Raw genomic sequence first — 53491 nt, 5'->3', positions numbered from 1 at the left:
CCTTCAGGACATCCTGCCCGATTTCTCCGACCTGACCGCCTCGGTCGAGGCGGCGCGGTCGGGTGACTGGAGCCGAGTGTTGGCCTCGGGCGACACCTTCCGGGGCGGCGAGGGGCGGAGCGTGACGCGCCATGTGGAAGCCGCCTTCGAGACGGCAGGGCTGTCGAGGGAGCGCGTAGACACGATGGCGAACGGCAAGGATCAGGGCCAGGCCCGGATCGGCCAGTCGGCCAACGTCAACGCCTTCATGAGCGTGGCGGCCGAAAGCTCGTCGCAGGCCGCGACGGACAGCCTGACGCGTCTGGATGGCCTAGTGCAGACGATCCCCGACACCGAAGGACTGAAAGAAGCAATCGACCTCAACACGCGGGTCACAGCCGAGCTCGGCATCGCGCTGGCCAACGTGTGGTCGATGGAGGCGATCCAGACGGTGGGCCAAGGAAATATGGGCGTCATGGACGCTGCGACGGCGGCCGATGAAGAAAAATATCTGCGGATGAAGCTGGAGGAATGACCATGAGGCGGACGGTTCTCGCGGGCGGGCTGGTGCTCCTGGGCGTGGGCACGCTGGCGATGGCGCAGATGCTTCCACCGAACAGTGGCACGGCGCCCGCCGCGATACCGTCCGCCCCTGCCCCGGCGTATCGGCAAACTGCCGGGACGGCGTCTGCCGATACGCCGGAGCCGGAGCTCCAGGAGCTCCTGAACAGGCAGTCGGCGATGAGCGAGGCCGAACGGCAGGCGGAGGAGGATTATCTCGACCTCGATCTCGGCCCCGATGTGGACGTGTCGGGCATCGAGCGGGTGCCGAGCGCAGCCGAGAACCAGCCTTACCGGACCTGCGAAAAGACGCCGGAAATGCGGGTCAACCTGCGCTCACCCGGCGGGCAGGGAAACAGGGCCTACCGCGACATTGAAGCCTATCTCTCGGCAACGAATGTCCTTGCGACTAAGGATTGCACCTGCACGGGAAAGATCATCCCGCACGAGACCGTCGCTATGTTCGAGGACCGGCTGCGTGAGAAACTCGGAGTGACGGTCCTCAAGCCGGATCACACGCGCGATCTTTATAATGAGTATGAGCGGCAAATCAAAATCGTCGACGCAATGTGCGGGGAATACTGATGGCCCTGGTCGAGGATATCATTGCCGATCTGGATGAGGCAGTGCTGGACGTGGGAGAGAAATATTTCACGTCCACGGCCAATGCCCTCGACCCCATGCTGACCATCGTGACCACGCTACTCATTGCCTTGGTCGGCATCAACATGGCGCTCGGCGCCTATCGCATGTCAACGCGCGATGCCTGGCAACTCGTTTCCCGCATCGTGCTAATCTTCATCTTCGCACGGTCTTGGGCAAATTTCGGCGTGATCTATGACGCGCTGTCCTCCGGCGCCGGCAGCCTTGCCCTGAGCTTCTTCCAGAGCGGGGCACCGACGCCTGAATCCGCTATGGACCAGTTTGCCATTCAAATGTCCGATGTGGCGGACGGTGCAGCCCGCTCGGTCAGCTCGATCGCGCGCGGCCTGATCGCCGGGCTGCTGTTCATCATCCTGTCGGTCCTGATGGCGGCCTATGTGCTCATCGTCGGCTTCTCCAAAATCATGATCGCCTTCCTGCTCGGCGTGGCTCCGATCGCCATGATCGCCACCATCTTCGAGCGCACCAAGACACTGTTTGAAGCCTGGCTGACCTCCTTTGTGGGCTATCTGCTTTATCCCGTCGCGGCTGCGGCGGTGATCGGGGCGGTCGTGTCGATGGCCGATGCACAGTTCATGCCACAAGACAGAGTTGAGGATTTCTCGATGATCCTCGGCTTTCTGTGCGTCACCTTCGTCGGTATCTTCGCGCTGCTGGCTATTCCGACTGCGGCCTCGAACATCACCGGCAGCTTCAATCTCGCCAACTTCGCTCCCGAGGCGCTGCGTCTCGTTGCGAAGCCGGTAACGGTTCCGGGCGGCATGGCAATCAACAGGACCAAGGCCAACGCAGAGGCGTTCGCGTCCGGCCTGACCACCGGCAAGACCCCGGCGCTTGCCGCCCGCGCCCGCGACCGGGCCTGGGCGGAGAGGGGCGCCGATCTGCGCGCAAAGCTGCGCGGCATCGAAATCATGCAGGGCAAGCGCAAGTAGAGAGCGCTGACCTTCCGGCTCTTGGAGGAAGCGATGGCAGGCCGTGAGGCTGACAGCAGGACGATTCTCGAGAACGAGCTGATCTTCGGCGTTCGCCGCCGCGAGCGGATGGCCTGGGTGGTCGCCATCGGCGGTGTGCTGGTCGGGTTCGGCGGCGTGGCCGTGGCGGGACTGACGCTGCCGTTGAAGGAAACGCAGGCGTTCGTGACCATCGTGGACAAGGACACCGGCCTTGCCGAGCGAGCGGTGCGGGTCGAGGCGGCAGGGGTCGAGCAAGGCGCGGCGGTCGAGCAATCGCTGCTCTATAACTACGTCAAGAACCGGGAAACCTATGACCAGGCCGACAACGAGGCCCGCATCCTTCAGGTTTACCGCATGTCCGCTCCCAGGATGCAGACGGCGCTGAAGGCGCAATGGGACAAGGCGAACCCGAACTACCCGCCTCTGATCTACGGCGTCAGCGGCAAGGTGATCGTTGATGTTCTCTCGATCACGCCGGTCGCGTCCAGAACCGCGCAGGTGCGCTTCACCAAGCGGCTGAAGAAGGCGGGTGAGCCGGATCGGGTCGGCAAGTTCTACGCGACGATCACCTATGACTTTCAGCCCACGACGGCGAGCGCGGTGCAGCTCGTCTGGGAAAACCCCTTCGGCTTCACCGTCACCGACTACCGCGTGACCGCCGAGAGCCTTGAGGCGCAGGACATGGAGGGCCAGCAATGATGCGTTTCACGACGATTGCGGCGCTGATCGCGCTGTCCGTCCCTGCCTCCGCCTTGGCGGAAGCGCGCCCGCGTGCGGGCAGCAATGACAGCCGCCTGACCTATGCCACGTTCCAGGAGGGGCAGGTCTATACGATCCATACGCGGGTGCGGAACGTCACGCTGGTCGAGCTTGGCGACGGCGAGACGATCCGCTCGATCGCGCTTGGCGACAGCGAAGCCTTCCAGGTGGACAAACTCGAAGGCTCGAACGTCTTCACGATCAAGCCCGTCCTCGATGGCGCCAGCACCAACCTGACTGTCGAGACCAACAGGCGCTTCTATTTCATCAACGTGGTGGAGTCCGGCAGGGTCACGCCCAACTGGTCGGTGAAATTCACCGTGCCGGGCAGCGGCGGAACGCGCAGCCGCGGGGCCTCGGCTGCCGCGGCCGTGCCCGCCGAAGCCCCCATGACCTATCGTGTCCTCAACCGCACAGCGGCGGCGGAATTCGCGCCCGTCGGCATCTCGGACGATGGCAAGAAGACCATGTTCCAAGTCCCGCCCGGCGCCCCGATCCCCGCGATCTTCCGGGCCGATGCGCGAGGGCGGGAATACAGCGTCAACAGCACCGTGGATGGCACGGTCATTACCGTGGGTGCGCGCTCGGAGCGGTGGGTGCTGCGCTATGGCGATGAGTATGTCTGCGTCGAAGGCACCAGGCCCGGCGAAGGGCGGGGAACCAGCTGATGGCCGAGAACGAAAAGCTTCAGGAGCGGCTGCGCCGGATGCAGAAACCAGAGGTGCGCCCGTCCTGGTGGCGGCGCATGGCGCTGCCTGCGGGGATGCTCGCGACCGGGCTTGCCGGAGGCGCCTATGTGGCGACGGTGCAGCCGTCTGAGACGGCCGCGCCGCCACCCATGCCAACCTCCGAAGTCAGCGAGTTTCAGAACGACACGGGCCTCGCGGGCTTCACCCTCACGGAGGATCCTGCCGCCCTCGTGCCCGAGCCGGCCGTAGCGCGGACCGAAGCGAGGATAGTCCCCGATCCGCAAGCGCAGGCAGATGCGGAGGCGGCGCGGGCGGAGTTGGCGAAGGCCCGAGCCGACCTGGAGGCGGCCAGGGCCGAGCTCGACGCAGCCAGGGCCTCACCGGCGACGGACCCGGCCGAGATCGACGCACTGCGTACGGAAATGCAGCAATTGCGCGACGACATGGCGAGCAAGGACCAGGCGCTCGATGAGCTGACCCGTGAGAATATGCGCCTCGAGACGGAACTGGAAACCACGGCGCAGATGGCAGGCCAGACGCAGATGCAGGCCGATCTGGAAGCGCAGCGCCTCGCCGCGCTCGAACAGCGCCGGGCCGAACTGGAGGCTCGCCGCGCGGAAGAAGAAGCCATCCTCCAAGCCCGAACGCACTCGGCGATGGTGGCCTACCGGGCGGGTGGCGGTGACGGCGGGACAAGCGGCGAAGGGGATGCCGCCGGCGCCGATGAACGACTTGATGCCGCCGAACGCTTCCGGCGCGCGGGCCGGGCCGAGACGGTGCAGGCCGAGGTGATCGGGGAACCCTCGCGCACGGTGCTCCAGGGGACGCTGATCGAGGCGACGCTGGCGAACGCCATTTCCAGCCAGCTCGAAGGCAATGTGTCGGCCACCGTCAGCTATGACGTGTGGTCGATGGACATGGCGAATGTCCTGATCCCGCGCGGCTCCAGGCTGTTCGGCCGCTACAGCTCGTCCATCGACAAGGGCCAGCGGCGGATCATGGTCGCCTGGGACCGGGTGGTGACGCCGGACGGCCAGTCGGTCGAGCTCGCCGCCTATGGGACCGATCGCGTCGGCCGCGCAGGCGTGACGGGGCGGGTGAACACGCACACCCTGCCCCGCTTCGCGGCGGCCGCCGCGGTGTCAATCATCGGGGCCGCACCCGCAGTGCTGGCCGCAGCCATCGAGAAGGACCGCGGCGACGAGATTTCCCGCGAAACCGCCGAGAACATCGGCACCAACGCGAGCGATACGGTCGGCTCGATCATGAAGGACTACATCGACATTCCGACGACGATCAGCGTGGACCAGGGCGCCGTGGTCATGGTCATGGTGAACGCCGATCTGGAAATGCTCTGATGGCGCCGCTCGGGCATCTCGAAAGCAGGCTCAACGTCCTGCGCCCGCTGATCGAGGCCGAAGGCACGATCGAAGTGGCGATCAACGGTGACGGAAGGGTGTGGGTCGAGCGCGCCGGGGACAGTGAAATGTCCCTGGCGGACGTGAAGCTCTCGCCCGTCGAAGTCAAAGACCTCGCCGGCCTCATTGCCAACAAGCAGCACCTGACGCTGACGGACAGCTCGCCGGCGATCTCGACCACGGTCGACTTCAGTGGGGCCACGCTGCGCTGCCAAGCCATCATCCCTCCAGCCTCGGCGGGCGGAACGACGATCTCCTTTCGGGTGTTCCGGCGCCGGTCGGCAGGCCAGGAGCCCCGGCACTTCCGCTTCCTGCGCGACCAGACGGTTTCACTCGAAGCAGAACGGCTGGACAAGCTGCGCGCGATCCAGCGGATGGCAACCGAGCGCGAGGATTCCGACGACTTTCTGCGGGCCTGTGTCGAGGCGCGCATGAACATCGTGATCTCCGGGGGCACGTCCTCGGGCAAGACCGAGCTGGCCCGCCGCCTGCTGTGGATGGTGGAGGAATGGCACCGGCTGGCGCTGATCGAGGATTCGACGGAACTGCTGCCCGGACAGGACAATGTGGTGAGCCTGATTGCCGAGCGGGTGGAAACCTCGGCGCGCTCGGCCGACAAGCTGCTGGAGATGACCCTGCGCCTGCGTCCCGACCGGATCATCCTGGGCGAGCTGCGCGGCGTCGAGGCCGTCACCTTCCTCGAAGCGATCAACACCGGCCACGAGGGCAGCTTCACGACCGTCCATGCCACGACCGCGCGCAAGGCGGTCAACCGGCTGGCCTTCCTGGTGATGCGGGCCGGAATGCCGCTGACGCTCACGGAAATCAGGGACTACGTTCTCGATTCCATCGACGTGATCGTGCAGACCGGCCGGATCGGAAACGAGCGCGGGATTCTGGAAACCTACTTTCCCGCGCTTGATGAAGAAAGCGGCTAGCGGCCGAGCATGACATGCGTGGCGAGTTCGGTGGGTGCGGTCTCGATCACGCGATATCCGAGGCCGGGGAGGTCCAGGCCCTGGAACATCGCCTCGCCCCGTCCGAGCATCACCGGAGAGAAGGCGAAGTGCATCTCGTCGATCAGGCCGGCCTGCAGATACTGGCGGACCGTGGACACGCCGCCGCCGATCTTGATGTCCAGGTCACCGGCAGCGTCGCGTGCGCGCTCGAGGGCCGTGTGAATCCCGTCCGGCACGAAGTGGAAGGTGGTGCCTCCCTCCATCACGATGGGATCGCGGGGATAATGCGTGAGGATGAAGGTCGGTGCGTGATACGGCGGATTCTCGCCCCACCAACCCTTCCAGCTGTCGTCCGACCACTCGCCGCGCACCGGCCCGAACATGTTCCGCCCGAGGATGAAGGCGCCGAAGCCGTCCATCGAACGATGGGCGTAGTCCTCGTCCACGCCTTCGGACCCACCGCCATCCCCGAACATGGGCCTTGAAGGTCTTCGTGCCGAAAAACCAGCCGTGCAGCTCCGTCCCTCGTTTGCCGAGAGGATCCTCAAGGCTCTGCTCGGGTCCGGCACCGAACCCGTCCAGCGACACGCCGAACCCGGCGACTCTCACCCGACCCATCACAGTCTCCCTTCCAGCCGCATGAGTCAGCCAAGCCGCGGCCGCGCAGAGGGTTTTCAGGTCCTGGCCCTAGGCCGCTTTCTTCTTGCCAAGTAGTCGTGCGTCAAAGGCATTCATCTTGGCCTTCGCCGCTTCGGTCTTTTGCCTGATTGCCTCCAGGATTTCATCATCGCTGCGGCGCTCGTTCTCACCGGGCCATTCGTCTGAGACCTGGCGCGCCAGCGTCCGCTTCTTCGGCGCTTCGGGCTGCTCGATCGACTGGCCGTCCGGCGTGACGGCCAACCCCTCTGGAACCGGAGCCTCTTCGGCCTTGCCCTTCTTGCTGTTGGGCACGGTCTCGGCCGGGGGATAAGCCAGCTTGGCCTCGCGCAGCGACGTGACCTCGGCCCGCAGCTCGTCCAGTTCGGTCCGCATGGGATCAGGATAAGGCAGCGGGCCCTTCTGCGCCTCGAAGATGGCCCTGAAGAACGGATCTTCCCAATAAACGATCCGGTCCACCAGGATCGGGTTCTGGCGCTCCGGGATCAGGATGATCTTGTTTGGATCGAGCTTGCGGACCTCATCCGCGGTCAGCAGGGGCCGTTCCTCGTTCCTCCGTGAAACCGACCGCTTCAGCATCCCCCGCCCGTCCTGCGAGTAGCTGTCGCTGAGGGCGAGCCGGGTGGTCTTGCCAAGGGCCTCCGACACCTCGCCAGCGGTCTTTTTCTCGTTGGGGGCGATGTAGAGCTTCATCCCCGCCGCGGACTCGATGGAAAGCCGCTCGTTCTCCGTGTAGATGCTCTCAAGCCCCGGCACCGACTGCGTGATGATCGACACCCGGGCCCCGTGCCCGGCGAGCTGCTTGAGCGCCTGCACGACAATGGGCATGTGGCCGAGCTGGTCGAACTCGTCGAGGATGATCTGCACGGGCCAGGGCTCAAGCTTGGGATCGGGGATACGCGCCCGCAGGGTGGCGATCAGTTCCCCGAACATCAGCCTCAGCAGCGGCGCCAGCGTCGGGATGTCGTCGGAGTTGGCGACAATGTAGATTGAGTGCGGCGCGCGCCGGATGGCGTCCCATGAAAAATCATGCGCGCTCGTCACCTTCTCGATCCGTGGGTTCAGCCACAGGCCAAGCCCCGCCCCGTCCAGCACCGAGGTATAGGACGACAGGGTGCGGTCCGAGTAGCCTGAGAAGTTGAGAAAGATCGTGGACGCCTGCTCGTGACGCGCCTCGGCCGCGAACCGCCGGTAGGCTTCCTCCTTGTCGCCGCTGCCGAACAGGATGCGGGTGATCGCGCCGATCGTTGGGGTGCGGCGCTCTATGGCGAGCATACCGGCCGCGACGAAAAGCTGCCGCGCGCCCACGATGAAGTCGGACGCCCCACCCTTCTCGTTCTTCGGGAGCAGGAAGTAGCTGGCGAGCTTGGACAGCTCCGTAAACCGCTGATCGGTGTCCGCGATCCTGGCGATCCGTTCGAGCGGGTTGTAGCGGTGCGTCGGATGCTCGAAGTCGAACGGGGCGATGCGGAACACCGCGTCGCCCTGCGCTTGGCGGTGCCGGGCGGTGGCCTCGAAGATTTCCCCCTTTACGTCCATGACGACGCATGAGCCTGGAAACAGCAGCGTGTTTGGAATGACGTAGCCCACGCCCTTGCCCGAGCGGGTCGGCGCGGCGATCAGGGCGTGTGGGAATTGGTCATAGGTGCCGGAGACGAAGCGGCCCTTCGTCTTCGGCTTTCCGAACTTGCCGAAAACCAGCCCTGACCCGACGGGCTGCAGAAGCCCGTTCTTCCTGACCTCGCGCCGGGTCTGGAAGTGGGACTTGCCATAGGTGGTCAGCCGGTTGGTGAAGCTGAACACAAGCGCCACGAGCGCCAGAAGGGCGGCACCTGCCAGAACGATCAGATAGGCGGTGCGCCACGGGTCCTGCCGCACCGCCCGAAAGCCAGGGAAATCCGTTACCAAGATGAACGGGTTGCCGGCATTCACGTTGGCCCCAAGCTGCCATTGCAGCCAGAGGCCCCCGATCATCAGGCCGACGAAGGTCCCCGCGATCAGTCCTGCCGAGATGGCGACAGCCATGCGGTTCATCGGCCCTGCCCCTTACAGTTCCAGATCGTGGTCCTTGCGGCGCAGCTCGTGCTGGGGCGTGTCGCGCTCGTGCAGGCGCTCTTTCGCCAGCTCCGCCTGCCGCGTGGTCAGCCCCATGCTCTCGTGCGTCTCAGCCGCGGCCACCAAGGCTTTCGCGATCTCGCGCCGCTGCCCGGCCTCGGGGAAGTCGAGGGCGAGCACCCGGTCGTCCCCGGCGGCGATGCGCTCCATCACGTTCTCCCCGTAACGCTCCTTCAGGTCAGTGGCGAAGCGTTCGGCATGATCCTCATGCTCGAACTCGACGCGGCCGTTCTGACGGTGGACCGCCGTCAGCGACTCAAGGGTTCGGGTAAGGCGGTCGTTCTCATGGCGGTGGTCGATCTCAAGAGCATTGTTCAGCGCCTTGGCGGCTGAGGCATAGAAGCGGTCCACCAGATCAGCGGCCTCGTGGCGCTCCTCCTCGCGGTCAAGGTCGAGATTGCGCGCCTTCGAGACAGCCAGAAGATCTTGCTTCACCCATTCCCGCTCCTGCCAGGCGTTCGCGGCGGGATGCTCCAGGCGACGCTCCATCGTCTCCCGGTTGATTCCGATGGTCGTCGCGGCCTCGGTAATGGCCGACCTGACCTCGTGCGCTGCTTCTGCGGTCAGGTCTTTCGTGATCTTGCCGCGTGTGATCTCGTCGTCCAGCACCTGCGTCTGGTAAAGCTCCGAGCGCGGCGCGCGCATGACAAGCTCGGCCCCGTGCGCGTCGCCCAGGTCGCGCATGATCTCCATCGTGACCTCGGCCAGCTCATGCCGCATCTCTCGCCGATCCTCGGGCGTCATCGCGGAAATCTGCCGCTCGGCGTTGTCCAGCCAGCTCGTGAACACGCCATCGAGCTCCTGACGGGTGTGTGCGGTCTCAAGGTCCATCGTGGCGATCTCCAGGGCTTTCGGGGTCAGGATTCCGCCCGTCTCGAGGATGTGCGCCGCCCGCTCCATGCGGGTCGCCACATCCTCAAGCCGGGAAAGGCTGGCAAGGGAGGCCAGCAGGCGCAGCGTGGCAGCGCTGCGGCTCACGGTCGCAAGTCCGTCCTCGAGCGCCTTGCCGTGGCGCCGCCGCTCCGGGGCTGCGCCCTCGATCTCAGCGCGGCTCATGCCGTAAGACAAGATGCCGCGCTCGAGCCGCGACGAGGCATCCAGCTCCACGCCCATGTCGGCGGCGATTTCGACCAGGCGCTCCTTCATCATGGCGAGATTGAACTCATGCTCCTTCGCCATGTAGAACCACTGACCCTGCTCGAGCCCACGATTGTTCACGACGATGTGAACGTGCGGATGCGCCCGGTCAGTGTGCAGTGCCGCGACATAGGCCCATTCGTCCTCGACATGGGCGCCGGACTGGAACATCTCGAAAGCCCATTCCTCGGCAATGCGGAGCGCCTTCTTCGCGGAGAGGTCTGCCGGGAAAGACAGCAGCAGATGGCTGGTGTGGCCGTTCCTCGGCTCGCCAGTCCAGGCGTCGGACCACTCCTGCGCCATGTCCCGGCGCTGCTCGGCCGACAGCGCCCGCGCCTCCGGCTCAAGCTCGACCATGTTGCCGAACACCGCTTCGGACTTGCTGAACAGGTAGTCGAACTGTGCCGCCAGACGCGCGCCGGTGTGGGTGCCACCTCGGCTGATCTTCTTCAGCACGGCGGCATTCGAGCCCTGCGCAACCCGCCACAGGTTGCGCGCCTGCGCGGAGAACAGCGACCCCCCTGCCCTGCCCCGTCGGACCTTGCCGACGCCGGTGTCCCTGACGCGCCCGCCCCCACCCCGGCCGAGGCGGATTTCACCGATCAGGTCCTCTGCGAGGCTATCCACGCTCGGCCTCGATGAACTTCTGGAACAGCCGCGTGCCGCGCCGCCGCTGCTCGTCCACCACTGCCTGAAGGTAGATCCGCACTCCCGGCAAGGCCCGCCGCACTGCGTTGAGCGCTTTCCACTCCTGCCGGGCAAGGTCGATCCGGCCCTTGTTCGCGGCAAGCGCGATCTGGTTCACGTTGACGCCGATCTTGTGCAGTTCGGCCTTCACCTCGGTCAGCTTCTCGGCCGTCACTGGGTCGAACTCCAGCATCCCCGACGCCGACCGGACCAAGGCACGAAGCGCGTCGGAGTTGGACCCGAACCCGAAGCGGGCTTTCAGCCACTCAAGCGACTCGAGCTCGGCCGGTGACAACCGCGCCGACACCGGCTTGCCCTCCGTGGTCGCGCTGTCCCGGGTGCGGACCTCGCTCTGCTTCACCGCCGCCACCGTCCCAGGCGGCGCCCCTACGGTCTCCGCCACGGTCCTCACGCTTCCACCCTGCCGCAAGCGGCGGATGGCCTCATCTCGCTCGGTCGGGGTCAGGTTTCGACGCGTCACGCGGGGCTGAATCCAGATTTGTAAACATTGTGCATTTCCTGCCAAACCAACCTTCCTCTTTTCTCTTCTTCGGTCAACCGATCATCAGCCGGCACTAAAACCGTCTTCAAGCGATACGCCTGCGCGTCCGAGAGTCGCCACAGCTGAATTTCTGCATGGCCTATCGACTTCACATCTTCATATCTGCACGTGCAGCTCTGCCGAGTATAAACAACTGTCCGTTTACAGAGCTTCACGGCTGAACGTCTTCTCCGCTTCTTACCTTCACCGCTTGACATAGCTGCAGCGTTACGTCTGCACATTTGCACATCCTCATAGAGGCGAAGCTACATGTCGTCGTGTCTTTCAGGCGACACCTCGCCACTCCTGCACATCGCCAAGATTGACGGGCTGTCCGTAGGCACAGCTATATAATGACGTAGCAACGGAGCTACACGTCTTCACCGCTGCACGGCCACATAGTGCGAAGCAGCGTAAAAACAAGCGGGGCAGGGATGAGCAAGGGCGTTCGGGTAATCGCGGTTATCAGTCGCAAGGGCGGCTGCGGGAAGTCGACGCTGGTGCGCGGGCTGGCAAGCGCTGCCGTCGCGCGTGGCGAGCGCGTGACGGTCTTTGACACCGACAGCAGCCAGAGCATCTACGGTTGGATGAAGGTGGCAAAGCAGCTCGGCAACTGGAACGACCGAGCCGAAGTGATCCACACCTATGATCCCGAGGAAATCACCGCTCGCCTTGACGCCATCTATGCCGAACCTCCCCACGACCACCTGGTCCTGATCGACACCTTCGGCGGCTCAAGCGAAGCCTTGGACGATGTGGTGTTGCAGGCTCACCTGATCGTTGCTCCGGTCAGGCCCGGCCGCGGTGACTACCTCGAAACGATGCAGACGCTCATGTGGCGCGAGCGCCTGAAAGGACGCGTGGACGATCCTGCGAGCGTGCCGGAATACCGTGTGGTCATCAACGCCGTGTCGGCCGAGCCGAGCGCCACCGAGCGACAGGGTATCGAACAGATTTTCCAGACCATGCCGGCCATTGAAGAGCCGATGATGGAGCGCAAGGCATACAAGCAGGTCGATGCGGAAGGCTTGCTCGGCGAAATCCGCGACAGCACCCGCAAGGGCATCGTCCAGAACCACCTGACGGCCGCCCTCCAGGAGATGGAGGCGATCCTTGAACTGTTCGAGGACGCCATGCTGACCGAGACGGAGGCAGTCTGATGGCCCTGCCGCGCAAGAAGCCCGCCAAGATATTCAAACGGGATCATGCCTTCGCGCAGACGATCGGCAAACCGACAGCCGGCAAGCCCAACCCCTTTGCCTTGGCCGCGGAGGGGCTGAAGGAGACGCTCGAGGCGTCGCTTTCAGCGGAAACGCCCTCTCCGCCGCTCCGTGAACCTGCACCGGAAGCTCGGCAGCTGGATGATGTGCCCGAGCTGCCTGCGACCACGGTCCCTGCTTCAGAGGTGCCCGATCCGCAGCCTGCCGAGGTAGCCCCGGTGCCTGAGCCACCGGCAACCCACCGCGCGGAAGCTGAAAAGGTCGAGGATGAAGTTGCCACAAAGACCGCGACCGAAGGGCACACGGGGGACGCAGCGCCGCCGGCCGCCAGGGCGCTGCCGGAAACCGGAAGGGCAGGGGACACCGCTGCCCCGGTAGAGCTGGCAATCACGATGTGGATTCCCAGCGATCTTGTCGAGCGCGCCGAGAAGTGGGGAGCGGCGATGCGGTTGCCCGCCGGGACCATACTGCGGCAAGCCTTTGCCAAGCTGAAGCCGGAGCTGGTGATCGAGCTGAGGTCGATCACGACGGGCGATGTTCACCTGGATCGTGCCGAGAGGGTCGGCCATCGGCTCCAGTCACGCTTGCGCTTCAGTCCTGCCGAGTTTGCCGACATGAAGGCGCGGCTCGATCCAGCGGACTTCGGCATCCTGCCCTCGATGCTGAACCACTACGCGCGCAATCGCTTTTCGTCTTTCCTCGATGAGCTGATGGCCGGCGCCGGTTACTGATTGAGAGATCCCCGCGGTCGCGGGGATCGCACCTCCGGGGGGATTCGGACGAGCCGAACGCCCCCGGCCTGGTGGGCCGCGCGAAGACGCGCGTCCGTCTCGGGAACCGCCGGTTCCCCCACGTAAGGCCGCGCGCTTGACGGGGACGAGGGGTTTCCCCGCCCTTCCTCCGCCTGCGGCTCCGTGCAGGCCGGGTGATCCCCCTCCCCTCGCCCCCTACGCGCAACCTTGCGCGGGTCCCCCTCCAGCCCTCGCCGGTGGGCAAGCCGGGAAGCGAGCCTCCCGGCGTTCTCCATTTCTTTTCAGCCGGGCCGACAAGGGGTTTCGGATGGAAAAGCGAAGACGGGCGAGGGCGAAGGGCAAGCGGCTGTTCGTGCGGGCGATTGCCGAAATCATTGATCCGGCCACCGGCCAAATCGTCGGCGCGCAGTATCAATGGAACACGGGCGAACGGCGGCTCGAATGGTTCGGAGAAAAGGTGGCCGACTATCGGCTGCGTCCCTTGGAGGGACAGGACGAACGCGGCGGGGCCGGAGCCTAGTCATCCTTGGCGACGGGCAGAGTGGTGATCTCGAGCAGCGGTTCCAGCCGGAAAATCCTGATCGGCTTGTCGTGCCACTCCTTCTGCGTCGCGCCCGTGTTCCAGCGGTAGAGCAACCCGGCCTCGCGGCCCGTGTCCGGGTCGATGATCCGGGCGACCACGGTGCAGAACAGCTTGCGCCCCCGCGTCTTCTTCACGGCTGCTTGCTCCTGTGTCATGTGATATGAAATGTATCATGCGATAGGTAGACGATCAACTTGCAATCAAATGATCCGTTTCGCATCACTCCCGCCCAGATCAGGGCGGCTCGAGCATTGGTGAAAATGGCGGCCGATGAGCTGGCGGGCCGCGCGAGCGTAGGCTTGGCGACGGTGCGCCGGGCTGAAAGCGACAGTGGGCCGAACACCTCGCCGGTCGTCCTGCACGCGCTCCGCGCTGCTCTTGAAGCGGCGGGGGTCGAGTTCATTCCGGCGAATGGCGGAGGGCCTGGCGTCCGCCTTAAGGGATCTGACTGGCCAAGGTCAGGGGCCGCGCCATAGCCCCGCGCCAAATCGGCAGGTCGTCGGGTTCGTCGCGCACTTCATAGATCATGGCGCGGCCCCGGTCGCGGGGTTGCTGTCGAACAGCGAAAGCTGCGGCGGTGCGGTACCGGTCTGCGCGGCGCAATGCAGGCACAGGATGGAGCGGACGGTCGTGGCCTCGCGCTCCCACAGCTTCCGCAAGGTGCGGGGCGTTCCACAATCCAATCGGTCGCTGTCATAGGACGGCCATTCGCGCTCGTCGCGCCAGTCGCGCGGGCTCCCGCGATAGGCGAGGGGGCGCCATTCGTAGAAGGTGGCCCGGCCGGCGCTGCCATGCTCGCAGGTGGCACGCTCGACCGCCTCCAGATGCGGGAAATGCGCGGCAACGATACGCCATTGATGCTTGCCGATGGAAAGCGGCTCCGAGGTCCACAGGACGGTATGCGGCTGACGGCAGGTCATGGGCTGGCCTCTGTTGGCTGCGGTGTGGCCGCGCGGGGCAGGGGGGTCGGGCCGCTCACGCGGCGGCCCTTTCCTTGGCGGCAATGGCGGAGTTCGTCGCCAGCAGCAGGTCGGCGGCCTTCTGCGCTTCGGTCGCGGCCTTGAAGATGGCGCGCTTGTCGTCCTGAAGCGCGCGCAACCAGCTTCCGACATAGGCCGCGGACTGATCGAAGTCGGGGGTCAGGCCGAGGCTGGCGCAAACCATGCAGTTGCCGATCTCCGCGATCAGTTCCTCGAAGGCGTAGGCTTTGCGGTCGGTGAAACGGCCCAGCCGGTCTAGGCGGCTCTCGTGGCCGGTCCAGTGGGTCGCTTCATGCGCGAGGGTGGCATAATAGCCGCCGACGCGGTGAAAGGTCGCAATCGGCGGCATGTGGATGAAGTCCTCGACGGGGTTATAATAGGCGCGCGGGTCGTCGCTGGTGCGGATTTCCGCGCCGGTCGCGGCAAAGAAAGCGTCAAGGGCGCGGTCGGCGGTGGTGCCAAGGTCGCGTGGCGCGTCAGCAGGGGTGCCGTAGAACTCGGCGGGCAGGCCGTCGATCTGCTCGGCGTTGAACACGCGATAGGCTTTCAGATACGGGATTTTCCGGCTGTTCTCGCCGCTCTCGTCATCACGCTCGAAGGTACCGTATTTGACGACGGTTGCGGATTTCTCGCCCTTGCGGACCTGCCCACCCGCTTCCTGCGCCTGGCGATAGGTGAACCAGTGCGCCGCGCGATAGCCCTTCTCGGTCGCGGTCAGCCAGAGCATCAGGACGTTGATGCCGCGATAAGGCTCGCCATTGGCGCGGCGGGGGAAGATCGCGCCGCCTGCATTTCCGGTCCACGGCTTGCGCCACGCCGGGGTGCCCGCCTCGATGCTGGCGATGATGGTATCGGTGACGTGCTGGTAAAGATCGAAAGCCATTTGCGGCACTCCTTTGCGACGGTCCCGCCTTGGTCTTTGCCTTGGTCGGGATGCCCATGATGGGCGGGGGGTCAGGCGAGGGCCGCGAAGCGCGTCCTCTCCTGAACCCCTGCCTCCCGGCGAGGGCAGGAGGGGGGCCCGCGCAAGGTTGCGCGTAGGGGGCGAGGGGAGGGGGATCACCCGGCCTGCACGCAGCGCGCCAGCGCGGAGGAAGGCCGGGGAAACCCCTCGCCCCCGTCAAGCGCGCGGCCTTGCGTGGGGGAACCGGCGGTTCCCAAGACGGACGCGCCCCTTGGCGCGGCCCACCAAACCGGGGGCGTTCGGCTTGCCCGAATCCCCCCGGATGGCGCGAGCCCCGCATCAGCGGGGATCTCAGAGCCTTCTTTCTTCTTTCCGAGGCACCGCGACAGGGGGATGGCCGGCAGTTACCCACAGCGGCTCGCTTTCCGTCGCTCCATGAAGGCGCGTCCAGCTCGCCGCTGTCGTGGCCGCAAGCGGCCCTTGGATAACTCCCTGTGTCCACTTGCGCGAAGGATCGTCACCCAAACGGGCTGAGACGCGCTCGCGCGGCTCGGGTGGAGGCCGCATTAACGGCCAGAACCAGAGCCTGGTCCCGGCTTGCCGGGACGCGCCCCGATCGTTCCTCCGAGAGCAAGTGAAGTTGGCGGCGTTCCGCCGACTTGTGCATCTCCGGACTCTTGTCAGTTCGTCGATGGTTGCGAGGTGGGTGCCTCCCCACTAGGCCGTCACCCGACGGCGGCAGAACCGCATCAAGGCAGGACGACGGTATTGAGCCTTCGATCATTCCGAGGACTAGGCACACTTATCGGGTGCGTCCTTCCCGAGCGCAGGCTGTTCATCCGATCCGGCAACCATGTCCGGTTCGTTCGCCTAGGCCCCGCGTTTCAGGCTTTCGCTTGGGCTGGTGGAACGTCCTTGGTGGTGTGGTGCCTGACGGTCACGTCTGTCCTGATCGTGGACTCGATCAGTTCCGTCAGCGTACGAGAGCAGGCCGTCCTTGAGGACCGCGTCCTCGCGCTCAGCAGGGAGCGCGACCAGCGGGCAATGGAAGCACGCGCCGCCCAACAGCGGTTTGCAGCCGCCATCGAGCAGATCTCGTCGATGCAGAGCGAGCTTCTAGCGCTCGAGTCCCGCAACCGCGAGATGGAGAGTGAGTTTCAGGTCGCCCGAGACACCCTGCGCCGTACCATGGAAGAGACCGGAGTCGCGCTCTCTGCGTCGACTGCGTCACAGGATCCAAAAGCTGACGAACTCGCCGGCACGCTCGACTTACTGACCCGCACCTTGGTCGAGACGGTGGACAAGCGCGACCAAGCCGCCGCCAAGACCAACGAGGCCCTTCGCCTCGCCGGCGAACTGGAGCTTGAGCTGCGGCTGAGGGAAGAGGAGAGCGATCGAATCCTGCGGCAGATCGAGGACACTCTGTTCGTCTCGGTCGAACCGTTCGACGAGATGCTCCGCGCGACCGGGCTTGACTCGGAGGCGTTACTCGCCTCCGTCAAGGGTGGCCATTCGTCCCATGAGGAGGCGCCGCTGGTTCGCATCGCGGTCTCCACGAAGGGCAAGGCCTCGCTGGAGGACGCGACCGTGCGCGCGAACCGCATCGTCGACCGGCTCGACGAACTCGACCACTACCGCCTGGCCCTTGAATCCGTGCCGCTCGCCATGCCGGTGCAAGACGCCTTCCGGTACACCTCACCCTTCGGCCCGCGCTGGGGACGAATGCACAAAGGCGTGGACATGGCCGGGCCTGTCGGCACCCCCGTCTACGCCACGGCCGATGGGGTCGTCACCTTCGCTGGCTGGCAGAACGGTTACGGTCGGATCGTCATCGTTCAGCACCCCTTCGGTCTGGAAACCCGCTACCCGCACCTCAACGCCACCCGCGTCAAGGTGGGCCAGGCGGTCGCGCGCGGCGAGCGGGTAGGTGACATGGGCAACTCGGGCCGCTCGACAGGACCCCACCTCCACTACGAGGTGCGCGTGAACGGCGAGGCAGTCGATCCGATGCGCTACATCCACGCCGGCCGAGACCTTCTCTGAGCAGGCCAGCGCGCACTTAAGATTCCACCGGAGGGTCGGGCCGCTCTGCCGTCGTGACACCGGGCATCCAGCGCGCCCATTACAAACCGGCTCAACGTTACCTTCACACGACAGGCCTTTTCGATCCGGGGCGTCAGGATTGATCTGTCGGTTACGGATAAATCAGGACCGGAATACCCGGCCGCAGCATGGCATAGATGTCTTCGATCTCATCATCCCGGACGGCGATGCACCCCGCGGTCCAGTCTCGATTCCCGCGAGCCAGCTTGTTCCCTTCCGGTCCGCGACCATGGAACATGATATCGCTCCCGGCGCTGAGATTGAATTGCGCTGCATATTCCCGATCACGCTCGTTCGGATAGGAAATCCCGACCGAAAGATGATAGCGACTTTGAGGATTGAAGCGATCAACGAAATAGATCCCCTCCGGTGTCTTGCCGTCACCTTCGAATTGCTTATGGCCAAGCGGTTGAAATCCCAGGCCGAAGTCATAAGATTTCAATATAGTGTTCCCGCTCAGCAAATACATGTGCCGCCGCCCCTTATAGACAACGACCTGCGTGACCGGGGGGCCAGAATATCGCTTGAGCTGCGGCTCTCGGACTCCACACGCTGCCAATGCAGCAAGAGCCATCAGCGAAAACCCACGTCGGCTCAGTTTCATCATTCAGAGATGCTCCACATTGGGCGGAAAGGATGTAACTTGCGGAACTTGGTCAAAGGTCCGCCGCAGGGTAGCGACTGAAAATCTCGCTACTGCCGTCGTTGCTGACCAGAAGGACCTCATAAGCCTCACGCTTATCTTCCGGGCCCATGCCAGGGCTGCCATATGGCATGCCCGGCACCGCAAGACCTGCCGCATCCGGCCGCTCCTGCAGCAATCTGCGGATGTCAGCGGCCGGCACATGACCTTCAATAAAATATCCCTCAATCTGGCCAGTATGGCAGGACTGGTGGGATATCGGGACGCCCAAATTAATCTTGTGCTGGATCAAGAGAGTGCCAAGGCTCTTTTCTGATGTGACAGCGAACCCGTTTTCACGAAGATACTCCGTCCACTTCACACAGCACTCGCATCCCACACCCTCCACGACATGTATGTCTGTGTTCTGCGTCTGAGCAGCCGCTGCACCATACGTGCCCAACAAGATCAATGTGAATAGTCTGATGCGAGTTGCCATCGCCGTAACAGCGAGATTTCTCATTTTTTGGCCCTCTCTATTATAGCCGAACTTTCCACGGACCGTTCGATTGACTTCAGACGAGAACGGCGCAGTCTCGAACAACTGCGCCGATGCCATGTTCTAGAATATAGCAACCTGAGTGCCGACCTCGGCCATGCCATAAAGTTCGGTGATATGTTCGTTGTACAGCCCATAGCATCCATTCGATGAACGCCGGCCGATCTTCCTGGTGTCATGAGTGCCATGTATAAGATAGGCTGGCCATGACAGATACAGGCCGTAGGGCCCAAGCGGATTATCTGGATCTCCTCCCTCCACGCGCAGTGGCAGGTCAGGGGTGCGCCGACGCATGTCAGGTGTCGGCGTCCAAGGAGGGTTCTTGGCCTTGCGAACGATTTCGGTCAGGCCGCGCTTGGTCAGATCTTCGGATACCGGGATTGAACACGGATAGACGCGATAGATAGTCTCGTCGCCATTCCAGTAGTGCAGCGCCTTCGAGTTGATGTCGGCGAGGATCACGCCGGCGCCTATGTCGCTGAAGAACTCGCTCCAGTGCCTGGAACGGAAAGACGAGATGTTGCGGCGGTTATCGGCTTCGGGGTCGATCTGATACACGCCGACATCGGGCGCGCGGCCCTGCTCGGCATTGCCGTAGACGGGAAGGCCGGTACTCGGGTCGATTTGCTGCGCATTGGCGCCCAAGGCGCCATATCCCGCTGCAAAAAGGCCACCGACAAAGCTTCGGCGGCTCAGGCCAAAGGCTGCAAGTCCTCGTGTTTTCATGGTCACTGTCCGGTTTTTCTGCTTGTTTAACGCTTGTTTGGCTTGAAAATTTCGCCAATTGGCGTGCGGCTTCTAAAGCGATCGGCTGGATCAGAAACGATTGGGATCGCCGGGTCAGAAGCTGGATATCCGCGCGCTTTTGGCGGCTCTGCTCTGATCGCGCACGGCGCTCTCCGACACCGGGGAACACATCCAGCGGCAGCTTATGGAATTGGCCGCTGTATAACTCAGGGTAAGGGGAGTTTACGCTCCAATACCGCGCTTGATCAGGCAGTATGAAGTCTGGGAGGCCGTTCTTGCAATGGCGGACTGATCCCGTTCAAGCTTAATGCAGAAAGCAAAGCTCGGGCCTTTACCGCAACCTGAGTTGACGGATTCGTTAGAAAGTCAGGGGTAATGGCTGTGAGTGCCAGACAAGCCCAGTCGCAGGTCGTGCCATCCTTCTCAGGGTCGCCTTCAACTGTGCAAGACAAGCAGTCGGCGTAGATTAGAGAAGCTTCCCCGGCCGGCTCTTCCGGCATCTTTTGAACCGCCAGTCGTGTATCCACACTGAGGCTATGTGCCGTTGCCGCAAGCAGCGCGACATTCAATGTGAGAGCGGTGAAGATAACCACTAACATGCGCAGCATGGTTGAAGGGTAGCGGGGCGGGAGCTTGGTGTCCATCGGAGCGGGATAGCAAAACCGTGTGCAGGAGTGGACGCTTTGACCCAGGCAATGGAACGATCCGTAGGCGATGGACTATCCCTGTTGTGTTGCCTCGACAACCGCCTCCCGCACCAATTCCGCCAGGATCTGGAAGCTGACATCGGTCAGTTCTTGTCCATCAAGGTAGAAGGTCGGGGTCGCACGCACCCCGAGTGCCTCGATATCGGCCCGATCCTGTGTCAGGATCGCAACGGTTGCGGGATATTTCGTCTCGATGTCGCGGGTCGAAATGTCGAGGCCGGCCGCTTCCGCAGCATCCCAGGCGATGTCCAGATTCGGCCTGTCATGCCGCGCCCAAGCCGGCTGGCTCTCGAGCAACGCATTGAGCACCGGCTCGAACAAGTCCTGGCGCCGCGCGGCCTCCAGAATTGCCACGGCTTCGTCCGAACCCTGATGGAATGCCGCATAACGCATGACGATGCGCAGGCTATCTGGGAATTCAGCCCGCAACTGCTTCAGCACCGGATGAAAGGCGCGGCAGGCCTCACAGGAAGGATCGAAAAATTCGACGAGTGTGACCGGCGCGTCTTCCGGTCCGAGGACGGGCGCCGAGGGACGCAGGAGAAGCGTATTAGCGTCAGGGATGGCGGCGGCGCGCGCCTCGGCTTCAGCGGCGGCTTCGCGGGCCTGCATGTCCCTGACCAACCAGGAGCCGCCGGCGAAGGCGGCAAGACCAAGGGCGGATGCGCCCAGAACGAGGCTGCGACGGTTCATGCGGATCGTCCTTTCGGCAGAAGAAACAGGGTGATTGCGGCAAAGGCCGCGAGCGACAGGAAAGGGATTGGCAGGCCGAGGATGCTCTGCCCGGCCCGGTCAGTGCAGGAGGGGCCATTCGCCGTGCAAGGCAGCACAGGTTCGGGGATCCATCCCGCGTAGAGGCCTGAATGCCATGCGGCAATCACGAGTCCCCCCACAGCCAGCGGCAGGGCGTAAAGCCGTCCGCGCGGATCGGCGGTCCAGAGGGCGACCCCAAGGACGGGTGCCAGCGGGAACATGGCGATGCGCTGATACCAGCAAAGAGTGCAAGGCATCTGGCCCAGCACCTCGCCGATAAAAAGTGCCGACAGTGTAGCCAGAAGCGCGACCAGAAAGGCGAAGGTCTGCCGCGTATTGATGTCAGCCAACGGAGGCTCCGGTCTTCTGGGGGCGCTTCATCCCAGCCAGCAGGATGGCGACCGCACCAAGGAAGATCGCGGCGTCTGCACCATTGAAGGCGGGCCAGTGCCAGCCGCGCCAGTAGAAGTCCAGAAAGTCGGTCACCGCGCCTTGGCGCAGCCGGTCTATGATATTGCCGCTGGCGCCTCCGACGATCAGCGCGAAGCCCGCGCGTTCCAGAGGCAACCGCGCCCTGAGTCCCAACCAAGTTAGAAAGATGGCGAGCGCGCCGGTCAGTGCGGCCATGACCATCGGCCTGTCGGCCATGGTGTTGTCGAACATGCCGAAGCTTGCGCCGGTATTGAAACCGAGCGTCAGATTGAACCCGGGAAAGACAGGCACAGGCACGTGGTGATCGAGCATTGCCAGCGCCGCGGTCTTGGTCACCTGATCCAGAACCAGCGCCAGGACAGCAAGGCCGATGAAGGAGGGCGACCGCATCACGCATCTCCCTTATGCCAGCCGAGCCAGCGGGTGAACTCAGCCACGCCGATCCGCCAGGAGGCAACCGCGATGAAAAACATGGATGAAACCTCGTAGGCCGCGCTCAAGACAGGACGCGCCGGATCTTCGGCAGGGCGGAGGCACGGTCCTCGTGGTAGTCGATGATGCTGCCGAAGCGTCCGTCTGCGCGGAACAGGAGCACGCCCGAGGTGTGGTCCATGGTGTAGTCGTCCTCGCCCAGGGGACGCCTCTCGACCCGCACCCGGAACGCCTCGGCCACTCTCGCGATCTCCTTGGGAGTGCCGGTGTATCCCGTGATGCGAGGGTCGAAGTAGGTGAGGTAGTCAGCCAGTGCCGCAATCGTGTCCCGCTCAGGGTCGACGGTGATGAGCGCCACGTTGAGCAGGTCGGCCTCGGCACCGAGGCCATCGAGCCAGAGCGAGATGTCGCTCAGCGTCGTGGGGCAGACCTCCGGGCAGTAGGTGAAGCCGAAGAACACCAGACTCGGCCGGCCGACCCAGTCCGAGATCGTCACGCGACGCCCTCGATGGTCCGTGAGAGTGACATCCATCTCGCTCAGCGGCCGAGGCAGCTTGGGAGAAGGGCCGGCCGGCCGCGCCGCGCCGGGCCCGTCCACTTGCCACCAGCCCAGACCCAGCGTCCCCGCGCCGAGTGCCGTGACTGCACCTGCGCCGAGAAGGAGCCGGCGTGAGAGGTTCATTCCGCAGGTCCCGTGGCCCCCGGCCCGAACACCGGCACTTCCACCGTGATCTCACCCCCGGCCTCGAAAGTGAGCGTCAGCGGAAAGGTGGCGCCCTCCTTGAGAGGCGTGGTCAGCTCCATCAGCATGACGTGCATGCCGCCCGGCTCGAGCGTGAGTTCGCCGCCGGCGGGGATCTCGGCCGCCTCCACATGGGCCATCCGGGAGATGCCCTCGGAGAGGGTGGTCTCGTGCAGCATGGGCATGGCCGAGACCGGCGAGGACAGGCCGGTCAGACGGTCAGCCTCGTCGCCGAGGTTGCGGACGGTGAAGTAGGCGGCGCCCGGTCGCGAGCTGCCGATCGAGGCGCGCGCCCAGGCCGCATCGATCTCAAGGTCGCCCTGTCGGACGGGTTCGGCCTGGACGAAGCCGGCAGAGAGAGCGAAGGCAAGGACAGCAGCAACAGGAAGCTTCATGGCGATGATCCTTAGAGGCGGTTCTGGAGGTCGGCGAGGATGTCGGCCGCGGGCATGCCGTAGGCATACTGGCGCAGCCAGTCGCCATCGGGACCGATGAGGTAGAGCGCGGAGGCGTGCGCCATGCTGTAGCCGTCCGGCGCGGCCGCATCGTCCTCGCGCGCGAAGAAGACCTTGAAGCTCTCGGCAGCGGCCTGCGTCGCCTCGGGGCTGCCCGCCAAGCCCAGGATGGACGGATGGAACGCCGACGTAAACTCGGCCAGTTCCGCCCCGGCATCTCGCTCGGGATCCACGGAGATGAAGAGCGGCTGCACCCGATCGGCCTCGGACCCGAGGCCATCCATCACCTGCGCCACCTCCGAAAGGGTGGTAGGGCAGACGTCCGGGCAGTTCGTGAAGCCAAAGAACACCAGCTGGTAGCGCCCGCGGAAGTCCTCGCTCGTCACGGGGCGGGTTGCCGCGTCTTCCAGCCGGAACTCAGGGCGGAAGGCTTCCTGCGTCGCCTCCCCCGTGCCGCTCGCGCGCAGGCCGCCGGTCCAGGCAAGGGCAGCGAAGGCAATCAGCGCAAGCGCGGCCGCGGCCCACAACATCTTCTGTGCAAAAGTCAGTTTCATGACGGGCATCTACTCCAGATGAGGCCATGCCGTAAGACCTCAAGCCTTTGATGAGCATTTCGTCGCAGCCCGACGAAGGCCAGCGCGAAGGCCACCCGGAAGCCCAAGGCGGCGAGGCGATCCCGCCCCGTGGCGCGGCCGAAGAGCCAGACCGGACGCCCTGCGGCACGCGCGGCCCAGCTTGACGCCAGGAAGAACAGCGCAAGATAAAGCGCCAGCTACGCCTCCCGCTCGGGGTTGAAGCCCAGGAGCCTGAGCGCGTTCAGAGTCACGAGCACGGTGGCGCCCGTGTCCGCGAGAATGGCGATCCAGAGGCCGGTGAAGCCCAGCACGGTCGTGACCAGGAACACCCCCTTGAGCCCCAGCGCGATGGCGACATTCTGGCGGATGTTGCCCATGGCGGCGCGCGCAAGACGGATCTGGGCGGCCACGTCCGTCACGCGGTTCCTGAGCAGCGCCGCATCCGCCGTCTCGAGCGCCACGTCGGTGCCAGAGCCCATGGCCACGCCCACGCTCGCCGTCGCCAGCGCCGGGGCGTCGTTTATCCCGTCGCCCACCATCATGACGCCGCCCGCCTCGGCCATGGCCCTGATCTCCGCGACCTTGTCGTCGGGCATCAGCTCGGCGCGGTGCTCCATGCCGAGGCTGCCGGCGATGGCGGCCGCGGTCCGGGCGTTGTCGCCCGTCAGCATGACCGAGGTGACGCCGAGGTCCTTGAGCTGGCGGATGCCGTCACGGGCGTCCGCGCGCGGCTCGTCCCGAAGCGCCAGGAGGCCGAGGGCATGGCGCGAGCGGAACACGACCACCACCGTCTTGCCTTCTTCCTCAAGCGCCGTGGCCCGGCGGATGCCCTCGCTATCGAGCACACCCATTTCGGCGGCGGCGAAGCGGGGCGAGCCGACCCAGGCCTGCTCCCCTGCAACTACGGCCTCCACGCCCTTGCCGGCGAGCGCCTTGCCGCCCGAGGAGGGCAGCGGTTGAAGACCCTCAGCCTCGGCCCGCGCGGAGATCGCCTCGGCCAACGGGTGACTCGACCCGGCCTCGACGGCGGCGGCCACGGCTAGGAGTTCGGGCACGTCCGCGCCGAGCGGGACCACGTCGGTGACCTGAGGTCTGCCCACCGTCAGCGTACCCGTCTTGTCGTAAGCCACACGGGTGATCTTGGCCGTGGCCTCGATCACCGCGCCCCCCTTCATCAGGAGCCCGCGTCGTGCCCCCGACGAGAGAGCCGAGGCGATGGAGGCCGGTACCGAGATCACCAGCGCGCATGGGCAGCCGATGAGCAGGAGCGCCAGGCCGCGATAGACCCAGGTTCCCCAGTCCTGGCCGAAGGCCAGTGGTGGGACGAGGACGACGAGCAGCGCCACCCCTACCACGGCCGGCATGTAGACCCGGCTGAAGCGGTCGATGAAGCGCTCCGTGGGCGCGCGGGCGCTCTCGGCTTCTTCCACGAGGCGGATGATGCGGGCGATGGTGTTGTCCTCGGCCGCACGGGTCACGCGTACGCGCAGCGCGGCTTCGGCATTGATCGAGCCGGCGAAGACCGGCTCGCCCGGACCCTTGGTCTTGGGCACGCTCTCGCCGGTCACCGGGCTCTCGTCCACACCCGAGATGCCTTCCAGGATCTCGCCATCCGCCGGGATCCGGTCGCCTGGACGCACGAGCACGATCTGCCCGATCTGCAGGGAGGCTGCGCCCACCTGGCGCGTGGTGCCGTTCACCTCAAGGAGCGCTGTCTTCGGCACAAGATTCGAGAGCGCGCGGATGCTGGCACGGGCACGATTGGCTGCCACCCCTTCCAGGACCTCGCCCACGGCGAACAGGAACACCACGAGCGCCGCCTCCTCGGCCGCGTCGATGACCAGCGCCCCCGCGGCCGCGATGGTCATCAGCATCTCGATGGTGAAGGGCTGGCCCATGCGTGCGGCCGCAAAGGCCCGCCGCGCGATGGGCACGAGTCCGATCAGCGTGGCGAGAACGAAGGCCCAACGGCCAACATCGGCCGAGGTCAGCAACTCGAACCCCCAGGCCCCTGCGAGCAGGAGCCCCGTGATGATGACGAGCTGACCCTTGGACCGGCGCCACCAAGGCAGCTCCCGTTCGGCGGGATCGTCCTCGCGGTCCTCGGGCAGATCGCGGACCTGCTCGTGGGGTGCCGCTGCGGCGGCGCCCGAGGGCAGGACGAAGGGCTTGCGCTCCTTCACCGTGCCGCGCGGCGCGATGCCGTAGCCCAAGGACTTCACCGCCGCCTCCACCTTCTCGGGCGGCGTCCGCGCGGGATCGAGCGTGAGCGACAGCCGCTCGGTCATGGTGGCGATGTTCACCTGGCTCACGCCGGGCAACCGCTCCACCGCGCCTCGCACCTTGATGGCGCAGGACCCGCAGTCCATGCCCGACACGGTCCACTCGCGGCGCTCGCCTGCCTGATCCTCCACAGTCATGATGACCCTTTCTGCGCCGGAACGGCACCCTTGATTCGCATCCGGTTCGTGACCTAGCTCCTCTAGCTACTAGAGGTTCAAGAGGGCAGATGATGGTTTTCGAACGGAAAGCTGGGAACAGGTCGCCAGGGTCAAGGTGCCAACGATCCGCTGCTATGAGCAGATTGGCCTGCTGCCTGAGGTCGAGCGCAGCCGGGCAACCCACGGCTCGACGGGTCCAAGGCGCTTGAGCGGCTCCGCTTTATTCGCCACGCCCGCGAGTTGGGCTTTCCGCTGGAAGCCGTTCGCGAGGTCGAGGCGCTCAAGGCGGAGCGATAGTAGGCAAGAACCATCTGGGCTGATCACGCGTTCTGCGAACAACTGATTGTGAGACGCCAGACCTATGGAAATTTGGGCTGTCCTCCTGCTCGCGCTGCTGCCCGGCCTCGGAAACTTCGCCGGCGGCATGCTTGCCGAGTTCGGAGGCGCATCGCCACGTATGCTTAACTTTGCGCTCCACGCAGCATCCGGCATCGTGATCGGCATCGTCGCAGTCGAGCTTATCCCCGCGGCGCTCGAGGGCCTCGCCGGGTGGTGGATCGCTTTGGCGGTTGCGGCCGGCGGCGTTGCCTACGTTCTGATCGAGGCAGGCGTGGAGCGGCTGCAGCAGAAGAAGGGCACTGGCACCGATCGCACCAGCATGTGGATGATCTATGTCGCGGTTGCCGTGGACCTGACGGCAGACGGCGTGATGCTCGGGAGCGGGACGGCCGTCTCGTTGGCGTTCGGCGTGACGCTTGCTGCAGGTCAGGTGCTTGCCGATCTGCCCGAGGGCTTCGCAGCGGTGGCGGATCTGCGCGAGAACGGCGTGCCAAGGAAGCGCCGGATCATGCTCTCCGCTTCCTTCATTCTGTACTGCGTCGGGGCAGCACTTCTGGCCTACCTGCTGCTGCGCGGAGCGCCTGATGCCGCGAAACTCGCCGCGCTCGCCTTCGCCGCCGGTCTTCTTTCCGTCGCCGCCGTCGAGGACATGCTGGATGAGGCACATGAAGCGCGCGAGGATACGCACGGCTCCGTCCTCGCCTTCGTTGGTGGCCTTGCACTCTTCGTGCTGGTTTCAGCTGGACTGGAGACGGTGCTCGGGGATGATCCGCATGATCCAGCCCAGAACGAAGCGGTTCGATCGGAGGGCGAGAGATCTGCTGACCCTGCAGCGTGAGGCTGAGAAGTTCCTCGAAGTTCGACCAGCGCCACTCCGGCCTCCTCTCAACCGTCCATTGCCGCCTTCGATACAAAAATCTAGTGTCTCCAGCAACTATAGCTTTAGGAGGCTTGTAATGCTGACCATCGGAAAACTGGGGCAGGCCGCCGGGGTGAAGATCCCGACAATCCGCTATTACGAGCAAATCGGCCTGCTGCCCGCGCCGGAGCGCAGCGCTGGTAACCAGCGCCTCTACCCCCGGGCCGCGCTGGATCGGCTGGCATTCATCCGCCACTCGCGTGAATTGGGCTTTCCGCTTGAGGCGATCCGCGACCTGCTCAGCCTATCGGACAACCCCGACCAGTCCTGCGCTGCCGTCGATGACATTGCCCGCGTGCAGCTGTCTGAAACCCGCGCGCGGATCGCCCGGCTGCAAGCCTTGAAGGGCGAGTTGGAGCGTATGCTCGCCCAATGTGCCAGCGGGACCATTTCGGATTGCCGGGTGATCGAGACCTTGGCCGAGCGGTGCCATGGCCAGACAGAACTCGACGTGACGCCGGATCCTCTCTCGGGCGGGGCGAACGCATGATTGCTGTCCACGTGCTTGGGAAAGGGAGCGACCTGTAGCAGCTCAGATGCTCTTCAGGCCCACCCGCGCTTCCAGCTTGGCGGCTTCTTCCTTCCGCTCGCTATAGCGGCTGGTGAGGTAGTCTGAGGCGCCCCGCGTCAGAAGGGTGAACTTCAATAATTCCTCCATGACGTCCACCACGCGGTCGTAGAAGGCGGAAGGCTTCATGCGGTCCGCCTCGTCGAACTCCTGCCACGCCTTCGCAATCGAGGACTGGTTGGGGATCGTGACCATCCGCATCCAGCGCCCGAGCACGCGCATCTGGTTCACGGCATTGAAGGACTGCGAGCCACCCGACACCTGCATGAGTGCCAGCGTGCGGCCCTGCGTGGGCCGGATCGCGCCTCCGGGAAGCGGAATCCAGTCGATCTGCGCCTTCAGCACCGCGCTCATGGCGCCGTGGCGCTCGGGGCTGGTCCAGACCTGCCCTTCCGACCACAGCATGGCCTCGCGCAGTTCCACGACCTTGGGGTGGGTGGCTTCAGCGTCGTCGGGCAGGGGCAGGCCATGGGCGTGGTAAACTTGCGTTTCCGCACCCATGGCATCGAGAAGGCACTGCGCCTCGAAGGTCAGAAGGCGCGAGTAGGAACGCTCGCGCAACGATCCGTAAAGCAGCAGGATGCGGGGCGGGTGCGTGGGCATTGACGCTGCCAGTCGAGCAAGGTCCGGCCGCTCGAAGGCTCCGACAGCAAGGTTGGGAAGCTCGGTCTTCTCAAGCATCGCGCCCGCCCTTCCGGCGAACCGCCTCGCCGTCCTCCTTGGTGAACTCCGCCACCGGATGGTCGAGAAGGTCGAGGACCGCCTCGGACGGCCGGCAGAGCCGTGTGCCCTTGGGCGTCTCCACAATGGGGCGGTTGATGAGGATCGGATGCGCCAGCATGGCGTCGAGGAGCTGGTCGTCGGTCAGCGAAAGATCGTTCAGACCCAGTTCGACGTAAGGCGTGCCCTTCTCGCGCAGCAGATCGCGCGGCGTGATACTCATGGCGGCGATCAGTTCCTTCAGGCGCTCGCGGCTTGGGGGCTCTTTCAGATACTCGATGACGACCGACTCTTCACCGCTGGCCCGGATCATGGACAGGGTGTTGCGCGAGGTGCCGCAGGCGGGGTTGTGCCAGATGGTGACGGTCATGGCCGGCGCGTCCTTTCGGGGAACCAGTGGCGGGTGCGGTTGGCGAAGGCCACGAGGGAGAGCATCACCGGCACCTCGACGAGGACGCCCACGACAGTGGCGAGCGCTGCCCCCGAGTTCAGGCCGAAGAGGCTGATCGCCACCGCGACCGCCAGTTCGAAGAAGTTCGAGGTGCCGATCATCGCGCAGGGCGCGGCAATGTCGAACGGCACTCGCAGCGCCCGCGCCGCGCCGTAGGCGATGGCAAAGATGCCGTAGCTCTGGATCAGGAGGGGCACGGCGATGAGGAGGATCACCAGCGGGTTCTCTATGATCTTCTCTCCCTGGAAGCCGAAGAGCAGCACCACGGTGATCAGCAGCGCCGCCATGGTGAGGGGCTTGATACGGTCCCGAAAGGCTTCGACGGCCTCCTCCCCGCCATGGGCCACGAGGCGGTTGCGGGTGAGGATGCCGGCTGCGAGCGGCACAACGATGTAGAGTAGCACAGATAGCAGCAGGGTGCCCCACGGAACCACAATGTCGGTGACGCCCAGCAGCAGCGCCACGATGGGGGCGAAGGCCACGACCATGATGAGATCGTTCACGCTCACCTGCACGAGCGTGTAGGTCGGATCGCCCCGCGTCAGGTTCGACCAGACGAAGACCATGGCCGTGCAAGGTGCAGCACCGAGCAGGATCACGCCAGCGAGATACGCTTGCGCGTCCTCAGGCGGGATGAGGCCGGCGAAGACGTGCTCGAAGAACAGCACGCCCAGGGCGGCCATGGTGAAAGGCTTGATGAGCCAGTTCACCACCAGGGTGATGAGGAGGCCCCGAGGTTCCTCGCCCACCCGGCGGATCGAGCCGAAGTCTACGCCCACCATCATCGGGTAGACCATGGCCCAGATCAGCACGGCGACGGGCAGGTTAACGGAGGCGACCTCCATCCGGGCGAGGTCCGCAAAGAGGCCGGGCGCCAGATTGCCCAGCACGATCCCCGCTACGATGGCACCCGCGACCCAGAGCGAGAGCCAGCGCTCGAAGGTGCCGAGCCCCCCTGCGGGGGCGGATGCGTCGGCCATGTGGTCCGTCATGAATATCTCCGGGAAGTCAGCAGCAGGGCGCAAGTTCGGCCACAAGCGGCGCGCACAACTCGGCGCGGCCTCCGCAGCAATCCTTGAGCAGGAAGAGCGTGAGCGCGCGCATGCGCTCCAGGTTGGCGCGGTAGATGATCGAGCGGCCGTCCCGTTCGCCTGCGACCAGGCCTGCATGGGACAAGATCGTGAGATGAGCTGAAAGGGTGTTGGCCGGCACGTCCAGAGCGCGGGCAAGTTCTCCCGCAGACAGGCCCTCGGGTTCATGACGCACAAGGAGCCGGAAGCACTCCAGCCGTGTGGGCTGAGCAAGGGCGGACAGGGCAGCGATAGCGTGAGATGATTCCATAAATCTAGAATAATGGAATTATACAGGATGCACAAGGCCCAAGGCTCTTCCGTTGCTTACGGGACAACCCTGCTTAGTAGGGTCTAGCCTGACCCACACGCACTTCTCGACCTCGGCGCTAGTCGGCGCGGTAGTTCTCACAGCTATCAACGCTGCGGGCCGTGCCCTCTAGCAGTTCCCCGACCAAGGCCAGCAGTTCGTCGATGCGCGGATCGGTCAGCCGGTAGTAGACGAAGCGCCCGCGCGGCTCGCCCGCCACCAGCCCGCACTCGCTGAGGCAGCGCAGGTGGTTCGAGGCATTGGGCTGGCTCAGACCGGTGGCGGCGACGATCTCGCTCACCGACAAGGTTCCCGAGCGCAAGGCTTCAAGGATCGCCAGCCTCGAGGGGTCGGCCAACCCCCGGAAGAACTTGGCCTGCTGTGCCACGGCCAGAACCTTCGCGATTGGCGCGGTCAGGAGTTCGGTTGCACTCGACATATCAGTTCCTAGTGATATATTACTCGTCGTGTCAAAGGAAGATGGCTGATGAGCGACGGGGTTTCCATGAGCCAGGCTGAAACTGCGCGCTACCGCGTCACCGGCATGGACTGCGCCTCTTGCGCAGCGAAGATCGAGAAGGCGGCGCGTTCAGTCGGCATCGAGGACGTGAAGGTTTCGACAGCCACCCAGATCATGACCCTGCACGCCGACGCCACGCGGCGGCCACAGGTCGAACAGGCCGTGACTGCCCTCGGCTACCAGCTCGACCGGCTGGACCGGCCCAAGGCCGAGGCAGGGTCCGGGGCGGACGATGATGACGAACTGCCCCGCGACCTGTCTCACATCACTCCGGCCTACAAGCGCGCGCTGTGGATCGTGGTGATCCTCAACGTGGGTTACGGCTTGGTCGAGATGGCTGGCGGCTTTCTCTCGGGCTCGCAGGCGCTCAAGGCTGACGCGCTCGACTTCCTGGGCGATGGCCTCATCACCTTCCTGGGCCTTCTGGCCATCGGCTGGAGCCTGCTCTGGCGCGCGCGCTCCGCCCTCATTCAGGGCCTGTTCCTGGGCGCGCTCGGCTTGGGTGTCCTTGCCAACACCGCCTACCGGGTGCTGGCTCTGAACCAGCCCGAGGCCGAACTCATGGGCCTGTTTGGTGCCATAGCCCTCGTCGTCAACGTGGCGGCGGCACTGGCGCTGATCCCGCATCGGGCCGGTGACGCCAACGTCCGTGCGGTGTGGCTGTTCTCGCGCAACGACGCCATCGGCAATGCGGCGGTCGTGGTTGCGGCGGGGCTCGTGGCTTGGACCGGCACGGCTTGGCCCGATCTGGTCGTGGCGGCCGTGATCGCCGGGTTGTTCCTGCAATCCTCGTGGTTGATCGTCAGGGATGCCCGAAACGACCTGCGTGAGGCCCGGTGAGCGGCCGTGCCTTGGGCCTGGGCTGCGCAGTGGCGGCCTTTGCGTTCGATCAGGGGACCAAGGCTCTTGCCCTGCGTTCCGCGACCTTGGCAGAGAGCGTTGAGGTCCTGCCCATCCTCAACCTCGTGCTCGTGCGCAACAGGGGCATCAGCTTCGGGATGCTCGGCGGCGTTATGCCGTGGTGGGCCCTGACTGTCGTCAGCCTCGCCATCGTGGCGGTCTTGGCGGCCTGGCTCTGGAGGGCGCAAAGCCGCGTGCTGAGTGTGGCCCTGGGTCTGGTGATCGGCGGCGCGCTGTCCAACGTCCTCGACCGGGTGAGACATGGAGCGGTGACAGACTTCTTGGATTTTCACTTCGCCACCTATCACTGGCCCGCCTTCAACTTGGCGGACATGGCGATTGTCGCAGGGGCCGCGCTTCTGCTGCTCGATGGCCTGCGAGGCCAAAAGCGCGAAGCTGCCATCACGACGCAGTCAACTTGATGGGCAAGTCGCTTTCGCTGGGGCTTTGTGCAGTCGCCCTCCTCGCGGCGGTCGGTCTTGCCGTCGAGGCGTCCGCGCAGAGGTCAGACTGGTGGGGCGGCGATCCGTCCGCCCCTGCCACAGCGCCGCCCCCCGACGCCGGTCGCGGGGGGCGCCTGGCGGCGGAGGCCTGCGCGACGTGCCATGGAGAGGACGGCGACAGTCCCGACCCGCTCTACCCGAAGCTGGCGGGGCAGCGGGCCGGCTACCTCCACCGGCAACTCCTGGCGTTCCGCTCGGGGCACCGCCGTTCGGACGTCATGGCGGACGTCGCGGCCGCCCTCTCCGACGCCGACATGGCCGACCTCGCTGCCTTCTACAGCCGGCAGGTCAGGCGGCCCGACGCGGTCGATGACAGAGAGCTGGCCGAGCGCGGGCGGCAGATCTTCAAGGGCGGCCACCAGCCGAGGATGCCCTCATGTGCTATGTGTCACGGCGCATCCAGCCAGGGCCACATGCCCATGATGGGCATGCGACCGATGATGAGCATGATGGAGGACGCGCCGATCCTCAACGGCCAGCACGCCGGCTATCTCGTCGACCAGTTGCGCCAGTTCGCCACCGGCGAGCGCCAGGCCACCACGATGATGGGTATGATGATGGGGCGCGCCGCGTCGACGCTGACCGAGGCAGAGGCACGATCAGTGGCGGAATACCTTTCGGGTCTGCCGTGAGATTGACGGGCGTCCATCGACGTAGGTTTCGCGCCCTGTCGCACATGCGCAATTTCATCCCTTGCGCCCACCCAACCAGAACCACCGTCGAGGTGGAGGCGCAGGCGCAGGATCGGATTTTTCCCTTTGGTGGGTCAGCAGCGCGGTGAGGCGCCGCCGTTCCGCAGCTTGGCCGACATGTCGTCGCCATGAAGGGCGGCCGGATCGTGACCGAGCCGGTGCTTTCCGCGCTCTACGACACACCGATTGAGGTCTCGTGCTACGACGACCGCCCGCTGGCCCTGCACCACCCTCAGCCGCGACCGCGTGAGCAGAGGCGCGACGACAGGCAGAGCTGTGAGCATCCCAACCTTACAGCCCCAGTTCAGCGTGGGAGCCAAGCCGTACCAGTTGTAGCGCCTCCGCGTCGGGCTTTCGGTAGATCAGCACCAAGTCCGGTTTAACGTGACAGTCCCGATGATCCTTCCAGTCGCCCGTCAGCGCGTGATCGCGGTGACGGGGTTCCAGCGGCTCGTCGTTGGCCAGTGCTGCGAGGATGGGGACCAGCATGGCATCCAGTGATTTTCCATGCCGCCCCTTTGCCTCTCGTTTGTAGTCGCGCTTGAACTGACTGCTGCGTTCAATCCTCCGCATGCAGGTCCGCCATCAGGTCCTCTACGGTGGCGAACTGCTTGCCTTTCCCTTCCCGCATTTCTCTCATCGCCGCGATCGTCGTCTCGTTCGGAGTCAGAGGCTCGAAAGGCAACGCCTTCTCGCGCGCGACCTTCGTCAGCATCAGCCGGACGGCATCAGACACGGTGAGCCCCATTGCAGCCAAGACAGCAGCGGCTTCTGCTTTAACCTCGCCGTCAATGCGGGCTTGTACCAGTTTATTTGCAGCCATCAGCGTGCCCCCCTACTTTATGAATGACAATGTAATGCACGCCTGACGTACGGACAACCCTTCTGCTGCGTGCGACGGGACGCAGCCGCAGCCGCAGCAGACCCGGCCCATGTTGCCGGGCTTTCGATAGCCAAGGCTGCTAGCAGACAGGCATCTCTTCGCCGGATTCGATCGTCCGCAGCGCGCCGTCAGGCAGCGGCCGCTGCAGGTTCTTCGCCTCGGGCCACGGCAGCGTCAGCCATGCCTGCCAGTCCTCGGGCCGGGTCAGGATCACGGGCATCGCCTTGGGATGGACGACCGCCACCTCGGCGTTCGGCGTCGTGGTCAGAAAGCCGAACAGGTCATCGACCGTTTCGCCGTCCTTCACCTTGCGGACGGAGCGCCAGGCTCGCGTTTCGATGCCCGCAAAGAACGCGGGAGCATCCGCTACCGGTGCGAACCACTGGTTGCCCTGGCCCTTGCCGCGCGGCTCTGCGAAGGCCGTCAACGGCACCAGACAGCGTTGCCCCGGTTCAAGCCAGCGCCGCCAGTGTGGCGAAGCGGTGTTGCGGATGTTGGTCACGCCGGGATCACGCTGCGTCTTCAGGTGCTGTGGGGGTGTCGGCATGCCCCAGCGGGCTTGGACGATCTCGGGGCCGTTCTCGCCGTTGCGAATGATCGGCGCCAGCCGATCGGGATAGACGTCGATCGGCCAAGGTGCATTGCCGGTTCGGTCTGAAGCAGAGAACAACCGGCTGATCTCGTCCGCGCTGGGGCGGGTGCGGTAAAGATTGCAGATGTTCGTGCTCTCCTATTGCCGATCCTTCGGGCAAAGCAGGTCAAACTGCTCGGCCGCCAAGGTCACGCCGTAGCGTGTTTCTCCGTCCTTTTCGTAGCTGCTTTCGCGGATCGTGCCGCGCGCGTGAACCAGATCTCCCGGTCCAAGGTTCACCTTCGCCCATCGCACAGTGTTCTCGTTGAAGATGGTCACGGTGTTCCAGTAGGGTTTTCCTTCCCATTCGCCCTTCTCGTTCTTGCGACCGTAGTCCGCAGCGATGGAAACCTTCAAAGTAGAACCGGCAGGCGCGATGTTCCCAACTCGGCCAAATATCTGGTATTCTGCAAATGTTTTCATAGCATTAACTCCATAGTCTATAGTTCAATAGCAGTCCCGTCAGCGCAGGGTCCAGGGAGAAACAGGGCGCAGTCAGGATGCTGCCTCACGCTGGCGCGCGCGGTCACGAAGACCGATCAGCATACCGGCCAGATTGAAGGCGTGGCGGCGATTGCGACGCAGCAGTTCGATCAGCGTGCCTCCGGGATTGCGGATTGGCGTCACCGGATGGAGGCGGTTGGCGTCGATCGCCAGAACCGTAAGAGCTGCGCGGTAGGGCGTCAGATCTTTGCACGCCTGGGCCCAGGCGTGCTGGCCGATGCCAAGCTCGGGCACGCGACGTCCGGCGGCCGCGATGATAACTGCCCGACTCCATCGCCCGCCTCTCGCCTCGATCTGAAGCCAGGTCAGGAAGTCCTCATGCGCGATCTGCCCGATGAGCGGAGGTGTCAGCCAGTCCACATCCGAGGGGTTGCGCTCCGCTCCTCCGCTTCCATCATCTTGTTCTAAGCCTTCGGCTGACCCGTCAGGGTCGGCCGCAAGATGGATATCTCCGGCCCGCCAGCGGGCTGTCGTGTTTTTGGCGGAGGAACCGCTACAGTCTTCAATTAGAGGATCGGTTGTAGAATGTAGTATCGGCGGTGCTTCAGCATCCGGCGCGGCGGAAATTTTACCGCACAGTGACACGATCTTCCACAGCTCGTCCGTGTGTACCTCGACCTCGTCCAGATGGTCTTTCAGCTCTTCGACACTGCGGAAAACAGCGTAACGCCGAGGCCAGGCATCGTAGGCAGCTTGGGCAGACTGGAGAGCCGGGTGCTGCGGATCCCTCGCGCGCAGATCGTCCAGAGCAAGCCGGAACCTGCGGCGGGCGCAGGAGCATTCGAGGCGCAGCGCCCGATAGACGGCGTTGGCCTGCTTGTGGGCCCGCCGCAAGGCGTCAAGCTGCGGCAGGGCCTCAATGAGGGGCTGGAAGCTGATGCCCAGGCGCTCGCCCGCGCGGGTGCTGCCGCCACGACGCCCGTCGTTTCCAGTGCGCCGTTCGATCAACCTCAGCCGTTCAAGCGCCCGCTCATGGCCGCGGATCGTACGGCTGTCGCGACCTCGATCATGGGCGACGTCCTGCTGGTGGATCATGCAGACCGGATCGCCGTCGGGGTCGGACCAGTCGTCATAGTCGGTAGCGGAAATCAGCCGCAGAAGGGTGTCGCGCAAGGGCGCAGTCAGCCCCAAGGCGTTACCCGCGTCGATAATGAGCTGCACGACAGCATCTCGTGTGCAGCGGCGCCCGCTCGGCAGCCGGCGCTGTGGTCGCTCGTCCGCAAGGGGACGCGCATAGGCATAGGTCATGTTGTGGCTCCTGTATGATGGAGCACGGGGTCTTCGGACATGACTCAGCTGTTCGCAGAGGCTGCGTTTTTGCCTTGCATCATGTGCGGGAAGGGCCTAGATAGAGCCTTGAATGCTTGTGGGCTCTCAGGTCGCCAAACCTGTGGTTCTAGGATCTTCCCCGCCGGTCGCCCCCGTGCGGGGATTTCCTTTTTGGGGGTTTCGCTGCTCCTCGTGATTCCTGTGACCTTGTCGGCCGATTTTTTGAACGTCTTACACCCACAGTGGCTTACCAGCAACTTTTAGTACAAACGAGCCTCATACCTGCAAGAGGTAGTAGATGAGGGTCTCGCTGCTGAAGCAGTCCTCCTGCGCAGGCTGGCCGCACCCGCTCGCTGCTGACACTTTAGCGCAGCGCGCGGGCTTGAGGCGGGTATGCGATAAATCAATAGCGCACGAACTCACTCTGAATGGCTCCGGTGTGATCCCGATAGCGAAGGAAAACGCCGCGCAACCGGCCTTGGTAGTCGTTCTTCGTCACAGTCTGCTCGGGACGACCCGGTCGGCCAATGACGCGTGGATCACTGTCTGCCCCGTGAAGCGTGTAGGTGCGGGTCGTCCCCCCGGCGACTTCCGCCAGCCATGAGGGGCCATCCTCGTAGCTTGACCGGACCCAATGGAAGTCGCCGTTCCCGCGGTATTCACCGATGTCGGCACCGGCCGCGGCAAAGAAGGCGTCGAGCTCGGGATCGGCAGCGGTGCCAAGGTCGCGGGGCTCCTCGGCCGGGGGGGCGGTGAACTCGGCGGGCAGGCCGTCGATCTGCTCGGCGTTGAACACGCGATAGGCTTTCAGGTAGGGGACCTTACGTGCCTCCTCGGCTCCCTCGTCCTCGCGCTCGACGGTGCCGTATTTGACGACGGTGGCGGATTTCTCGCCCTTGCGGACCTGCCCGCCCGCTTCCTGCGCCTGCCGGTAGGTGAACCAGTGGGCGGCGCGATAGCCCTTCTCGGCTGCGGACAGCCAGAGCATCAGGACGTTGATGCCGCGATAGGGCTCGCCATTGGCGCGGCGGGGGAAGGCGGCGGCGCCGGTGTCTCCGGTCCACGGCTTGCGCCATGCCGGGGTGCCCGCCTCAAGGCTGGCGATGATGGTGTCGGTGACGTGCTGGTAAAGGTCGAAGGCCATTTGTGGCGTTCCTCTCGCGACGGGGCGGCCGGGTCTGTTGCCCGTTCCGCCGATGGGCGAGCCTTCCTGTTCTGATTTCTGAAAGGCCCATACCTTTCGGAAAGCAGAGCGGGGAGGGCGCAGCCCTGCCCGCGGCCCCGCCCGGGACTGTCACGGGGTCGGGAAGCCGGGGTGGTGCGGCCCGCAGCGCGACGCGCGAGGACACGGCCCGGCTGAACGACGACGCCCGGCACGGGCGGCGCTTGCCCCTTGACCGGCTTGGGCGGGGATGCGTGGCGGACCCAGGAACAGAAAAAGCGTCGGGGCGGGGGTGAGCGGGCGCAGCCCGTCGATCCTCCGGCATGGCAACAGTTCGTCTCAGCCCGCGCACCTGCGTGGGCTTCTCCTGTCTGATCTGTTTCGGCCGTCGCAGACGGGCAGGGGCGGCTTGCGCCGCCCTCGCCTTCACTCCGTATCGTCGGGCGCGTCCTTCGGCTCGAAGAGGACCAACTCGGTGGCGCCGACCGGGAAATCCAGCTTGATGGTGAAGGCGCTCTTGGCCCCGTCCCGCTGCGGGAACATCACGCCGACAGACCGGAAGCGGGTCTTGCCGTCGCGGCCTTCGACGGGAACGGTGACACGGTAGTAGTTGGACATGGCGGTTCTCCTTTTTCCGTGCGGATCGGGAGGGCCGGGGTCATGAGGCCGGCGGTCAACGGCTGATTTGGCGCGCGAGGAATGGCCGCAGGCCAAGGGAAATCAGTCGTTGAAGGCCCGCTCGCGGGCCGGTCCGCCGGCCGCCCCGGCCCAGATTGCACAGACAGGAAAAAGGGGAACGCTGATGCCAACGCTCGGCAACGGGTGGCTCGGCAGGCTGCGACGGAAAGACCCGCTCCCCGGTGCAGGTTGCCAGGCGCAAAGGGACGGCAACGATGACAGGTAAGCCGCTGGATTTCCCGGTCGGAGCCGCCGGGCATCATGCAGGACCGGATGCTCGCCCGTGCGGCGTGAAGGCGACGGCGGCGCAGTCGGCCCACACAGATCCCTGCGCGAGGATCGTTGCCCGCATGGGCCGAGCTAGGCGCTTGCGCCTGGCTCGGGTGAAGGCCGCTTTGTGGCCGGAACCAGAGCCGATCCCGGCTTGCCGGGACGCGCCCTAATCACTCTAACTGTGGTGGCGTCGAAGGATGGACGGCACAGGAAAGGCTGACCGGACGACCCGGCTTGCGGCGGAAAAGGCCCCTCAGAAGGCGGGCCCAAGATTCCTTCATCGCTAAGAAGGAAGTCAGGGGCTAAACCGCACGCTTGTGAGGGTTGGGATTCAGGCTGCTGTAGCGCGTAACTTTACACGGCAGGTGTAGGCATATAGGCTGCCAGTAGCTTAGAGGGCCTGATTGCCATGGCACGATCTAAAGAAAAGCCGACCATAACCACCCCTCATCCGGGCGGATTTGTGCGGGCCACGATCATCGAGCCTCTGGGGTTATCGGTCAAGGAAGCGGCCCAAGCCCTTGGTGTCCATCGTGTCGCCCTGTCCCGGTTCTTGAACGAGCAGGCCGGCCTGTCCGCTGAAATGGCGATCCGGCTGCAAAAAGCGTTCGGAGCGAACATGGTCGAGCTGATGCGTATGCAGAATGACTTCGATATCGCTCGCGCCCGCGAGCATGAGCACGAGATCGAAGTAAGCCGCTATGTTCCGGCCGATGCGCAGCTTTTGACGCAGCCGCGCCTATTCTGACGTGAGAGGACACCGACCGGAATGACCGTCACGACCTGTTTTGATGTTTTCGCTCAGTGCTGTCAGGCCGTCCATGACGGCGAGCTGATTGAATCCGTGAGCGCCAAGGATAAAGAATTCCACTTTCAGAACTGGTTTCAGAAGCGCCTTGCGGCGCTTGCCCTGAACTTCGAGGGGTCCGGCCGGAATACCTATCCCGACTTCAGCTTGGTCAAGTTTACCGAGGGTTATGAGATCAAGGGCCTCGCCTGGCCCGGCCGTGAGCGGGACTACGACTCCAACAGCCAAGTGCCGACCGGCCTCCACAACGGCCGCCAGATTTTCTACGTCTTCGGTCGCTACCCAGCCGACCTCACCCCCTACGCCGAACAGGGCAACGGCCGCAGGCAGTACCCGGTTGTGGACCTGGTGCTCTGCCACGGCGATTTTCTGAACGCCGATCACAACTACGTCCACAAGAACAAGAGCGTGAAGGGCTTTGGCACCTACGGCGACATCATGATCCGCGACCGGAAAATGTATGTCGCCCCGACGCCCTTCGCCCTCACCGAGGGCACCACGGGAATGATGACCCTCATCATTCCCGAAGGTTTTGGCGCAGATGACCGCTTCCAGACCGTCGGGACGCTGACTCGCATCGAGGCAGACAGCCTTGTCGTCGGCTACACCTTCGACCTGCGGACGAACGAGTTGAAGGCCGAGAAGGTCCCGAACCCACGCGCCGGAACGCAGCACCGCTTTGCGGCGTACCGGCTGAAGAGCCAGGCCGGCAAGCCTGTAAAGATGGTGGAGCGCCTCCCGCAACCGCTAGACCTCGGCAATGGGGCGGATGAATGACAATACCCCCCGTCCCCTTCACGGCCGAGGACGCCACCACCGCGCTCGAGACAGCCTTTCCGCTTTTGGAAATCAGCCAGGTCGCCGAGCAGGAGAGCTGGCGCAAGGAGATCAACCGGCCCCTCTACCATATCCATAAATGGTGGGCGACGCGCCTCGGGTCCGTCTTCCGCGCCATCACCCTTGCGGCGCTCAGTCCTCCCGGTCAAGGCCAATGGCAGGATTTCTACCGGCAGCACAACTTCACCAGCAAAGTGGTGCTTGATCCCTTCATGGGTAGCGGCACGACTTTAGGAGAAAGCCTGAAGCTGGGAGCAAAGGCGGTCGGCTGCGACATTAACCCCGTCAGCAGCTTCCTTGTCCACCAAGCGCTGACACCCGTGCCGGAAGACGAACTGCGCACCGCCTTCGCCGCTCTTGAGACCGAGGTCGCGCCGCAGATACGGCGCTACTACCAGACGCGCGACCCGGCGACAGGAGCGCTCATCCCGATCATGTATGCGTTCTGGGTCAAGGTGCTCGACACGCCTTGCGGCGAAGAGGTCCCCCTGTTCGCCCGCTATGTCTTCTCGCAGGACGCTTATCCAAAAAAGAAGCCGCGAGCGCAGATCGTCTGCCCTTCATGCTGGACCGTCTTTGAGGACCGCTACGACACGGCCGCCGCGACCTGTGCCGGATGCGGCCACCATTTTAACCCGCAGCAAGGCCCGGCCTCTGGTCAGACCGTCACGACCCGGCAGGGCCGATCCTACAAGATCAAAGACCTTTTGCCGAAGGCCGGGCCGCCCCGGCATCGGCTTTATGCCCTTATGGCCTTGCGACCGAGTGGCGAGAAAATCTACCTGCCCGCCCGGCCTGAAGACCGCGCCTTGTACGACGAGGCCGCCGCGCGCCTTGCCACCGAGGACTTGCCGCTTCCGACCTTTGCCGTGCGCCCCGGCCACAACACCGACCAGGCGCGCGGCTACAACTACCACGCTTGGCGCGACTTCTTTAACGCCCGTCAGCTCCTCTGCTTGGGGCTTCTCCTGCGCGCCATTACGCGCATCGAGGACCGGGCAGTTCGTGAGCAGCTTCTATGCCTGTTTTCGAGCACGCTGGAATTCAACAACCTTTTTTGCAGCTTCAAAGGCGAAGGGACTGGCGCTGTCCGGCATATGTTCTCGAACCACATCCTGAAGCCCGAACGGACCCCGCTGGAAAACTCCGTGTGGGGCACGAGCCGCAGCAGCGGCACCTTCACATCACTGTTCGAGTCGCGGCTTCTCCGGGCCAAGCGTTACCTGGCCGAGCCCTTCGAGCTGCGCCTGAAAAACGACCATCTTGGAGAACGGGCTGGATCGTCCAAGGTCATCGCCAGTGCACCGATCGCGCCGACCCTAGCCACGAGTTGGGACGAGCTTGCCGCCAGCAGCGGCAGCGCCGCCCTGATCCTGAACGGCAACAGTGCCAGCCTGCCTATCCCGGACAAGGCGGTGGACGCGGTTATCACCGACCCGCCCTACTTCGACTTCGTTCACTACAGCGAGCTGAGCGACTTCTTCTTCGCCTGGCTCGCGCCCGCACTGAAGGACACCTATCCATTTTTCAATCGCGAGGACTCGTCCGCTGACGGCGAAGTGCAGGACAAGGACCCCAGCATCTTCGCTCACCACCTTGGGCTTGTCTTCGCCGAATGCCGCCGCGTCCTGAAGGATGAAGGCGTCCTAGCCTTCAGCTTCCATCACTCCCGACCGGACGGCTGGGCCGCCATCTACCGCGCCTTGTCTGACGCGGGCCTGTCGGTAGTCGCGGCGCACCCCGTCCATGCCGAGTTGCGCGCGGCAAGCCCCAAGACCGCCGCCAAGGACCCCATCAGCCTTGATGCCATCCTCGTCTGCCGCAAGCAGGCCGCCGTTCACCCGAAGCGCTACTCTGCCCCCACTATCCTCGCGGAGACGGACGCCTACAGCCGTATGCTGCGCGCCGGAGGGCTGAGCCTGTCGCGCAGCGACGAGTTTGTCATCGCGGCCGCGCACGCGCTGATCTCGGCAGGTGCTGAAGATCTGCCCTTTGTCCAGATGCAGAATCGCCTTGAAGAACTGCAAGTCGCGCTTGGAAATAACCTGGCTGTCGACGCAGTTGCCGCCGAATAGCGATTGCCGATGAAGCTAATTGGAGCCTGAAGATATACAGGCAAGATGTTCAGAGCGTTAGAGCGTCAGCGAAACGGATCGACGAGGCGCTTCCCGCACAAACATGTATGCTCGCGCCTCGAACAGAAACCAACAACGCAACCTCACGATGAGCAAGGTAGAGAAATTAATATCTCGCTCCCCGTCAACTAGGCCCTGCATCGAAGTGATGTCCTCCGAACTTGGCCGAACCGGGAAGCTCGGATGCGAATGCCACTCGCCCAGGTAGTTGAATCGCCTGTAGTCCGCTCCGGTCCGCCGGAAAAAGTCGCCAAGTGCCGCAGAGTGGTGCTTGGGGCTGCGGACGAAGTGGGCGGCCGTGCCGGACACCGCGTCGACGGAGAATTCGATGATGCGGAAATGGTCTGGCGCGACTTGCTCGCCCATGAGGATCCCGCCGATCTCGCGCCGCCCGGCCCGCCTGAGGCATCCGCTCAGCTTGGCGCGCTGCTCACTGGGTAGGCTGATCGTGATCATCGAAGGCATTAGGCACTAGCTCGCGAAGCAGCTCGAGACTCTGTTCCATGGAGGCCACGTCACGCCCAATCTTCCAAGACTCGGCGTCAATCAACTCGATCGGCCACGTCTCGAACGGGGCCGAGAAGATCCATGATTGGCTGAGGCCAACCGCATAGGCTGGCGACGGAAAGGCGCTTTCGTCAGGGTGGACCAGTACGTCGATGGTGAGACGAGCTACGTGGCCCGCAACGATGGCTACCTCCGCGTCGTCCGCAAGGAGGGGTGCCTCGTTCCCGGCTGTACCGGCATAAGGTGCGGCTGCGCTCGCTAGCGGCGCCGCGACCCCGTGGGCGTTACACCAGCCCACGATCTGGTTGCGCGCTGCCTGCGGCTCGGGCTCGTGCCCCGGCCGGACCCGCGCGACGAGGCCCCCGATGCCGCCGCCGAACACTTCGCCCCACACCATCGGCTTCTGGCCGGCACGGGCAACGGCCGCACAGAAGTTGAAGCAAACAGGGTCGGCGGTGGCATCGACGATGACGTCGCATGCCTGCAGGACCGACATTACGGACTCGGTCGACTCGGCACTCTCCTGACCGCCCAGTGCGACGCGGCGCGTGCTAACCTCCACTTCGCCAGCGACCTCGACGAGACGCGCGCGAAGCGCATCCACCTTGTGGACGCCGACGGCAGGCGCGGCGAGCTCGTTCCGCGCGAGGTTGGCCTCCATGAGAATATCATCGTCGACAAGGGTGAAGCGACGCAGCCCCGCGCGCAGGAGCATGACGGCCACCTTGGACCCAAGCGACCCACAGCCTACGAGGCCGATGCTCTTGCCGGCGAGAGCGGCATAGCTGTCGGGGACACGAGGCTCGATCGGCTGGACCATAAGCGTGCGCGAGCGACAGAAATGGCGATCGCCGGCACCGTCGAACACGGCGAAGTGAGCAGGCTCCTCGCTGGTCAAGATGACGAAGTCCATATCCTCGCCAGGTTCCACAACACGCTTCCGAAGTGCGTCGAGGCCCAGATGATTCAACAGAGAAGCCACTCCTTCCTTGGTCGGGGATGGGATTGGGACGCCAAGTGGGAGCCGAACGGCATAGCACCGCCGACTGGTCCCAGGGACACCAGCAGGCCAAGCTCCGATCCAGGGCGAGCCGTCGACCTCCGTCACGGTCGTGGTAACGACGCCCATCTGGAGCTTCTCGACGAGGCCGATCTCGACGCACCGGCCCGGCTCGATGTGCCGCAACCGTTCGTTGGCCGCCTGTGTCACCAAGAACCTGAAGGAGGTCCCACGGACGCTCTGTCCCAGGGAGACACGATGCGCCGAGGGCACCTCGCGAGGAGCCGCACCCCTTTCGTTGGCCAAAAGGCGGTAGGCGCTTTCCACCATCATTGCGCCCGTAATTTCGGCCGTCCAGTTATCGGCGCGAAACTCGAGGCAGAGGCTCCCGCCGTCACCATACTGATGACCCGACAGCCGGGCCCCGTCCCGCGGTACGACAGTGGGCGGAGCGTTCGGGTGGAAGCCCGAGTAGGTCATCGTGAGCGGGATCACCTCGCCCTCGTGCTCGACATCGAAGTCGACAGACAGAGCCGCTCCGTCGGTCAGGTACCATCGCACGTTGCCGAGCCAGCCCGCCTGCTCCGCAAGCTCCGCGACTCCCCGACGCTCGGCATGGGCCCGCGCCGGATCCTCAAGCCACCAGATCACGCGGCGCCGCCGAAACCCTGCGGCTTCGTCGGAACCCGCTCCTTGTTGGGGAACGACAGCGCTGCACCAGGAGGCGCGACGGAGGCCACCTTCAGAAGCGTGGGCCGAGCGGGAGGCTGGCGGCGACGGTAGGCGCGATCCGCGAGTTCAGAGCCGACCCCGCGTTCCCATGTCTCGGTGATGACCTTGCGGTCGGTCGAGCCCGCAGCACGGAGGAAGTCGCTTCGCGCTCTGTCCAGCCAGTCGAAGAATGCCTGCGCCCGCTCGGGGTGCTCGGCCCACTTGTCGGCGAAGTTCTCCAGCTCGTCGGTGGGATTCGGTATCCAGTACTGCCCGGCGCGTTGCTGGATGTACTTATCCATTCCCGCGAGGATGGACGCGAGCGCCTGGCCGACGGTGTCCTCGCCCCCGTATGAGTGTGCCGAGAGGGTGGTAACGATTACCGAGATCGGGCGGACGTCGGGACGGTCCGCGAACACATGGTCGCGATGGCGCTTCAGGATCATCACCGCGGCCTGAAGCGGCGTTCGGACCCTGTAGTCAGGGATGTCTTCTATGCTCGCCCGGACCTGCTCGGCCAGCCATCGCTTCCTGCGCTCCAAGGCTACAGCCATTCGGCTCCTGAACCACTCGCCGTAGCCTTTCGGGTTGGAGCGGGGCCACTCGTCCGTAACGTACGGATAGCTCCAGACTTGGTTGTCGGTAATGGCGATCGCGGTCGAGGCCCATCGCGCATCGACTCCGCGGCTCTCAAGCAGGGAACGGACGGACGCCGCGTCCGGGAGCGCAGGCACCACGTCCATGTGGAACTGAGCCCCGTCCGCGTAGTCCAGTGCCCAGCAGCGCCGCCCCTCCCTCAGGGGCTTGTTCATGCTCTTCGCCCGGCGATAGGCCTCGATCTCCGCCCCGAGAAGCTGCTTCAACCTTTGCTGGCTGAGCTCTCCCTTGCCGAGCTTGCGGAGCTCGCACACAGAGTCGATGTCGTACTCCTCGTCCTCGTTGGAGGGCCGGATCGTTGTGCCGAGGCGGAAGGAACCCTGGACGTAGACCTGAGGGTCATGCTCCCGAACCGTCGAATCTTCCCGGTGCAGCCAATCGCCGAGCGACTTGTAGCTGCGCTCCGCCTGCTCGTAGCGGCTGGTCGGGACACTCAGCTCTTCGGCGAGGTCCTCCAAGTACTCCTCGCTCTGGGGCGAGAGATCAGGTTTTTTCACACTAGCCTTCCCGAACATGATCCCTGCTGTGAGGCGACCGTCCTCCTGATTGGCGGCCACAACTGGACTCCGTGAATGAAACGTGAACACCGTGTAGCGGAAAACCGCGAGGACCGCCATGGCTAAGACCAGCATTCCGGCCAAGATCCAATTGGCGCTGTGGGCAAAGGCCGGAGGCCGCTGCGAGTATCGAGGCTGCAACATCGAGTTGATCGGGGACCTGATCGCAGGGCGTGAGGACGGCAAGTTCGGCTTTGTCGCCCATATCGTGGCCGACAGCCCGGAAGGGCCGCGGGGTGATCCCGTTCGCTCGCTTCTGTTGGCCCAAGATATCACAAACCTGATGTTGCTCTGCGCCACGCACCACAAGGGCGTTGACGTTGACTACCTTGCGGACCACCCTGAAGAAATCTTGCTCGAGATGAAGGCGGAGCACGAGGATCGCATTTCCATTGTCACGGGGATCGCGGAGGAGCGTGCCTCACACGTAATCCGGTTCGCGGCCGATATCGGGCGGAACGACGCCCTGGTCTCGACCCGCTCGATCTTCGCGGCGATGCCGCCCGACCGCCACCCCGCCCAGGGTAGGACGATCGACATCGAGCTTGTCGGCTGCGAGTACGCCGACCACGAAGCGAAGTACTGGGAGGTCCAACAAGACAACCTGAGGCGGCAGTTCGCGCGCAAGGTGAAAGAGCGTATTGAGCAGAGGGAGATCAACCAGATTAGCGTCTTCGCGTTGGCGCCCCAGCCGTTACTAATCGAGCTGGGGCGCCTTCTGGGTGACATCGTGCCCGTGTCGGTCCACCAACGTCACCGCGAGCCATCGACTTGGCGCTGGCAGCCGAACCAGCCCGCGATCACGTTCCAGACTGGGGAGCCCGCGCAACCTCGGTACTCGACCGTAGCGTTGAAGCTCGCTTTAAGCGCAACTGTCAACGACGACCGCATCCATGCGGTACTCGGGGACAATGTACAGATTTGGTCGCTCACTGCAGACAACCCCCACAACGACATCATGCGCCGCCCAGAAGACCTCGCAGAGTTCAAGCGGCGCGTCCGGTACCTCTTTGACCGCATCAAGGCAGCGCATGGCGAGGACGCTATAATCAATGTCTTCCCGGCATTGCCCAACTCAACTGCCGTGGAAGTGGGGCGCATTTGGATGTCAAAAGCGGACTTACCGCTGCGCATATGGGATCAGAACCGTACTGTGGGCGGCTTTGTTTCCACGTTGACGATTGCATAAGCCTGTGGCTGAACCCAAACGCCTCCAACCTGGAGAGGCTCGCTCAGCGGGAGCGATCCCTCAACGCCGTGTCCCACAGGCTTGGCCCGCGCACCGGCGGTTTCGCATCCTGTCTCTCGATGGCGGGGGCGTTCGGGGAGTTTTTCCCGCCACGATTTTAGCCGAGCTTGAGCGCCGCTACACGAATGGTCGCTCTGTTGGCGAGTTCTTCGACCTCATAGCGGGAACGTCAACCGGCGGAATCTTGAGCCTGGGACTTGGCGCTGGCCTCAGCGGACGCGAGCTCCAAGACCTCTACGTCGAGCGCGGGGACGAGGTCTTCCCACCTCCTCCTAGCGGCTTTCGCGGCCGCTTGAGAGCGGTTTGGCGTAACAGCCTGCACTATCTCCACTACCGCTACGACCGCGTTGCCTTGGAAACGCTACTAAGGGAGCGCCTCGGGGCCGGTACGCTCCTCGGAAGCTCCAAGGTCCGGCTGATCGTGCCGGCGTTCGATGGTCGCCACAGCGAGGTTTTTGTCTTCAAGACTCCGCATCACCCTGACTACAAGACCGACAGGCACGTGCCCATGGTGACAATTGGACTCGCTACAGCCGCGGCTCCAACTTTTTTTCGGCCGTTGGAGCGCGGCGGCTATCTCCTGGTGGACGGAGGTGTTTGGGCCAACAACCCGGTCATGTTAGCAGTGATCGAGGCGCTGACTTGCTTCACGGTTGAGTCCAACCAGATCGACGTTCTGACGATCGGCGGTGGAGACGATCCTTACATCATCTCGTCGAGGCAGATCCGGTTGGGTGGGTTGTTTTTCTGGAAGGATGCGATTTTCGCGGCCATGCGGCTCCAGTCGCTTGCCGCGACGAACCAGGCACGGCTGCTGCTCGGGCCCCCTAATGTTATGCGCCTCGACCCCCCGATTAACGAGAAGCGAATTGAGCTTGACGATTGGCGGAGGGCTGTCGAAGGGCTCGTTCCTGCAGCGGTGAAGAGCGTGGCCGCGAAGGGTGATATGATCGCAGAGCAGTTCCTCGTCACGCCGGCGCAGCCCTATACGCCCTGCCCTGAGTAGGCGGCGCCGTCAGCCGCGCGGGCCGACCAACTCCCGGAAAGCCAGTCATCGTGTCAAACAAACGTTCGTATGTTGGACATCTTGGCGGATGCCATACCAGGCCTCGTCTTGGTACCTCTTTTATGTCTGGAAACCGTGTCCTGAAATCAGTTGTCCGACATACCATGTTCAGGTACTATCCTGACATGCTGATCGGCTATGCCCGCGTCTCGACCGACGACCAGAACCTGGACCTGCAGCGCGACGCCCTTCTGCGTGCGGGCTGCGAGAGGATCTTCGAGGAGAAGGAGTCTGGCCGCGCCGGCACGAAGCGTCCCGCCCTGGAAGCCGCGCTTGGGTTCCTGCGCCCCGAGGACCAGCTCGTAGTCTGGAAGGTGGACCGGCTGGGCCGCTCCCTGCGCGAGATGCTGGACACCGCCCACAAGCTCCAGGCGCAGGGAGTCAGGCTCCGCTCTCTCACCGAGGCGGTGGACACCGAGACCCCCACGGGGCGGCTCATGTTCAACTTCCTGGGCACCATCGCCGAGTACTTCCTCGACCTTAACCGCGAGCGGACGCTCGAAGGGCTCAAGGCCGCGGCCGCCAGAGGCCGCAAGGGCGGGCGGCGTCGGAAGCTCTCCGAGGACGACCTCGCGATGGCCCGGGCGCTCCTCAAGGATCCGAGCATCCCTGTGGCGCAGATCGCCAAGCGCCTCGACGTGAGCCGGGCCACCTTCTACGCCTACTTCCCCGCAGCGAGGAGGCAGAGCCTGTCATGAGCGAAGAGCAGATCGATCTTCTCGACTGGCTGGCTGCGCATCCGATTGCTTCTCCTGAAGTCATGTTGTTCCCCGGTGAGGATGCGACCGGGGTCCAGGGTGTGGCGCCCGTCCTCCTTACTCGCGCCGACCCTTCCTGCAACATGCATCGGTTCTACGGTCTGGAGCTCGCGACCAGCCTCTTCGGCGAGTGCGGGGTAGTCCGTCACTGGGGGCGGATCGGGACCTCGGGCCGGAGCCGGACGGAGTGGTTCAATGAGCCTCAACAGGCAGAGGCTGCCTTCTTGATCCTGCTGAGGGCGAAGCGCAGGCGAGGATACGCGCCTTGAGGGCCGCCGCGGCGCAGTGGAACCACTAAGGGGCGTCCCGCCGGCCAGAGCCGCTGTCGCACAGAATCCGCGCGCCATGCCGCCAGAGAATGCGCCCGCGCGGCCATTCAATAGCGGCCTGTTTGAACACCAGCTCGGCGCTCGCGTAGCTGGCAACCTCCCCGAGCCGCTGGATCGTTCTCGATCCATCGTCGGCAATGAGGTCGATCGTGTGTGTAAGGCGAAGGTCGGGCATGTAAGAACATATCAGGAACAATCGCCCGACGCAATCCGTCAGCTCGGCGGGTCGAGTAACCGTAGCGCGCCATCCGGCAGAGGTCGCTGCAAGGCGCGAGCCTCGGTCCACGGTGCGATCAGCCATGCCTCCCATTCGTCAGGCCGCGTCAGGATCACTGGCATGGCCTTCGGATGGATCGGTGCGACCTCGGCGTTGGGGCTCGTGGTCAGGAAGCCGAACAGGTCGTCGGTTGTCTCGCCGTCCTTGACCTTGCGGACGGAGCGCCAAGCCCGCGTCTCGATCCCGGCGAAGAAGGCCGGGCAGTCGTCGTCAGGTGCGAACCACTGATTGCCGCGGCCCTTGCCAAGCGGTTCGGCGAAGGCGGTCAGCGGCACGAGGCAGCGGTGTGCCGGGTCCAGCCATCGCCGCCAGTGCGGCGAGGCCGTGTTGCGGATATTGGTTACGCCGGGGTCTCGCTGCGTCTTCATGTGCTGCGGCGGGGTCGGCATCCCCCAGCGGGCCTTGACGAGCTCCACCCCGCCATCAGCGGCATTGCGGATGATGGGGGCCAGTTGATCTGGATAGATGTCGCCGGGTTCGAGGTTTCCAGTGCGGTCGATCCAGCCCCGGTGTTGAAAGAGCTGACGCATGGCTTCCTGAGCGCGCGTCTGGCTGTACAAGTTGCACATGATCTCTGGGGCTCCGGCTGCGGCATCCAGACCATCGCGGTCGCGCGGCCGCCGCGCAATGGTCCCCCCGCCGCGCAGCGGCTCGGCGCGAAGCGCCATGTCCTGCTCGGCCACGGGCGCGGCCCGTGGGAGGGCGGGACTACCAGGCCCGGAGCAAAAAGGAGACCCCGCACGAGGCGGGGCCAGTTGTCCTCCGTCGCTGAAGGAAGGGGGTGTCAGGCAGCGTTGCGCCGGGCAGCGCGGCGGTCTCGAGTTCGACCGAGATATGATCCTGCGGAAATCTCTGAATGTGGCGGGCGCAAGCGGCATTGATCTGGCGGCTGTGGCGGCGGGGTTGTGTTCGGAGCGTCCACGCCTAGGCGATCCAGACGGGAAGGACCTAGTCCAGGCATCTTCACAGCTGTACGTCTGCACGGCTGAACATCTCAATCACGAGCGCGACCACGCGGGTCGATCAGCCAGCCGGGCGCGGCGCGGATGATCGCGGCAAGCTCGCCATGCTGCTCGATGAACAGCCTGTCGGCCTCGATCCGGCGGGTCTTGTGAAGATCGCTGGCAACGTGCCCGCTCGGGCGGCGGCACCAGGCTCCGGCCTTTGCGCGACAGGTCGGGCAGGCGACGGCGAGAACGGGATGCTCGTGCGCGGTGAAGTCGGGCATGATGGTGGCTCCACCAATCGGAGGGATGCGGGCGGCATGGCAGCGCCGCCCGCATTTTTCGGTCAGAAGCAGTCGGGCATCCATGCCTCGATGCGGGCCTTCTTCTCGGCGTCGATCTTCCACGCGGCCTGATAAGCGGGGTCGGTGAACAGCCGCTCCATCCCTGCCGCCTTCTCGCCCTTCTTCTGGCTCTTGAACGCCTTGAAGCCGGACCTCTGCGGATCGCAGCCGGTGAGGTCCAGATGCAGCGCATCCAGATACTCGGCGCTGACGCGGGCAAAGAAGTTCTCGGCGGTCGGCGTCCAGACCTGACGGATGCTGGCCTTCGTCTCGGCCTCGACCTTGGCAAAGATCGGATCGCGGTCGTCGTATTTGAGGCTGCGGGCAAGGGCGAGGGCCAGCACGGCGTTGCGGTGCTTCTTGCCCTTGGCGCGGAAGGCGTCGAAAGGGTCAGCCTCGGGCGCGCTGCCCTCGTCCTCGCCTTCTTCCTCGCCCTCGGTGGCGCGCAAGCGCGGATCGGGTGCAAAGCCGGTTTCCGTGGCGGGCGTGATCGGGCTTTCGTCGGTGCGGACGGCCAGCGGCCCGCCCCATTTCTCGGCGAAGGTGTAGGCCAGCAGGTCAAGCGCCAGTTCCGGCTTGTCGAGCATCGCGCCTTGGATTGCGGCGCTCCGCATCGCGCGCAAGTCGGCCACGAGTGCGCCGCTGTAGGGCGTTTTTGGGGCATCGGCCTTGGCCCCCTCGATCTGCCGCGCGGCGTGGCCGGTCAGAACTTCGGCCTCGACGGCGGCGGCGCGGTCCTCGGGGCGGACATAGGGGCCGTCCATCCTGATTGTGCCGTCCTGCGACACGCACATGAACCAGCCGCCGAACCGGCGCTGCGCGTCGGTGAAATCGCCGTCGAGGATCGCCTGCAAGGCGTCCAGTTCGGCCTCGCCCGCCTCGTCCAGAACCTCGGCCTGCGCGAGTTCCGCCAGTTCGTCGTAGCGTTCCGCCTGTTCTTCGGTCAGCTCGCCCTCGATGCAGTAGAGCCGCGCCAGCTTCTCGGCCATGCCATAGGGGACATAAGCCTCGTCCAGCGTCTCGATCCACGCCCATTCCGTTTCCTTGGCGTCCGCCGCCGCTTGCAGCTTCTCGGCAAAGAGCCGGTTCAGCAGGTCGGCGTCGTGCAGCAGGGTCGCTTCGGCAAAGAGGTCGGCGGTCGCCTTGCCACCTACGGCGCGGTAGGCGTCGATCCCGACAAAGCGGGCGCGGCGGTCGCTGGCGGCGTTGATCGCGTCCGGCTGCAACATTTGCTTGATGCGATGCTCGCTCGTCTCCCGGTTCCTGATCTGGTCCAGCACGGTGAGAGCAAGCGCCTCGTCGTCGGCCACGGTGAACGCCTTGGCCGCGCCAAGGTTGATTTCGCCCGCTTTCAGCGCGTCCAGCACCGGGGCAGGCAGGGCGGCAAGGGCGAGGCGGCGATAGACATGCGCCTCGGTGATGCCGAAGGTCCGGGCGATGGTCGGCACATCGGCGCCGCTCTCTCGCATCCGCCCGAAGGCGCGGATTTCGTCGGCGGGGTGCAGGTCCTCGCGGGCCGTGTTCTCGACCGCCGCCCATGCGCGAGCGGTCGCCGCGTCGGGGGCCAACCGGGTCGGGATGAAGGTCAGTTCCGTGCGATGCGCGATCAGTTCGGGGTCACGCTCGATCGCCAGCTTGATCGCGCGCCAGCGGCGGCCACCGGCGACGATACCGACCTTGCCTTGCTCGTCGCGGAAACCCGCGATCGGCTGGATCAGGCCGATCATGGCGATGCTGTCGGCCAGGAGCGCGATGCCCTCGGGGTCGACCTCCTGCCGGGGGTTCATGTCGGACAGGTAGAGGTCGTGGAGCGGGATGCCCTCGACGGCGGGGGCCTCGATGGCGCGGGTCTCAAAGGGCAGGGCGGTGACGTTGGACATGGCTGATTTCCTTGAAAGCGACGATGGTTTTTCCGGTGCCCTGCCCTTGGCGGGCAGGGTCGGGCCTGTGCGGGCGGTCAGTATTCGGAGGGGAACAGGATGGTCAGGACGCGGTGCGTCCTCGCCGGGTCGGTGGGCTCGGGGGAGCCGTATTCAAGCGCCCGGTCGTAGAGGTCGATCTTCCAGAACAGCTTTTCGCCATTGACCTCGACCACGCCGAAGCCGTGATCGCCCCACGGGTCATTGTCCTCGGTGAAGGCGGTATCGGTGGCGGCGGCGAGGTAGGCTTCCGTCTCGAAGTCGCGGCCACGGTCCCGGACGCCAGCGGTGACGACAACGGTGCCGGGGAGCGGGCATCCGGTGGGGGATACCAGCCCGGCGCGGAAGCGGTCGTTCTGCTCCCGGATGGTCAGCGTCTCGCGGGTCGGGAAGTCGCGCTCCGGGCCGAAATGGCCACAGCGCGGACAAGTGCGGGGGGATACTTGGGCAGACTGCTCGGCTCCGCAGTAGCCGCAGACATAGGTGGCAAAGGCCACGTCGTTCATGGCGTTCTCCTTCCAGCGACGGCCCCGCCTCGGTCTTTGCCTCGGTCGGGGTGCCCATGATGGGCGGGGGGTCAGGCGAGGACCGCGAAGCGGCGCCTCTCCTGAACCCCTGCCTCCCGGCGAGGGCTGGAGGGGGACCCGCGCAAGGTTGCGCGTAGGGGGCGAGGGGAGGGGGATCACCCGGCCTGCACGGAGCCGCAGGCCGAGGAAGGCCGGGGAAACCCCTCGCCCCCGTCAAGCGCGCGGCCTTGCGTGGGGGAACCGGCGGTTCCCGAGACGGACGCGCGTCTTCGCGCGGCCCACCAGGCCGGGGGCGTTCGGCTCGTCCGAATCCCCCCGGAGGTGCGATCCCCGCGACCGCGGGGATCTC

The 53491-nt window shown here is 64.8% G+C and carries 60 protein-coding genes and 1 pseudogene (1 of these 61 cut by a window edge); 24 read left to right on the top strand and 37 right to left on the bottom strand.

Annotated elements, in window-relative coordinates:
• The 7 genes in view from BUB57_RS15485 to BUB57_RS15455 are tightly spaced (at most 33 nt apart) and all read left to right on the top strand, a layout consistent with a single transcriptional unit that may run on beyond the window.
• A protein-coding gene (locus BUB57_RS15485) for a type IV secretion system protein (protein WP_073068654.1) crosses the window boundary here: on the top strand, positions 1–514 show its 3' portion. It extends 284 nt beyond the left edge of the window; only the last 514 of its 798 coding nucleotides appear in the window; its start codon lies off the left edge, out of view; its stop codon occupies positions 512–514.
• 2 nt (positions 515–516) lie between these two features.
• Positions 517–1125 (top strand): hypothetical protein, encoded by a 609-nt coding sequence (locus BUB57_RS15480; protein WP_143159760.1) that lies wholly within the window; start codon positions 517–519, stop codon positions 1123–1125.
• A complete protein-coding gene (locus tag BUB57_RS15475) occupies positions 1125–2135 on the top strand; it encodes a TrbL/VirB6 family protein (RefSeq protein WP_073068650.1) in 1011 nt (336 codons plus the stop codon). Before BUB57_RS15480 ends, BUB57_RS15475 begins: the two co-directional genes overlap by 1 nt.
• A gap of 33 nt (positions 2136–2168) precedes the next feature.
• Positions 2169–2855 (top strand): VirB8 family type IV secretion system protein, encoded by a 687-nt coding sequence (locus BUB57_RS15470; protein ID WP_073068648.1) that lies wholly within the window; start codon positions 2169–2171, stop codon positions 2853–2855.
• Positions 2852–3583, top strand: a complete 732-nt coding sequence (locus tag BUB57_RS15465; protein WP_234952112.1) for a TrbG/VirB9 family P-type conjugative transfer protein — start codon at positions 2852–2854, stop codon at positions 3581–3583. The genes BUB57_RS15470 and BUB57_RS15465 overlap by 4 nt, the downstream gene beginning before the upstream one ends.
• On the top strand, positions 3583–4962 hold the full coding sequence (locus tag BUB57_RS15460) for a TraB/TrbI/VirB10 family type IV secretion system protein (protein ID WP_073068646.1): 1380 nt from the start codon (positions 3583–3585) through the stop codon (positions 4960–4962). Before BUB57_RS15465 ends, BUB57_RS15460 begins: the two co-directional genes overlap by 1 nt.
• Positions 4962–5960 carry an ATPase, T2SS/T4P/T4SS family gene (locus BUB57_RS15455; protein WP_073068644.1) on the top strand — a complete coding sequence of 333 codons (999 nt, stop codon included), beginning with the start codon at positions 4962–4964 and terminating at the stop codon, positions 5958–5960. Before BUB57_RS15460 ends, BUB57_RS15455 begins: the two co-directional genes overlap by 1 nt.
• On the opposite strand, the gene BUB57_RS15450 is transcribed toward BUB57_RS15455, so the two are convergent.
• The 4 genes from BUB57_RS15450 to BUB57_RS15435 all read right to left on the bottom strand — a co-directional run bounded on the left by BUB57_RS15450 (position 5957) and on the right by BUB57_RS15435 (position 10938).
• Positions 5957–6427 carry a dihydrofolate reductase family protein gene (locus tag BUB57_RS15450; protein ID WP_200796468.1) on the bottom strand — a complete coding sequence of 157 codons (471 nt, stop codon included), beginning with the start codon at positions 6425–6427 and terminating at the stop codon, positions 5957–5959. The genes BUB57_RS15455 and BUB57_RS15450 overlap by 4 nt on opposite strands.
• A 241-nt stretch (positions 6428–6668) precedes the next feature.
• Positions 6669–8672: a type IV secretory system conjugative DNA transfer family protein gene (locus BUB57_RS15445; protein WP_073068642.1), complete on the bottom strand. Its 2004-nt coding sequence runs from the start codon at positions 8670–8672 to the stop codon at positions 6669–6671.
• 12 nt (positions 8673–8684) lie between these two features.
• A complete protein-coding gene (locus BUB57_RS15440; protein WP_073068640.1) occupies positions 8685–10517 on the bottom strand; it encodes a relaxase/mobilization nuclease domain-containing protein in 1833 nt (610 codons plus the stop codon).
• A complete protein-coding gene (locus BUB57_RS15435; protein ID WP_159435581.1) occupies positions 10510–10938 on the bottom strand; it encodes a DNA mobilization endonuclease VirD1/MobC family subunit in 429 nt (142 codons plus the stop codon). The genes BUB57_RS15440 and BUB57_RS15435 overlap by 8 nt, the downstream gene beginning before the upstream one ends.
• Positions 10939–11552: 614 nt before the next feature.
• Between BUB57_RS15435 and BUB57_RS15430 the strand changes: the two genes are divergently transcribed.
• The 3 genes from BUB57_RS15430 to BUB57_RS15420 all read left to right on the top strand — a co-directional run bounded on the left by BUB57_RS15430 (position 11553) and on the right by BUB57_RS15420 (position 13610).
• Positions 11553–12278 carry a nucleotide-binding protein gene (locus BUB57_RS15430; RefSeq protein ID WP_073068636.1) on the top strand — a complete coding sequence of 242 codons (726 nt, stop codon included), beginning with the start codon at positions 11553–11555 and terminating at the stop codon, positions 12276–12278.
• Complete coding sequence (locus tag BUB57_RS15425; RefSeq protein WP_073068634.1) at positions 12278–13069, top strand: hypothetical protein; 792 nt, start codon at positions 12278–12280, stop codon at positions 13067–13069. Before BUB57_RS15430 ends, BUB57_RS15425 begins: the two co-directional genes overlap by 1 nt.
• Before the next feature lie 328 nt (positions 13070–13397).
• Entirely contained in the window at positions 13398–13610 is a 213-nt protein-coding gene (locus BUB57_RS15420) for a hypothetical protein (protein WP_073068632.1), read from the top strand.
• Here the strand turns inward: BUB57_RS15420 and BUB57_RS15415 are convergent.
• The 3 genes from BUB57_RS15415 to BUB57_RS15400 all read right to left on the bottom strand — a co-directional run bounded on the left by BUB57_RS15415 (position 13607) and on the right by BUB57_RS15400 (position 15536).
• On the bottom strand, positions 13607–13807 hold the full coding sequence (locus tag BUB57_RS15415; protein ID WP_073068630.1) for a hypothetical protein: 201 nt from the start codon (positions 13805–13807) through the stop codon (positions 13607–13609). The genes BUB57_RS15420 and BUB57_RS15415 overlap by 4 nt on opposite strands.
• A 390-nt stretch (positions 13808–14197) precedes the next feature.
• Complete coding sequence (locus BUB57_RS15405; RefSeq protein WP_073068627.1) at positions 14198–14593, bottom strand: hypothetical protein; 396 nt, start codon at positions 14591–14593, stop codon at positions 14198–14200.
• A 55-nt stretch (positions 14594–14648) separates the two neighbouring features.
• Positions 14649–15536 carry an ArdC family protein gene (locus BUB57_RS15400; RefSeq protein WP_073068625.1) on the bottom strand — a complete coding sequence of 296 codons (888 nt, stop codon included), beginning with the start codon at positions 15534–15536 and terminating at the stop codon, positions 14649–14651.
• A gap of 789 nt (positions 15537–16325) precedes the next feature.
• Between BUB57_RS15400 and BUB57_RS15395 the strand changes: the two genes are divergently transcribed.
• The gene (locus BUB57_RS15395) at positions 16326–17600 is read left to right on the top strand and encodes a DUF5930 domain-containing protein (protein WP_234952111.1); all 1275 of its coding nucleotides are present in this window, start codon (positions 16326–16328) and stop codon (positions 17598–17600) included.
• A 151-nt stretch (positions 17601–17751) separates the two neighbouring features.
• On the opposite strand, the gene BUB57_RS15390 is transcribed toward BUB57_RS15395, so the two are convergent.
• From BUB57_RS15390 to BUB57_RS15340, 10 genes are all read right to left on the bottom strand, one after another.
• Positions 17752–18267: a L,D-transpeptidase family protein gene (locus BUB57_RS15390; protein ID WP_143159758.1), complete on the bottom strand. Its 516-nt coding sequence runs from the start codon at positions 18265–18267 to the stop codon at positions 17752–17754.
• Positions 18268–18316: 49 nt separating this feature from the next.
• Positions 18317–18805, bottom strand: coding sequence for a DUF411 domain-containing protein (locus BUB57_RS15385; RefSeq protein WP_234952110.1), 489 nt, complete (start codon positions 18803–18805; stop codon positions 18317–18319).
• A 99-nt stretch (positions 18806–18904) separates the two neighbouring features.
• A complete protein-coding gene (locus tag BUB57_RS15380) occupies positions 18905–19567 on the bottom strand; it encodes a L,D-transpeptidase (protein ID WP_073068621.1) in 663 nt (220 codons plus the stop codon).
• Positions 19568–20307: 740 nt separating this feature from the next.
• Positions 20308–20988 (bottom strand): DsbA family protein, encoded by a 681-nt coding sequence (locus BUB57_RS15375; RefSeq protein WP_073068619.1) that lies wholly within the window; start codon positions 20986–20988, stop codon positions 20308–20310.
• The gene (locus tag BUB57_RS15370; RefSeq protein ID WP_073068617.1) at positions 20985–21398 is read right to left on the bottom strand and encodes a disulfide bond formation protein B; all 414 of its coding nucleotides are present in this window, start codon (positions 21396–21398) and stop codon (positions 20985–20987) included. The genes BUB57_RS15375 and BUB57_RS15370 overlap by 4 nt, the downstream gene beginning before the upstream one ends.
• Positions 21391–21870 carry a signal peptidase II gene (gene lspA / locus BUB57_RS15365; RefSeq protein WP_073068615.1) on the bottom strand — a complete coding sequence of 160 codons (480 nt, stop codon included), beginning with the start codon at positions 21868–21870 and terminating at the stop codon, positions 21391–21393. Before lspA (BUB57_RS15365) ends, BUB57_RS15370 begins: the two co-directional genes overlap by 8 nt.
• A 106-nt stretch (positions 21871–21976) precedes the next feature.
• A complete protein-coding gene (locus BUB57_RS15360) occupies positions 21977–22594 on the bottom strand; it encodes an SCO family protein (protein ID WP_073068613.1) in 618 nt (205 codons plus the stop codon).
• On the bottom strand, positions 22591–23049 hold the full coding sequence (locus tag BUB57_RS15355) for a copper chaperone PCu(A)C (protein ID WP_073068611.1): 459 nt from the start codon (positions 23047–23049) through the stop codon (positions 22591–22593). Before BUB57_RS15355 ends, BUB57_RS15360 begins: the two co-directional genes overlap by 4 nt.
• 11 nt (positions 23050–23060) lie before the next feature.
• The gene (locus tag BUB57_RS15350; RefSeq protein ID WP_073068609.1) at positions 23061–23663 is read right to left on the bottom strand and encodes an SCO family protein; all 603 of its coding nucleotides are present in this window, start codon (positions 23661–23663) and stop codon (positions 23061–23063) included.
• Between the two features lie 218 nt (positions 23664–23881).
• Positions 23882–26104, bottom strand: a complete 2223-nt coding sequence (locus tag BUB57_RS15340) for a heavy metal translocating P-type ATPase (RefSeq protein ID WP_073068607.1) — start codon at positions 26102–26104, stop codon at positions 23882–23884.
• Between the two features lie 136 nt (positions 26105–26240).
• Between BUB57_RS15340 and BUB57_RS15335 the strand changes: the two are divergent.
• The 3 genes and pseudogenes from BUB57_RS15335 to BUB57_RS15325 form a co-directional block, all read left to right on the top strand.
• Positions 26241–26407 (top strand): annotated as a pseudogene (locus BUB57_RS15335) (MerR family transcriptional regulator); the annotation flags it as partial.
• A 79-nt stretch (positions 26408–26486) separates the two neighbouring features.
• Positions 26487–27302: a ZIP family metal transporter gene (locus BUB57_RS15330; RefSeq protein WP_073068604.1), complete on the top strand. Its 816-nt coding sequence runs from the start codon at positions 26487–26489 to the stop codon at positions 27300–27302.
• A gap of 118 nt (positions 27303–27420) precedes the next feature.
• On the top strand, positions 27421–27873 hold the full coding sequence (locus BUB57_RS15325) for a MerR family transcriptional regulator (RefSeq protein ID WP_073068602.1): 453 nt from the start codon (positions 27421–27423) through the stop codon (positions 27871–27873).
• 42 nt (positions 27874–27915) lie between these two features.
• Here BUB57_RS15325 and arsH read toward each other — a convergent pair whose 3' ends face one another.
• From arsH to BUB57_RS15300, 5 genes are all read right to left on the bottom strand, one after another.
• Positions 27916–28632 (bottom strand): arsenical resistance protein ArsH, encoded by a 717-nt coding sequence (gene arsH / locus BUB57_RS15320; protein WP_073068600.1) that lies wholly within the window; start codon positions 28630–28632, stop codon positions 27916–27918.
• Positions 28625–29041 carry an arsenate reductase (glutaredoxin) gene (gene arsC / locus BUB57_RS15315; protein WP_073068599.1) on the bottom strand — a complete coding sequence of 139 codons (417 nt, stop codon included), beginning with the start codon at positions 29039–29041 and terminating at the stop codon, positions 28625–28627. Before arsC ends, arsH begins: the two co-directional genes overlap by 8 nt.
• The gene (arsB, locus tag BUB57_RS15310) at positions 29038–30102 is read right to left on the bottom strand and encodes an ACR3 family arsenite efflux transporter (RefSeq protein ID WP_073068698.1); all 1065 of its coding nucleotides are present in this window, start codon (positions 30100–30102) and stop codon (positions 29038–29040) included. The genes arsC and arsB overlap by 4 nt, the downstream gene beginning before the upstream one ends.
• 28 nt (positions 30103–30130) lie before the next feature.
• The gene (locus tag BUB57_RS15305) at positions 30131–30463 is read right to left on the bottom strand and encodes an ArsR/SmtB family transcription factor (RefSeq protein WP_073068597.1); all 333 of its coding nucleotides are present in this window, start codon (positions 30461–30463) and stop codon (positions 30131–30133) included.
• Between the two features lie 118 nt (positions 30464–30581).
• Positions 30582–30941: an ArsR/SmtB family transcription factor gene (locus BUB57_RS15300; protein WP_073068595.1), complete on the bottom strand. Its 360-nt coding sequence runs from the start codon at positions 30939–30941 to the stop codon at positions 30582–30584.
• A gap of 48 nt (positions 30942–30989) precedes the next feature.
• On the opposite strand from BUB57_RS15300, the gene BUB57_RS15295 reads away from it, so the two are divergent.
• The 3 genes from BUB57_RS15295 to BUB57_RS15285 are packed head-to-tail and all read left to right on the top strand — an operon-like array spanning position 30990 to position 33057.
• Entirely contained in the window at positions 30990–31862 is an 873-nt protein-coding gene (locus BUB57_RS15295) for a cation efflux transmembrane domain-containing protein (protein ID WP_143159756.1), read from the top strand.
• Entirely contained in the window at positions 31859–32344 is a 486-nt protein-coding gene (lspA, locus tag BUB57_RS15290; RefSeq protein ID WP_084732214.1) for a signal peptidase II, read from the top strand. Before BUB57_RS15295 ends, lspA (BUB57_RS15290) begins: the two co-directional genes overlap by 4 nt.
• Positions 32344–33057 (top strand): c-type cytochrome, encoded by a 714-nt coding sequence (locus tag BUB57_RS15285; protein WP_084732213.1) that lies wholly within the window; start codon positions 32344–32346, stop codon positions 33055–33057. Before lspA (BUB57_RS15290) ends, BUB57_RS15285 begins: the two co-directional genes overlap by 1 nt.
• Before the next feature lie 351 nt (positions 33058–33408).
• Here BUB57_RS15285 and BUB57_RS15280 read toward each other — a convergent pair whose 3' ends face one another.
• From BUB57_RS15280 to BUB57_RS15250, 7 genes are all read right to left on the bottom strand, one after another.
• Positions 33409–33690 (bottom strand): type II toxin-antitoxin system YafQ family toxin, encoded by a 282-nt coding sequence (locus BUB57_RS15280; protein ID WP_073068593.1) that lies wholly within the window; start codon positions 33688–33690, stop codon positions 33409–33411.
• Positions 33677–33940: a type II toxin-antitoxin system RelB/DinJ family antitoxin gene (locus BUB57_RS15275; RefSeq protein WP_073068591.1), complete on the bottom strand. Its 264-nt coding sequence runs from the start codon at positions 33938–33940 to the stop codon at positions 33677–33679. Before BUB57_RS15275 ends, BUB57_RS15280 begins: the two co-directional genes overlap by 14 nt.
• Positions 33941–34079: 139 nt before the next feature.
• A complete protein-coding gene (locus BUB57_RS15270) occupies positions 34080–34670 on the bottom strand; it encodes an SOS response-associated peptidase family protein (RefSeq protein ID WP_234952109.1) in 591 nt (196 codons plus the stop codon).
• Between the two features lie 60 nt (positions 34671–34730).
• Positions 34731–35054 carry a single-stranded DNA-binding protein gene (locus BUB57_RS15265; protein WP_073068587.1) on the bottom strand — a complete coding sequence of 108 codons (324 nt, stop codon included), beginning with the start codon at positions 35052–35054 and terminating at the stop codon, positions 34731–34733.
• Positions 35055–35126: 72 nt separating this feature from the next.
• Positions 35127–36383, bottom strand: a complete 1257-nt coding sequence (repC, locus tag BUB57_RS15260; protein WP_084732212.1) for a replication initiation protein RepC — start codon at positions 36381–36383, stop codon at positions 35127–35129.
• 424 nt (positions 36384–36807) lie between these two features.
• The gene (locus BUB57_RS16360) at positions 36808–37548 is read right to left on the bottom strand and encodes an ArdC-like ssDNA-binding domain-containing protein (protein WP_084732211.1); all 741 of its coding nucleotides are present in this window, start codon (positions 37546–37548) and stop codon (positions 36808–36810) included.
• A gap of 444 nt (positions 37549–37992) precedes the next feature.
• On the bottom strand, positions 37993–38184 hold the full coding sequence (locus BUB57_RS15250; protein ID WP_073068582.1) for a hypothetical protein: 192 nt from the start codon (positions 38182–38184) through the stop codon (positions 37993–37995).
• A gap of 742 nt (positions 38185–38926) precedes the next feature.
• Between BUB57_RS15250 and BUB57_RS15245 the strand changes: the two genes are divergently transcribed.
• The 3 genes from BUB57_RS15245 to BUB57_RS15235 are packed head-to-tail and all read left to right on the top strand — an operon-like array spanning position 38927 to position 42237.
• Entirely contained in the window at positions 38927–39265 is a 339-nt protein-coding gene (locus BUB57_RS15245) for a HigA family addiction module antitoxin (RefSeq protein WP_073068580.1), read from the top strand.
• A gap of 21 nt (positions 39266–39286) precedes the next feature.
• Positions 39287–40102: a hypothetical protein gene (locus BUB57_RS15240; RefSeq protein ID WP_073068578.1), complete on the top strand. Its 816-nt coding sequence runs from the start codon at positions 39287–39289 to the stop codon at positions 40100–40102.
• Positions 40099–42237, top strand: coding sequence for a DNA methyltransferase (locus BUB57_RS15235; RefSeq protein ID WP_073068574.1), 2139 nt, complete (start codon positions 40099–40101; stop codon positions 42235–42237). Before BUB57_RS15240 ends, BUB57_RS15235 begins: the two co-directional genes overlap by 4 nt.
• Positions 42238–42294: 57 nt before the next feature.
• On the opposite strand, the gene BUB57_RS15230 is transcribed toward BUB57_RS15235, so the two are convergent.
• From BUB57_RS15230 to BUB57_RS15220, 3 genes are read right to left on the bottom strand one after another with little or no spacing between them, the layout of a single operon-like run.
• On the bottom strand, positions 42295–42753 hold the full coding sequence (locus BUB57_RS15230) for a M67 family metallopeptidase (protein ID WP_073068572.1): 459 nt from the start codon (positions 42751–42753) through the stop codon (positions 42295–42297).
• On the bottom strand, positions 42728–44455 hold the full coding sequence (locus BUB57_RS15225) for a ThiF family adenylyltransferase (protein ID WP_073068569.1): 1728 nt from the start codon (positions 44453–44455) through the stop codon (positions 42728–42730). The genes BUB57_RS15230 and BUB57_RS15225 overlap by 26 nt, the downstream gene beginning before the upstream one ends.
• Positions 44452–45804: a nucleotidyltransferase domain-containing protein gene (locus BUB57_RS15220; protein WP_234952108.1), complete on the bottom strand. Its 1353-nt coding sequence runs from the start codon at positions 45802–45804 to the stop codon at positions 44452–44454. The genes BUB57_RS15225 and BUB57_RS15220 overlap by 4 nt, the downstream gene beginning before the upstream one ends.
• Here BUB57_RS15220 and BUB57_RS15215 point away from each other — a divergent pair.
• From BUB57_RS15215 to BUB57_RS15200, 4 genes are all read left to right on the top strand, one after another.
• Positions 45788–46918, top strand: a complete 1131-nt coding sequence (locus tag BUB57_RS15215) for an SAVED domain-containing protein (protein ID WP_084732210.1) — start codon at positions 45788–45790, stop codon at positions 46916–46918. The genes BUB57_RS15220 and BUB57_RS15215 overlap by 17 nt on opposite strands.
• A gap of 4 nt (positions 46919–46922) precedes the next feature.
• Positions 46923–47984: a CBASS cGAMP-activated phospholipase gene (locus BUB57_RS15210; RefSeq protein WP_073068567.1), complete on the top strand. Its 1062-nt coding sequence runs from the start codon at positions 46923–46925 to the stop codon at positions 47982–47984.
• Between the two features lie 185 nt (positions 47985–48169).
• On the top strand, positions 48170–48742 hold the full coding sequence (locus BUB57_RS15205; protein WP_073068689.1) for a recombinase family protein: 573 nt from the start codon (positions 48170–48172) through the stop codon (positions 48740–48742).
• Positions 48739–49071 carry a WGR domain-containing protein gene (locus BUB57_RS15200; protein ID WP_234952107.1) on the top strand — a complete coding sequence of 111 codons (333 nt, stop codon included), beginning with the start codon at positions 48739–48741 and terminating at the stop codon, positions 49069–49071. The genes BUB57_RS15205 and BUB57_RS15200 overlap by 4 nt, the downstream gene beginning before the upstream one ends.
• 25 nt (positions 49072–49096) lie before the next feature.
• Here BUB57_RS15200 and BUB57_RS15195 read toward each other — a convergent pair whose 3' ends face one another.
• The 5 genes from BUB57_RS15195 to BUB57_RS15175 form a co-directional block, all read right to left on the bottom strand.
• Positions 49097–49306, bottom strand: coding sequence for a hypothetical protein (locus BUB57_RS15195; RefSeq protein WP_073068565.1), 210 nt, complete (start codon positions 49304–49306; stop codon positions 49097–49099).
• 38 nt (positions 49307–49344) lie between these two features.
• A complete protein-coding gene (locus BUB57_RS15190) occupies positions 49345–50091 on the bottom strand; it encodes an SOS response-associated peptidase (RefSeq protein WP_327082974.1) in 747 nt (248 codons plus the stop codon).
• Positions 50092–50402: 311 nt separating this feature from the next.
• Entirely contained in the window at positions 50403–50636 is a 234-nt protein-coding gene (locus BUB57_RS15185) for a zinc finger domain-containing protein (RefSeq protein WP_073068564.1), read from the bottom strand.
• A gap of 62 nt (positions 50637–50698) precedes the next feature.
• Entirely contained in the window at positions 50699–52576 is a 1878-nt protein-coding gene (locus BUB57_RS15180) for a ParB/RepB/Spo0J family partition protein (RefSeq protein WP_084732209.1), read from the bottom strand.
• A gap of 77 nt (positions 52577–52653) precedes the next feature.
• Positions 52654–53121 carry a DUF3768 domain-containing protein gene (locus BUB57_RS15175; protein ID WP_084732208.1) on the bottom strand — a complete coding sequence of 156 codons (468 nt, stop codon included), beginning with the start codon at positions 53119–53121 and terminating at the stop codon, positions 52654–52656.
• Positions 53122–53491 lie beyond the last annotated feature (370 nt).

The organism is Paracoccus solventivorans (genome assembly GCF_900142875.1).
GTDB lineage: Bacteria > Pseudomonadota > Alphaproteobacteria > Rhodobacterales > Rhodobacteraceae > Paracoccus > Paracoccus solventivorans.
The sequence above is the reverse complement of the archived record's forward strand: the minus strand, read 5'-3'. Positions and strand labels throughout refer to the sequence as shown.

What these genes read in the sequence shown, in the direction of transcription:
- BUB57_RS15480 (WP_143159760.1), top strand. Translation starts at nt 517, where the DNA reads ATGAGGCGGACGGTTCTCGCGGGCGGGCTGGTGCTCCTGGGCGTGGGC.
- BUB57_RS15475 (WP_073068650.1), top strand. Translation starts at nt 1,125, where the DNA reads ATGGCCCTGGTCGAGGATATCATTGCCGATCTGGATGAGGCAGTGCTG.
- BUB57_RS15470 (WP_073068648.1), top strand. Translation starts at nt 2,169, where the DNA reads ATGGCAGGCCGTGAGGCTGACAGCAGGACGATTCTCGAGAACGAGCTG.
- BUB57_RS15465 (WP_234952112.1), top strand. Translation starts at nt 2,852, where the DNA reads ATGATGCGTTTCACGACGATTGCGGCGCTGATCGCGCTGTCCGTCCCT.
- BUB57_RS15460 (WP_073068646.1), top strand. Translation starts at nt 3,583, where the DNA reads ATGGCCGAGAACGAAAAGCTTCAGGAGCGGCTGCGCCGGATGCAGAAA.
- BUB57_RS15455 (WP_073068644.1), top strand. Translation starts at nt 4,962, where the DNA reads ATGGCGCCGCTCGGGCATCTCGAAAGCAGGCTCAACGTCCTGCGCCCG.
- BUB57_RS15445 (WP_073068642.1), bottom strand. Translation starts at nt 8,672, where the DNA reads ATGAACCGCATGGCTGTCGCCATCTCGGCAGGACTGATCGCGGGGACC.
- BUB57_RS15430 (WP_073068636.1), top strand. Translation starts at nt 11,553, where the DNA reads ATGAGCAAGGGCGTTCGGGTAATCGCGGTTATCAGTCGCAAGGGCGGC.
- BUB57_RS15425 (WP_073068634.1), top strand. Translation starts at nt 12,278, where the DNA reads ATGGCCCTGCCGCGCAAGAAGCCCGCCAAGATATTCAAACGGGATCAT.
- BUB57_RS15420 (WP_073068632.1), top strand. Translation starts at nt 13,398, where the DNA reads ATGGAAAAGCGAAGACGGGCGAGGGCGAAGGGCAAGCGGCTGTTCGTG.
- BUB57_RS15405 (WP_073068627.1), bottom strand. Translation starts at nt 14,593, where the DNA reads ATGACCTGCCGTCAGCCGCATACCGTCCTGTGGACCTCGGAGCCGCTT.
- BUB57_RS15400 (WP_073068625.1), bottom strand. Translation starts at nt 15,536, where the DNA reads ATGGCTTTCGATCTTTACCAGCACGTCACCGATACCATCATCGCCAGC.
- BUB57_RS15390 (WP_143159758.1), bottom strand. Translation starts at nt 18,267, where the DNA reads ATGATGAAACTGAGCCGACGTGGGTTTTCGCTGATGGCTCTTGCTGCA.
- BUB57_RS15385 (WP_234952110.1), bottom strand. Translation starts at nt 18,805, where the DNA reads ATGAGAAATCTCGCTGTTACGGCGATGGCAACTCGCATCAGACTATTC.
- BUB57_RS15380 (WP_073068621.1), bottom strand. Translation starts at nt 19,567, where the DNA reads ATGAAAACACGAGGACTTGCAGCCTTTGGCCTGAGCCGCCGAAGCTTT.
- BUB57_RS15375 (WP_073068619.1), bottom strand. Translation starts at nt 20,988, where the DNA reads ATGAACCGTCGCAGCCTCGTTCTGGGCGCATCCGCCCTTGGTCTTGCC.
- lspA (WP_073068615.1), bottom strand. Translation starts at nt 21,870, where the DNA reads ATGCGGTCGCCCTCCTTCATCGGCCTTGCTGTCCTGGCGCTGGTTCTG.
- BUB57_RS15360 (WP_073068613.1), bottom strand. Translation starts at nt 22,594, where the DNA reads ATGAACCTCTCACGCCGGCTCCTTCTCGGCGCAGGTGCAGTCACGGCA.
- BUB57_RS15355 (WP_073068611.1), bottom strand. Translation starts at nt 23,049, where the DNA reads ATGAAGCTTCCTGTTGCTGCTGTCCTTGCCTTCGCTCTCTCTGCCGGC.
- BUB57_RS15350 (WP_073068609.1), bottom strand. Translation starts at nt 23,663, where the DNA reads ATGAAACTGACTTTTGCACAGAAGATGTTGTGGGCCGCGGCCGCGCTT.
- BUB57_RS15340 (WP_073068607.1), bottom strand. Translation starts at nt 26,104, where the DNA reads ATGACTGTGGAGGATCAGGCAGGCGAGCGCCGCGAGTGGACCGTGTCG.
- BUB57_RS15330 (WP_073068604.1), top strand. Translation starts at nt 26,487, where the DNA reads ATGGAAATTTGGGCTGTCCTCCTGCTCGCGCTGCTGCCCGGCCTCGGA.
- BUB57_RS15325 (WP_073068602.1), top strand. Translation starts at nt 27,421, where the DNA reads ATGCTGACCATCGGAAAACTGGGGCAGGCCGCCGGGGTGAAGATCCCG.
- arsH (WP_073068600.1), bottom strand. Translation starts at nt 28,632, where the DNA reads ATGCTTGAGAAGACCGAGCTTCCCAACCTTGCTGTCGGAGCCTTCGAG.
- arsC (WP_073068599.1), bottom strand. Translation starts at nt 29,041, where the DNA reads ATGACCGTCACCATCTGGCACAACCCCGCCTGCGGCACCTCGCGCAAC.
- arsB (WP_073068698.1), bottom strand. Translation starts at nt 30,102, where the DNA reads ATGGCCGACGCATCCGCCCCCGCAGGGGGGCTCGGCACCTTCGAGCGC.
- BUB57_RS15305 (WP_073068597.1), bottom strand. Translation starts at nt 30,463, where the DNA reads ATGGAATCATCTCACGCTATCGCTGCCCTGTCCGCCCTTGCTCAGCCC.
- BUB57_RS15300 (WP_073068595.1), bottom strand. Translation starts at nt 30,941, where the DNA reads ATGTCGAGTGCAACCGAACTCCTGACCGCGCCAATCGCGAAGGTTCTG.
- BUB57_RS15295 (WP_143159756.1), top strand. Translation starts at nt 30,990, where the DNA reads ATGAGCGACGGGGTTTCCATGAGCCAGGCTGAAACTGCGCGCTACCGC.
- BUB57_RS15285 (WP_084732213.1), top strand. Translation starts at nt 32,344, where the DNA reads ATGGGCAAGTCGCTTTCGCTGGGGCTTTGTGCAGTCGCCCTCCTCGCG.
- BUB57_RS15280 (WP_073068593.1), bottom strand. Translation starts at nt 33,690, where the DNA reads ATGCGGAGGATTGAACGCAGCAGTCAGTTCAAGCGCGACTACAAACGA.
- BUB57_RS15275 (WP_073068591.1), bottom strand. Translation starts at nt 33,940, where the DNA reads ATGGCTGCAAATAAACTGGTACAAGCCCGCATTGACGGCGAGGTTAAA.
- BUB57_RS15265 (WP_073068587.1), bottom strand. Translation starts at nt 35,054, where the DNA reads ATGAAAACATTTGCAGAATACCAGATATTTGGCCGAGTTGGGAACATC.
- repC (WP_084732212.1), bottom strand. Translation starts at nt 36,383, where the DNA reads ATGACCTATGCCTATGCGCGTCCCCTTGCGGACGAGCGACCACAGCGC.
- BUB57_RS16360 (WP_084732211.1), bottom strand. Translation starts at nt 37,548, where the DNA reads ATGGCCTTCGACCTTTACCAGCACGTCACCGACACCATCATCGCCAGC.
- BUB57_RS15250 (WP_073068582.1), bottom strand. Translation starts at nt 38,184, where the DNA reads ATGTCCAACTACTACCGTGTCACCGTTCCCGTCGAAGGCCGCGACGGC.
- BUB57_RS15245 (WP_073068580.1), top strand. Translation starts at nt 38,927, where the DNA reads ATGGCACGATCTAAAGAAAAGCCGACCATAACCACCCCTCATCCGGGC.
- BUB57_RS15240 (WP_073068578.1), top strand. Translation starts at nt 39,287, where the DNA reads ATGACCGTCACGACCTGTTTTGATGTTTTCGCTCAGTGCTGTCAGGCC.
- BUB57_RS15235 (WP_073068574.1), top strand. Translation starts at nt 40,099, where the DNA reads ATGACAATACCCCCCGTCCCCTTCACGGCCGAGGACGCCACCACCGCG.
- BUB57_RS15230 (WP_073068572.1), bottom strand. Translation starts at nt 42,753, where the DNA reads ATGATCACGATCAGCCTACCCAGTGAGCAGCGCGCCAAGCTGAGCGGA.
- BUB57_RS15215 (WP_084732210.1), top strand. Translation starts at nt 45,788, where the DNA reads ATGGCTAAGACCAGCATTCCGGCCAAGATCCAATTGGCGCTGTGGGCA.
- BUB57_RS15220 (WP_234952108.1), bottom strand. Translation starts at nt 45,804, where the DNA reads ATGCTGGTCTTAGCCATGGCGGTCCTCGCGGTTTTCCGCTACACGGTG.
- BUB57_RS15205 (WP_073068689.1), top strand. Translation starts at nt 48,170, where the DNA reads ATGCTGATCGGCTATGCCCGCGTCTCGACCGACGACCAGAACCTGGAC.
- BUB57_RS15200 (WP_234952107.1), top strand. Translation starts at nt 48,739, where the DNA reads ATGAGCGAAGAGCAGATCGATCTTCTCGACTGGCTGGCTGCGCATCCG.
- BUB57_RS15195 (WP_073068565.1), bottom strand. Translation starts at nt 49,306, where the DNA reads ATGCCCGACCTTCGCCTTACACACACGATCGACCTCATTGCCGACGAT.
- BUB57_RS15185 (WP_073068564.1), bottom strand. Translation starts at nt 50,636, where the DNA reads ATGCCCGACTTCACCGCGCACGAGCATCCCGTTCTCGCCGTCGCCTGC.
- BUB57_RS15180 (WP_084732209.1), bottom strand. Translation starts at nt 52,576, where the DNA reads ATGTCCAACGTCACCGCCCTGCCCTTTGAGACCCGCGCCATCGAGGCC.
- BUB57_RS15175 (WP_084732208.1), bottom strand. Translation starts at nt 53,121, where the DNA reads ATGAACGACGTGGCCTTTGCCACCTATGTCTGCGGCTACTGCGGAGCC.